Genomic DNA, 57671 nt, shown 5'->3' with positions numbered 1-57671 from the left:
TAACCAAATGCATAAGTACCTCCTAAAGGAATAGAGTCTTTATTCATTTGTACACGATCAATTAAGAACATGGCATTACCTCCATCCATTAAATATTGATCGATATAATATTTATCTCTGTTAGAGAATTTAGCTTTAGGTTGTGCGACAATAATCCCATCAAATTGTTTGATTTTACTTAAGTCATTGACTTCTATAACTTGATATTTATCTTCCAAAGCAGCCATAGCCTCGATCATTTCTTCTTTTCTTAATTCGTCATGACCTTGAATGATTGCTAACTTTTTGTCTTTAGGCTGAGAAAGTTCTTGTATCACACTAGCCAATTCATATTCTACCCCTTCGATAGATTGATTTATCTTTTCTTGTGCTGATCTCGCTTTATTTCCTTTTAATAATAAAACTCCTTTTTGTTTACCATTATAAGTTACTAAAGCACCTGGGAATATTAATTTCTGTGTTTGTTCTCCACTTACCGATACATCAAATAAGGTCGTTTGAGGTATACCTTTTTGAATTAATGACTGTTGAAATGCCTGCTTTTGTCTTGGATCTGTAAAATCATTAGGATCAACAAAACGATAGTCTAGTTTTCCATTTGATTGGATTTTAAACTCATCCAATGTTTCATGAATAGCTTGTTTGAGATGCTCAAATTCAGCATTCAAAGGACCATCCAAGTAGATATCTATTTTTACTTCAGAAGGAAGGTTGTTTAATAATCTTTCTGTAGCAGGATTAATACTGAACCTTTTTTCTTCTGTCAGATCTAATCGAAAGAATAGAAAATCAGAATGTATATTCAGTAATATTAAAAAAAATAAAATCGCAGAAAAAGATAATAGGTCTTCCCACTTACGCATATCAATTAAATTTGCTTGTCATAAAATTTGTCGCAAAATCGGATCTTTACATGATTTTGCAAAATATAATCTAAGATTCCTCCAATTTTATCACATTGTTTATCAATTATCAATTATTAATCTCATTTGTAGCATAAAAAAATGTATTTTTGCCATTCAATTTGAATTTATAGTTTTATTAGTACTTTTTGATTGTGTCAGAAATCAATTTTAAAGATACATTAGATAAAAATCCAATTTTCCAGATTGTCGCTGAAAGTGCAAAGGAAGTTGGTTTCAGAACTTACTTAGTAGGTGGTTTTGTTAGAGACTTACTTCTTAAGCGTCCCTCAAAAGATATTGATATCGTTTGTGTCGGAAGCGGTATTGCCTTAGCTGAACAAGTAGCTAAAAATGGTGGTAACCTACCATGCAATACTTTTAAGAACTTCGGTACGGCAATGGTAAAATTCGATGAATATGAAGTGGAATTCGTCGGTGCTCGTAGAGAGTCCTACCGTAGAGAGTCACGTAAACCCATCGTGGAAGATGGTACATTAGAAGATGATCAAAATCGTCGTGATTTTACAATAAATGCGTTGGCAATCTCATTAAATCTTGACGATTACGGAGATTTAGTAGATCCTTTTGGTGGTGTTGATGACTTGAAAAAGAAAAACATCATTACTCCATTAGAGCCCAATATCACATTTTCAGATGATCCTTTAAGAATGATGAGAGCAATTCGTTTTGCCTCTCAGCTTTCTTTTGATATAGATCCAGACACATTTGAAGCTATTTCTGAGAATAAAGAACGTATCGAAATAGTTTCAAAAGAGAGAATTATGGACGAATTGAATAAAATCGTCTTATCTCCTCTTCCTTCTTATGGTTTTAAATTGTTGTTTACTTCAGGATTATTAGAGTTAATCTTCCCTGAAATGCAAAATTTACATGGTGTTGAAAGACGCGATGGTAAAGGACACAAAGACAATTTCTATCACACCTTAAAGGTATTGGATAATGTCGCTGAAAAATCAGATGATCTTTGGTTGAGATGGGCTGCAATTCTACATGATATTGCCAAGCCTCCTACCAAACGCTTTAATCCTAAAGTAGGTTGGACATTCCATGGACATGAAGACAAAGGAGCTCGTATGGTACCTGGTATTTTCAAACGTCTTAAATTACCATTGAATGATAAAATGAAGTTTGTACAAAAATTAGTACGCCTTCATTTGAGACCTATTGCATTGGTAAAGAAGGAAGTAACAGATTCTGCAGTAAGACGCCTATTGTTTGAAGCGGGTGATGATATCGAAGCTTTAATGCTACTTTGTCGTGCAGATATCACTTCAAAAGACGATCGTAAAGTCAAAAAATACCTTGCTAATTTTGATTATGTTGAAACACGCTTAGTTGAAGTAGAAGAAAGTGACCAAGTGAGAAATTTCCAACCTGTCATTACAGGTGAAAAGATCATGGAAATTTTCGGCATCAAACCTTCTCGTGAAGTTGGACAAATCAAAGATCAAGTAAGAGAAGCTATCTTAGATGGTAAAATTAAAAATACCGAAGAAGAAGCTTTACCTTATATGCTGAACATTGGTAAGGAATTGGGGTTAACTCCTGTAAATTAAAGTAACATCAACAACTTTTTATATAGATTTTATTATGAACGATTTAATACTTCGTACTGCAAAAGGAGAAAAAACAGAAAGAACTCCAGTATGGTTAATGCGTCAAGCAGGTCGTATTTTACCAGAATATAGAGCAGTAAGAAATAGCGTTTCAGGGTTTGTAGAATTATGTCAAACGCCAGAATTAGCGGCTGAGGTAACTATTCAACCTGTGGATTTATTAGGTGTTGATGCTGCAATCATCTTCTCAGACATCTTGGTAATTCCTGAAGCAATGGGCTTACCTTATGAAATGGTAGAGAAAAGAGGTCCTTTCTTCCCCAATACAATTCAAACAGAAGCTGATCTAAAGAAAATCAGAGTAGCAGATGTTCAGTCAGACCTTGGTTATGTATTAGATGCCATTAAACTGACGAAAAAAGAATTGAACGGTAGAGTTCCTTTGATTGGTTTTGCAGGTGCTCCGTTCACTATCTTCTGTTATATGATCGAAGGTCAAGGTTCAAAAACATTCTCTAAAGCAAAGAAAATGTTCTATACGAATCCTGAATTCTCTCATCAACTATTACAGATGATTACGGATAGTACTATTGCTTATTTAAAAGCACAGATCGAAGTTGGAGCTGATATGATCCAAATCTTTGATTCATGGGCAGGTATTTTATCTCCTGAGCAATATGCTGTTTTTGCGATGCCATACATTAATCAAATCTGTGATGCTATTACAGAAGTACCAAAAACTGTTTTTGCGAAAGGTGCTTACTTTGCTAGAGAAGCAATAGGTCAATCAAACTGTAACACAGTTGGTCTAGATTGGAACATGGATATTGCTGAATCAAGAGCATTAACTAACGGTAAAGTATTACAAGGTAACCTTGATCCTTGTGCTTTATACGGTTCTGATGCTGATATCGTAAAAGCTACGAAGGCAATGTTAGATAAATTTGGTCCTGATAAGCATATTGCTAACTTAGGTCACGGTGTTTATCCTGATATTGACCCAGAAAAAGTGAAAGTATTCATCAACACTGTGAAGGAATACTCAGCTGAAATGAGAGGATAATCGCTGTTTTTTTGAATGAAAAATGAAAAGTGAAGAATGAAAAACGAATTTAGTTTTTTCTTCATTTTATAAATATAAATGCCTGTAGGTTGGAGAAACTTACAGGCATTTTTTAATATTGCAAATGGATATTTATTGGTAAAATGATCAGTTGATCTACAAATTGATCTTTACATTTTCCAGGATTCCATGCTGTATCAGTTAATATATTTATGATTTGCTGAATGAAGACATCTTCCTTTGGAAAATTACTTCTGACAATTCTAAAACCTTGTAATTTAGAATTTTTATCAACCACAAACCCAATGTAGATTTTAGGTGAAATACCTAGTCTTTTAATCAAGCTTTTATCAGTTATCCTTAATTCTTCCCCAAATTTTTTATATAAATTTCCCATTCCATTTTTAGGATGAGCTGGAATATTTACAATCGTATACACTTCTTTCTTTAACAATGAATCAAAATTAGCTTCACAAAGTAATGAATCAGATTTAATTACTTCCTCTTGAGCATAAATTGAAAAAGATAGTAATGTAAAAAAAAGTGTAATTGGTATAGTTTTCATTTTTCAGTTGAATTATTCCTTCAAAGGTGCCTTATCTCCTTTTTCCATTCGTAGAGCTTTCCAATTTGAATTACCATGTTGTAATACCTCTTGAAATTCCTCATAAACTTCATTTAATAAGAAATCATTTTCTCTTTCCTTCGTATCCATAAGCTTCATTTTCAACTCTAAGGCTCTTAGATGATTTCTAGTTTCACCATAATTCACCCACAACTGTTTGTGGTTGTAAAAGCCGTCCCATGCAGCCATCACCGTGGTAAAACCGCTTAGCAACAAGGTAATAACCTTAGTGAGTAGTTGGTACTCTTCTGGCATATCGTTTGAAATGGCCACCAAGACTGTAATCAATGCTGATGCAATCGCGATACTAATATATATTCTAAAAGACTTAAGTTTATTTTCTTTACTTCTCGAAGAAATACGGTTCGTTAGAATTGAAATTTCGTTTAAGAGTATAGTATATTTTTCGTTTGGTTGAAGCATAATTTGTCAATCGTAGTTTTTTATATAGAAGCTAAATATAAAGATAGAATCTGATGAAAGATAATTTTTCATTCATCAATTTTGTCTTTTTATATTTGTCAAAATTGAAAAAAATGGCAGAAAAAGAAAAGGCTTCTAAAGAAGATGTAGAAAAAGCATTTGGTCATCGACTACGTGTGCGTGTGTGTGGTGTATTAGTTGAAGACGACAAAGTATTGATGGCTGTACATCATGGAATCGGAAAAAAAGGAATATTCTGGGCTCCTCCTGGAGGTGGCTTAGAATATGGAGAATCTGTTGAAGATGCTATTAAAAGAGAATTTTTAGAAGAAACAGGTCTTCAAGTTGAAATTGAAGAATTTATGTTTACACATGAATTTTTTGACCTCCCATTACATGGTATTGAATTATTTTTTAAAGTAAAAAAAATAAATGGAACGCTAATTACAGGAACTGATCCAGAAATGGCTAAGGATAAGCAAACCATTGATAATATGGTCTTTGTTTCTTTTGAAGAATTAGCAGAAAAGCATCCTGACGAAAAACATCATTTGTTCAGACATTGTAATTCGTTAAAAGAACTTATCAAAATGCGAGGTTTTTATACAAATCTTCAATAAAATTCATAGATTTACAATTTAGAATCGAGAAGGTAAATTCTCCTTTATAATTCTAGAAATAGAGAATGGCAAAAGTAAGCATTTTACAAAGTCAATTACTTGACATTACAATCAGTAGACTGAGTCAACAGTTGATTGAGAATCATGGTGATTTCTCAAACACTGTGATTATTGGTCTTCAACAGGGAGGCATCGTTCTTTCTGAAAGAATCAAAAAAAGAATTTTTGAATTGGCTAAAGTTGAAGTTCCTTTAGGTCAATTGGACATCACATTCCACCGTGATGATTTCCGAAGAGGACAAAATATTCTAACGCCAAGCAAAACAGATATCCCGTTTCTTATCGAAGATATGAATGTAATTCTTATCGATGATGTTGTCTTTACAGGAAGATCTATCCGTTCTGCCTTAGATGCGATGATGGCATTTGGTCGTCCTCAAAAAGTAGAACTACTTTGTTTAGTAGACAGAAAATATAGCCGTGATTTGCCAATTGAACCTACTTACGTTGGTAAAGTAGTGAATTCAATCCAATCACAATACATTCAAGCAGAATGGAAAGAAGAGGGTCATGATGAAGACACTCTTTGGCTTATTAATCAATAATTTTATAACGGCTTTCCCTTTTGGTTGCCGTTTTTTTATATAATTCAATTTCTTGCAGATATTCATATAATGTTAAGTCAGAAACATCTACTTGGAATAAAAGATCTTACGAGAGAAGACTTAGAACTGATCTTTCAAACAGCAGATCAATTTAAAGAGGTTATCAACCGACCTATCAAAAAAGTACCTTCTCTAAGAGATATTACTATCGCTAATGTTTTCTTTGAAAACTCTACCCGAACAAAGTTATCATTTGAACTCGCTGAAAAAAGACTTTCAGCAGATGTGATCAACTTCTCTTCAAGTGGAAGTTCAGTAAAGAAAGGAGAAACTTTATTGGATACTGTGAACAACATCTTGTCAATGAAAGTAGACATGATCGTAATGCGTCACTCTAGTCCTGGTGCTCCACACTTCTTAGCAAAACATATCGATGCAACAATCCTAAATGCGGGTGATGGTACACACGAACACCCTACTCAAGCAATTTTGGATACATATTCAATTCGTGAAAAATTGGGTAATGTAGAAGGAAAGAAAGTGGTGATTGTTGGTGATATTTTACACTCAAGAGTCGCTTTATCTAACATTTTTGCTCTACAAAAATTAGGCGCTGAAGTGATGGTTTGTGGTCCGCATACTTTAATCCCTAGATACATTAGAGATCTAGGTGTACGCGTTGAACACGACTTAATAAAAGCCTTACAATGGTGTGATGTTGCCAATATGTTACGTATTCAAATGGAACGTCAATTGGTGAAAAATTTCCCTTCGGTAAGAGAATACTCACAAAACTTTGGTTTAACAAAAGAGATTCTTCAACAATTAGATAAAGAAATTGTAGTAATGCACCCAGGTCCCATCAACAGAGGAGTTGAAATTACTTCAGATGTGGCTGATGCAGAAAATGCAATCATTCTCGATCAAGTAGAAAATGGTGTAGCAACACGTATGGCTGCATTGTACTTATTAGCTGGTAAAAAAGATGTCTAAATAACTTGACATCCACCACAAACAAATGACTGCTAACTAACTGATTAGCAGTCTTTTTTATTGACTTTTCTTTATTACCTCTAACATTCAAATGCATTTCACCCATTAATTCGTGCATTTCACCAAAAATAATTCATTTCAAGCTACAAGAGGATGATATTTAAATTAATAATCATTTAAAAATGTAACTGTTATGAATTTACACACAAAACTAATTACCCTTACTCTTTTGATCTCTACTCTATTTTCATGTTCGAGTTCAGATGATCTATACTCACCTGAAAACAATAACATTCCAGCAATGACACAATTTGATAATCCTAGTGCGCCTGCATTCTTGAATATTACAATGGTGCCTAGTGGAGATGTATGTACAAGTCAATTTATCGTTAATGCTGAAATTATGAATGAAAAAGGATATAGTCATTCAACAACTTTATCAGCAGAAAACGGTGTTGTTGCAATTCATTTAGATGATGAATTTTCATATGGTGCTTATTCTATTGTTTTCAGTAATGTTACAACAGGAGAAATCTATGGTAGTACATCATTCTATTTAACGACTGAAGATTTAAATAGTGATTATTACTCTAAAACAATTGAATATAATAATTGTAATTTATAATTTGAGATATCAATTACTTTGAAAATGCCAATGTGCTAGGTAATTTAATTCCTAGCACATTTTTCTAAACTATACAATGCCTTTAAAAAGCTCTTATTTTTTTACGATTACCTTCTACTTTTTTTCTTTTTTATTTATTTATTCTGTAGAAGATTATAGTGCTGAGTCAGGATACCAATGGCTTGGATTACATTATTTATTGACTTTAGATTTTGCTACGACAATTCTTAAATGTTTTGGTGCCTTATTTTTTGCCAAAAGTGCTAAATATTTTTTAGTCAAAAAGAAAAGTGCTGTGTCTGTACTTTTAATTATCTCTGGTTTTTTCCTTTTGGTTTACATAAATAATAACATTCAGTGGAATTACAGATATAGTTATTTCTATGAAGGTTATAGAGGTCCATTTTTGAACTATATTAATATTGAAGAAGTATTTATCCCCTATCTTATTGGTATTAGTATTGAAATGATTTTTGCATATTTAAAGCAATTCAATGAACAACAAAATCTTAAATTAGAAAAAACAAAAGCTGAACTCAGTTTTCTAAAAGCACAAATAAGCCCTCATTTTTTATTTAATACAATCAATACCATTTTTTGGCTAATTGTAAAAGCACCCAAAGATGCACAAGACTTGTTATTAAAACTAAGTGATATGTTAAGGTATCAACTTTATGAATGTGATCATGATTATGTTCCAATTCAAAAAGAAATTGATTACCTCAATGATCTTATAAAAATTCAATCTTATCGTAAAGGTAAGAATGTTGAAATAAACACAGAATTTAACTGTGAAAATCCTTCTTTTCCAATACCTCCACTTTTGTTTTTACCCCTCGTGGAAAATGCTCTAAAATTCGTTTCTCAAAAAAATGAGGAGAACAATTTTATATCTATCCACTTATTTCAAAAAAATGGACATGTGGATTTTAAAATAAAAAACTCTACGGATGATAGTCATGTAGAACTAAATGAAGATAAAAAATACAGCGGTATTGGTTTGAACAATATTAAAAAAAGACTCAAACTTATTTTTGGTGAAGAATTTATCTTCTCAACAAACTTAGAAAACAACACTTATCATGCAAATATCCAATTCTAAAATAAAATGTATCGTCATTGATGACGAGGAATTAGCAAGAGAAGGCATTGCTGATTATGTACAACAAGTTCCTTTTTTAGAATTAGTCGCTACATGTTCAAGTGCAATTGAAGCACAAGAAATTTTAGAAGTTAATGAAATAGACCTCTGTTTTTGTGACATCAATATGCCCTATTTATCAGGAATTGATTGGATAAAATCCTTAAAAAATCCTCCACTAACCGTATTTACAACTGCATATTCAGAATTTGCTATTCAAAGTTATGAAGTGAATACTCTAGATTATTTATTAAAGCCTATTTCATTTGATCGATTTTATAAGAGTTGTTTAAAAGCAAAAGAAGCTATTCAAACCAAACAAGCAGAAACAGACAGTGAGTTTATTTTTGTAAAGGTAGATCAACAAATAAAAAAGATTTGGTGTAAGGATATTAAATATATCGAATCTCAAAATAATTATATCAACATCAACACCTCAAAAGGTAATTTTCTAACACTTTTAACCTTAAAAGAAATTCAAGAAAACTTACCTTCATATTTTTTAAAAGTTCAAAAATCGTTTATCATCAATATTAATTATGTTGAGGCAATTGAGGGTAATAGTATCATTATAGAAAATGCAATTATTAGCATTAGTAGAAACTTGAAAAATGAAATATTTGAACAACTGACACAAGGAAAATTCATTTTAAAAAATCAGAAATGAAAAGACTATTAAGCCTCATATACCTTCTTATATTCTGTATATCTTGTTATGAAAAAATATCTCCAAGTAAAGAAGATTTGAGATATGCTACTATTCCTTTTGGATATACAGAAATAGGTGATTCGATCTTATTCTCAATTGATGAATCCTATATCATCAATTATATAGATCTTTATTCTTCCAATTTTTTTAATAGTCCATATGCTCCCGATTTTAATCCTGAAATCAATAATTTCCTGAGAAAAAATGAAGTAAAGGTGCAACAATTACATCTCATAGGTTCATTTAATGATTATAAAATAAAGTCAGACTTTGCATTAAAGTTTAATGAACAGCATTCACAATGGGAGCTAAAGTTACCTAAACAATCTATCGTTCCTTCTAGTGGTGATTTTGCTTTTGTTGCAAATGAACATTTTTTGGCAACACCTAAATGTTTTGAGGCTTGTAATATTCATGTACCTATTTTTTCAGATCGAAATTTAAAAAGAATGTATATCGTATGGTTAATGTATATCCTTGATACAAAGGAAAATATGGGGTATGCTATAGAAAATGATAGCCTTGTATTCACATTTGATCCTTCAGATTATTCATTAAGTAATAATAATTATGGAATTCAAGAAGCATACGATCCTGACCTCATCTACAAAGTACAATTAGCTGGTAGTTTCAACCGGTGGAGCATTTATTTTGATATGATAAAAAAGAAAAATAAGTATCAATATAAAATGCCAATTACAAAAGACATCGGAAACTGGGGTGAATTTAAATTTATTGTAAATGATGATAACTGGGTCAATCCACCTTTTGAAGCTGTAAATAAATTTGGGCATTATATGGGTACAAGACATTATAATTTCACTTATCAAACTCATAATGAACAAAACATCATGGGGTATCATATCGATGGTGAAAATGTAGTATTTGAATGGAAACTTCGAGAGAACGATTTAATTACTTATTTCCAACGCTCAGAAGCTCGTAGCTATAAAATCAAAAATATGTATTTGTACTGTGATGCTTTTACTTTACAAAAAGAACAAAAAATGATCATGGAAGAAGTTGATTATCATCATTATCAATTAGCAATTCCTCTATCAAAATTCAAAAAAGAGGTAACCTATGAATTTAACTTTTTTGTCAATGGCGTATTAGAATTAACTCCTGATTATCAAGCTTCTAACATTTCAAGAACATCTTTATGGGATGAAAAGCAAGTTGTACGTTTTTCATTACAACTTTAAATACTGTAAACATTTGATTTTCGACATTTTACATAACAATGTTTACCATTCACCCATTATTTTATTTTAGAAGAACTTTTCAGAGTACATTTGAAGTTGTTTAGAAACCTAAAAATTAAAAACTGCCAGTTAATTCTAAATTTTTATTGACCTTAAAAACCCATTTCTTTACCGACACTATGTACCTTTTTATTCTTTCAAAATGAAGGTTACGCTTAAAAATTATTGAAAGAGAAGTATCAAGCATTTGTACTTTGTAATATCCATAGAAGTGATTTACATTAATAAAGAAAATCAAAACATTTTAACCTGTGAATAATTTATAAATTGATTTCTATATAATATTGTAATGACTAATTGTCAATAATATTGTTACTGAAACCATTGTTTTAACCAACTGTTCTTACTGCCTAAAACGATTATTTATGCCACAAATTAAAAATGAAAGCATTCATTGCCTTATTGTAGACAATGAAGAGACTACCCTTAACTATCTTTGTGATTACATTCGAAAAATACCACAATTTAAACTAATCCACATATGTAAAGATGTGATGGAAGCAGAAGCTATTGTGATGAATCAGAAAATTGATGTTTGTTTTTGTAACATTGAATTACCTCATATTAATGGTGTAGAATGGGTAAAAACCCTAAAAAATCCACCGATTATTATTTTTATGTCAAGAGATAAAGGTTCTGTTATTCAAAGTTATGAAGTAGATACTTTAGACTTTCTATTGAAACCTATTCCTTTTGACCGCTTCTTTAAAAGTAGTATTAAAATCCGCGAAAAAAAGATTCAAAAACATCATCAAAATATCGATGAGTTTATTTTTGTAAAAGTTGGGCAACAAATAAAGAAAATCTATTGTAAGGACATCAAATATCTTGAAGCTCAAAATAATTATATTAAAATAGTTACCATGAAAGGAAACTATTTGACGCTTTTAAGCTTGAAAGAAATGCTGCCTAATCTACCCTTTCAATTTATGAAAGTCCATAAATCTTATATCGTAAATTTGAATCATGTGCATGCTATAGAAGGAAATTGTGTATTGATAGATCAAGAAGCCATCAATGTCAGTAGAACATTAAGAAGTTCTATTTTTGACACCCTCACCCAAGGTAAATTCATTCTAAAAGCTTAAAATAAGTCTTATCTATAAGAAAACACCTTGATAAGAGACTTACCAAGGTGTACTACTTTTATATCTTAATTTTCTTTGAATATTAATTCAACAAAAATTAAAATTTAAACTGGCTAAACTAGTGATATTAGATATTTTCTATCTACAGAAATTAATTTCAACAATAAATGAACAAGTATTCATTATATAACAAAAATAGAAGATCATTTCATAACAAACAATTACCTTTTTATGAATAAATTTTAATATTTCATCTTTTATAGGAGTTATATGATTTTTTGAACATTCGTAAAAAGTTTTATGTTTCATTCCTTTTGATGATCTTGCAGGGATTTAACTAAAAAATAATTTAAAATAATAAATTGGAAGCTACAGCAACTCCCTTAATTACTAATGATGCTATTGTTTTTGGTCTTTTAATGGCATCTCTAGCATTTGTATTCTATACTTCAAGTTTAAAAGAAGGTATTTGGGTAAAATTCTATAAGATTTTCCCTCCATTGTTGATGTGTTATTTAATACCATCTTTAATGTCCACATTTAACCTAATTTCTCCCTCCCATTCTCAATTGTATTCAATGGCAAAGAACTACCTTCTACCTGCCAGTTTGATCTTAATGACAATTTCTGTTGACATGAAAGGTATTGTCAATTTAGGTTCTAAAAGTATTATCATGTTCCTTTCTGGTACCTTAGGAATTATTATTGGTGGACCGATTGCAATACTTATGGTTTCTTATTTTTCACCGGAGACGTTTAATGGTGCCGGTTTTCAAGAAGTTTGGAGAGGTTTAGCTACATTGGCCGGTTCTTGGATTGGTGGTGGGGCAAACCAAGCTGCAATGCTTGAAATCTATCAATATGATCAATCATTGTATTCGGGTATGGTGGCCGTTGATATCATTGTAGCCAATGTTTGGATGGCTATTCTTTTGATGGGAATTGGTAAAACAAAAGCCATTGATAACTGGTTGAAAGCGGATGTTTCGGCTATTGAAGAATTAAAAGAAAAGGTTGCTGCTTTCCAAAATAGTGTTTCTAAAAATCCAAACTTGACGGAATTGATGATTGTTTTAGGTGTTGCATTCGGTATTGTTGGGTTATCTCATTTTTCAGCCCAAGAGTTAAGTCAGTGGATTTCTTCGATTGTAGCCGATCCTTCAACTTCTGTAATGAGTTCTAAATTTTTCTGGTTAGTTTTAATCGCAACTACTTTAGGTGTTGTATTAAGCTTTACAGGTGCGAGAAAACTTGAAGGTTATGGTGCTTCAAAAATGGGTAGTGTTTGTATTTATATCTTAGTAGCAACCATTGGTATGAAGATGGATGTGACAAAAACGATGGAAAATCCTGGTTTATTAGCTGTTGGTGGTGTTTGGATGCTTATTCATGTTATCATCATGATCGTTACTGCCAAAATAATTCGTGCTCCATTCTTTTTCTTAGCAGTAGGTAGCAAAGCTAACGTTGGAGGAGCTGCATCTGCACCTGTTATTGCCTCTGCTTTTCATCCTTCTTTAGCCCCTGTTGGAGTGTTATTAGCTGTTTTAGGCTATGCCTTAGGAACATATGGAGCAATGTTTTGTGCCTATTTGATGCAAATAGCATCTCAATAATATAAATCGTTCTTGAACAAAAAAGTGAAGTCAACTTTTAATGGCTTCACTTTTTTTATTCATCTTCTAATATATCTGGATTTGTTTTATTTTCTATAATTCCTGATTCCGAAAGAAGTATGGCGATTGGTCTTGTATTATCAAATTCTGAAAAGACAATAATCATCATTACTGTGATAGGAACACTAAGTATCATCCCTGGAACTCCCCAAATCGTCCCCCAAAATGAAAGTGCTAACAAAACAACTAACCCACTAATATTTAATGAATTACCCATTACTTTTGGTTCAATAAAATTACCTACAATCACCTGAATTACTCCAACTGCAAGCAATACGATTAAGCCTATTGTAAATTCCCCAAACTGTAAAACCGTAAAAAAAGCTGGAAATAATGTTGCAATCAAAGACCCAATCGTTGGAATATAATTAAGACCAAAAATAATTGATGCCCAGAAAAATGGAGCATCAACTCCAATTAGTAATATGACTACATAACTTAATCCTCCTGTTAATAAACTAACGAAGGTTTTTAAAGTCAAATAACTACTTACTGTATTCCCTACTCTTTTAATCATTTTGACAGCATTATCAAACTCTTTTTGTTCAGGATAAATTTCTTTTATTTTTTGCATAAAAGCAGTTTCTTCAAACAATAAGAAAACAACATAAAGAATAATCGTAAATGTGTTCCCAAAAAGATTCGTAATAGATGATAAAATTGTTTTTAGTAAACTCGTAAAGTTAAAATCTCCCACCATCTTATTGAGAGAAGTTGTCAAATTGATATGAAATAGTTTATTGATTTGATCTTCTATTTTCTGTAGGTTTCCATCGTAATGAGACATTGAAGCTGTAAGGTTTTGAATACTTATACTTAGGATTTTTATGATCAAGAATAATATGGTAAAAATAAAGATGGAAGCTAATAAATTTTCAAACCATACCGGTATATTTCGAACATCTGCTTTTAATACCTTCCCAATCAGCGTCCTCACCTCCACAACAATCAACCAAAATATTATTGCTAAAATAAAAGGTACTAGAATACTTTTTAAATAGATAAGTGCAATCACTATTAGCACCAAAAGAAGCATCACTGATGCCAATTTATTAATTCTGTTCATGTAGATAGATTATATTATTCTATTTGTATTCTAAAGATGCAAAATTTTCGAACAAAGATGGACAAAGCGTACGAAAATGTACACCATTTTCAAATATTTACTAATATATAATATATGTACACCTCTGATTATCAATCATTTATATTTTTTCGGCACAAATGTAGAATCTATAGAAGTGTGTCAAATTAATTACAAAACTTTAAATTACTTAAAATGAAAACGCTATTTATTTCTCTCGTTGTTTCTTTATTTTCAATATCATTTACTTTCGCTAATGTACTTGGACCTGCAAATGATAAAAATTCAAAACTAATTAAATTAGTCAACAATGCGGAGAAGAATGATTGGTGTACATTGAATAGAGCTGCTAGCCTTTCAATTAATTGGAATGCTGATTTAGAATTGGCTAAACAATGGTTAGAAGCTTCTATTAAGATAAATGATAATGCAGAAGCTTATGAAATATTAGGTGATTATCATTTAAGAAAAGGAGATGTTCAAGAGGCATACAAATGCTACTTCCAATCTTTAGAGAAAGGATTATTCACTTTGAGTAAAGAAGATATGGATCGCGTTCAACGAAAAGTTTTACGCTTCTCAAAAGCACTATAATTATTAAACACTAGTTCAAATTAATTATAGCGATGACGTTAGTAACCACTAACGTCATTTTCTATTTTAAGGACAGTTACATTCCTCTTTTTGTCTAAAACTATATTTAAAAGTAAACCCTGCTACCGGAGTAATGATATTTAAGTTTCTTTCTGGTTTTCCTTCAGAAATTTGATTTCCATCAGCATCAAAACTAGGGCCCGTTGCTGGAGCGAAATAAAATTGTGTATCTCGCATTAAGAACAAGCCTAAACGAATTCTTTCAGAAGTCATCCAATATAGATCAAATCTCAATCTTGTTAGGTCTACCAATCGATCCTCTGTCGATTCATCATTTATATTCATAAAAAACTCATAGGAGAATTCACCTCTGAACTTAGCATCACTAATTTTAAAATTTCTTCCTAGCATCAACCAAACACCAAATCGACTAAAGGGATCTCTTTCTCCTGCTGTTTCTGATGATTTTTTTGAAGGAACTATATATTCGTAGGAGAGTCTTTTTTGGAAATCTAAAAGATTCCTACCAATCACACCATTATGCTGAAAAAATAATCTGGAATACCAAACATTCCAATCTTTCTCTTCCACTGCTCTAAAGGAAGCCCCTATCATTAATTTAGGATTTTTAAATTTATGTGCATAGCCAAGCATTACATGTGCTCGGTTTATATTTAAACCGTCAATTATATAACTATCAAAAGCAGATGATCTTGTATTTACTTCAAAGAATAAACTATCTCCATTATGTAACTCATAATCAACATTCCAAAAAGTCCAATAAGACCAATCATTATATCTTTTTTCAGTTTCTTGACCAAACAAGGTAAAGGAAGATAAGAGAATCGTTATAAGTGTAAAAGCTTTAAATTTTATTAAAAAGTCCTTCGTGGTATATCGCATTTTAGATTCTATAGGTTTTTTAACATTTCGTTATGAAACTAATAACGTCAACTTTGGGTAAAAGACCAAGTACTTTGACGATTTTCAAATTTAAATTCTCTAATGATTATTTCACTTTCTACTACAATATGACTCAACAATCCAACCCTACAATCGGACCTACTACAGGAAAACAACGCCTTGGTGTTATTGACGCATTAAGAGGTTTCGCTATTCTAGGGATATTATTTGCCAACATATTGAGTTGGAGTTTATATAAATTTACTCCTATCAATGCGTTGAATACTTTTGTTTTTGCACAAAATGATCAGTTCTTACACAATCTTTTAGATTTCTTTGTAGACACTAAGTTTTACAGTATATTTTCTATTCTTTTCGGTGTTGGATTTTTCCTCCAATATGACCGTCAAAGGGATAATCAAACTGCCTTTTTAAAGGTATATCAAAGAAGATTACGTTTCCTAATTTTATTTGGTTTTATCCATATGCTCTTCTGGTCTGGAGATATTTTAATGCTCTATGGTATGATGGCATTTGTATTTATACAATTTAGAAATTTATCTTCTGATAAAATTCTAAAATGGGCTATCTTCTTCATGTTTGCACCACTTATTATTGACACAATTATGTTATTTGTTGCACCGGGATGGATGAGTCCCAGTAAAGAAATAGCTGGTGAAGCAATGAAAAGATATTTAGATGAAGATCCGTCATTAGTTGTTGCTAATTTCCAAAGCAGCAATATCATTGTGATCTTCAAACAGAACTTACATAATATTATGTGGAGATGGTTCGATTTTCTACCATCAGGTAGACCATTTAAAGTATTAGGTTTATTCCTTTTAGGCTTTTACTTACAATCAAAAAACTTCTTCACAGAGACAGGTAAAAGTTGGAAAATCTTCTTCATTTTTGCCTTTTTAGGAACAATAGCTCATCTAATTGGCTATCAAATTGGTGGAAGTATGGCGAAATTTCCTGTACATGGAAGCCAAGTGGCCTATAAAGGAATTATGATGTTTGGTCAAGTGGCCTTAGCATTATCATACGCTTCACTATTATCGATTATTTATCATACTGATTGGGGCGAAAAACTAATGCAACCATTGACTTCAGTAGGAAAAATGTCTTTTACGAATTACTTATCTCAGACATTAATTGGTATCTCTATTTTCTACGGAATTGGTTTTGGCTTAGGAGGTACATTAAGTTTAACACCAATATTTACCATTGCCGTATTGGTATATACGTTCCAAGTATTATTTAGTACAGTATGGTTGAAGGTCTACAAATTCGGACCTCTTGAATGGGGTTGGAAATGCTTAACTTACAATAAGCGTTTTCCAATCAGAAATAGTACTTATGAGAAAATAAAAGCGGCAAAACAAGCGGCAGTAAAATAAGAAAAAAGGTCACTTTTGAAATTTCAAAAGTGACCTTTTTTTAAAACTTTATACCTACAACCAACATATCATCAACCTGTTCCCAATCCCCATCTTTCATCCAATCATTGATTGTTGAATCAAGAATTTGTTTTTGTTCTGGAACTTCTTGATCCGAAATACTGGTTAGTAATTCTCTAAATTTCTTCACCATAAATTTTTTGGCATTAATACCTCCAAATTGATCTTGGTATCCATCAGAAGCCATATAGAGACAATCTCCTTTTTGAACATCCCATACTTCCTCTTCATATTTTAATCCTAATGCCCCACCTATAGATTTACGAGTAGCATTGATTTTATGTAATTTTTTATTTCTTACAATATAGATTGGATTTTTTGCACCCGCACAATACACTTTATCATCTTTTACAGCAATAATCGACATATCCATTCCATCATTATTTAATGTCTTTTCTTGTTGTAAGTTTCTGACTACAATATTATTTAGTTCTTCAAGAATTTTTGCTGGTGAGAAGATCTTCTTCCCTCTTACAATTTCATACAATGAACTTGAACCCATCATAGACATTAGTGCACCTGGAACACCGTGTCCTGTACAATCAATACAGGCATAAATCTTCCAACCATCAATAGCTGTATACCAATAAAAATCACCACTAACAATATCCTTAGGTTGGTTAAATATAAAATTATCTGGAAAGCCAACATCAATATTTTCTTTTTCTGGAAGAATAGAACTTTGGATTAGTGATGCACTTCTAATACTACTTGATATTTTTCTATTTTGGTAGTTTAATTGCTTTCCTTGTGCTTCAGAATGTTCAAGTGTTTCTTTTAATATATTGTTTTTCTTGATTAATTCTTCATTTACATTCTCGATCTCCATATTGGCCATTTCGATTTTATCTAAAGCTGTAGAAAGTCTAAAGTTCAGTTTCTTTTCTTTCTTCTTACTTAGATTAATGTAGTATAAGAACACCAATAAAAACATTACTATGATGACAATAAAAAGGATGAACTTTTCTTGTGTCTGTATTTTTAGATTTGAATTTAATTCTATCTCACGAAGTACATCATTTTCTTCCTTTTGATTTTCCACTTCATGAAATGCTCGCATATCTGCAATAGCTTTTGACTTTTGAATATCATATAAGCTATCAGATAAAATAATGCTTTTTTCATAAAAGTAAATGGACTGATCTTTATTAATCGATTTTAATACCTCAGCTAACTTTAATGATACTTCATATTCAAAATCAAGTAATTTATTTGATTTTGTAATCTTGTATGCACGCTCAAAGACTTCATAGGCTTTTACGAATTGTTCTCTTTGAAGGTAATAGTCACCGATGGCCAAATATGCATTTAATTTTGGTAAGGGTAACTCATTATTGTTCGCTTCTTTCACCGTTACCAAAAATATTTTTCTTGCTAAAGAATAACTTCCTTGAGCCATTGCTAATTTTCCTTTTAAAAGAGATAGGTATACATAATTCTCAAAACTTGATTCTTTAGTAATAGTATTATTTTCAGTTAGCTTTCTTAATATTTTTGTAGTTTCATCATATTCTTTTAGTATAAAGTGTATTTCCGCTAGATTTAATAATGCTGTACTATGGATAGTAGTTGATTCAATATTATCCTTATCAAATTTTAGACTTAAAATCTCTTCAAACTTTTCAAATGCTTGAAGATATTCTTTATGTTGCATGTAAATATAACCAATGTTATTTATTGTAATGGCTAAATCAATATTGTCTCCTCTTTCTTTATCAATTTCATATGCAACCTTCAATAATTGTAGAGCTGTCGTTGTTTTACCTTGTACAGCATAAACAGTTGCTAAATTTGTATTCCCATTAGAAATTAATTTCAAATTAAATTCTTCTTCTGCAACCACAATAGCTTTTTTACAATAATATTCAGCAGAATCAACTTGCCCTTTTGATTCAAAATATTTACATAAACGATCTAGTTGATAATATTCTGTCTTTCTATTTTTGGGTACAAACTGTGCATGTAAGTCCAAATTCAACTTGGCACTGTCTAAAAGTCCAGCTTCTAGAAAATGATCTATTTTCTTTACATATGTTTCGAGTAGAAGACTATCTATGGATATTTGTAAACTGTCTTCTGATGTTGAATAACCTAAAGTACCTTGTAAAAGAAAAAATAGTAGAAATAATGTTTGTTTAAAAAATCTAGTTAAGACCATATCTTTAAATGGATTATCTCTCAAAAATACGAAATCAAATGAATAAATCTTTAAAAACATTAAGGAAATGTAAAAATGATTTCTTAAAATTAAACTTGAAGTTTTTAAACCAATAAATTACGATCAAAATATGAAGCAATTTTTAGGTGTTGATATCGGAGGTACAAATGTAAAATTCGGTGTAGTCGATGAAGATGGTAACATTGTCAAAAAGAAGAAATATCCCACAGTAGAAGTCTCTGAAGGTGGTGATTTTTGTGGCAACTTTTCTTCTCTTTTAGCTAAAAGGCTTAAAAAATTCCCAAATATTGTTTCTGTAGGTATTGGCATTCCTGGAACTATTTCAGTAGATGGTACTTCAACATTGGATTTACCAAATGTTCCTGCCTTAGCAAACCAACCTCTAGTAAAAAGATTAAAAGAAGACTTCCCTAACCTTCCCATTGCAATGGATAACGATGCAAATGCTGCTGCATTAGGAGAGTTACATTTTGGTTTAGAAGCTATTCCTAAAACATATATATTTATTACACTTGGTACTGGTGTTGGTGGTGGATGTGTTATCAATGGTCAAGTTTTTAAAGGCGGAGATGGTAATGGTCTTGAAATTGGTCATGTAATGTCAAGTTCTGGAAAAACAATCGAACAGAATATTGGTAAAGCAGGAATTATTCAAATGGCTAATGACTATATCACTGCAGGTAAATTAACAACTACTTTAGAAGGTGATTTTGATGCTAAAGCTGTAGCTAGAGCTGCGCACGAAGGTGATGAATTAGCTCTTCAAGTATTTCATGATATGGGTAAATACGTAGGAGAATTAATCGTTACAACAGTTAGAATTTTAGATATTAAAACTATATTAATTGGTGGTGGGGTTTCTGAAACATTTGATTACTTAAAGGAAAATATGTATGAAGTAATTCATCAATTTTTACCTGAATATTATACTAAAAACTTGGATATAAGATTAGCTACTTTAGGTAATAATGCAGGAATTCAAGGTGCTGCTTCACTAGGTATTAATGCAATCGACCAAGAATAGTTAACTATAAAACAACATTTAAACTGCTTCTTTTCCAAAAAAATTGAATTGAAGCAGTTTTTTTATGTTCTAGCATTTTTATCTCTAGTTTGAAGTTGTTCGTTTGAAATGCATTTATATCTTTGCACAAACTAAATTGGCACCATGAAAAAGATAGGAATTTTAGCTTCTGGTACAGGATCTAACGCTTTAAAGATCATCCAACATTTACAAGATCGTAAAGATGTATCCTTTTTTATTTTATCAAATAATAAAGATGCTGGCGTTTTTGAGAAAGCAAAAAATCTAGGAATAGCACATCGACATTTTACAAAAAAAGAGTTTTCTGATGGTACCGTTTTAGAGTTCTTACAAGAAGAAAAAACAGACCTTGTTATTTTAGCTGGATTTTTACTATTAGTCAGCAAAGATATCATTAATGCATATCCTGATAAAGTCATTAATATTCACCCTGCCCTATTACCAAAATATGGAGGAAAAGGGATGTACGGAATCAATGTACACAGAGCTGTAGTTCAAAATAATGAAAAAACTTCAGGTATTACTATTCATTATTGTAATCATGAATATGATGAAGGACAGTATATATTACAGGCTACAACAAAGCTTTCCACCTCCGACAGTCCTGAAAATGTGGCAGCTAAAGTTTTAAAACTTGAACACTTTTATTTCCCTAGAGTAATAGAAAATATTCTTGGTGAAGAGAAAAGTTAAAAACACTTTTTTGTATCTATAATGAAAGTTTTAAATTAGTGTTTTATAAAAAAAATTGCGTAAATCTTTTTTAGTGAAATTTATTTACTAAAAACACAAATAATATAATAATGGGAAGAGCATTTGAATTTAGAAAAGGAAGAAAATTAAAAAGATGGGCACACATGGCAAAGACCTTTACCCGTCTAGGTAAAGATATTGTAATTGCTATCAAAGAGGGTGGTTCTTCTGATCCTGATTCTAACTCAAGACTTCGTGCGGTATTACAAAACTGTAAGGCTGAAAACATGCCTAAAGATAATATCGATCGTGCAATCAAAAGAGCAACTGACAAAGATACATCTAGCTATGATGAGAAGTTGTTTGAAGGATATGCTCCTCATGGTATTGCTGTATTAGTAGAAACAGCGACTGACAACAATAATAGAACTGTAGCTAATGTACGTAGTTACTTTACAAAATGTCATGGTAGCCTTGGTACTTCTGGTTCTGTTGAATTTATGTTCGACCATAAATGTCACTTCAAAATTGCGAAAGGTGATCTTGATATTGAAGAATTAGAATTAGAGTTAATCGACTTTGGTGCTGAAGAAGTATTTGTAGAGGAAAAAGAAAACGAGGATGATCAAGAAAACATCATGATCTATGGTGAATTCAAAAGCTTCGGTTCTCTACAAAAAGCATTGGAAGACATGAACCATGAAATCATTAGTTCAGGTTTAGAAAGAATTCCTACCGTTACGAAAAAGCTTACTGCGGAACAAGAAGAAGAAGTAGATAAGTTAATTGAAAAACTAGAAAACGATGATGATGTACAACATGTATATCATACTATGGGATAATTTTCGTAAGCCATCGTTTAGAAAAAGCCATCTTTTTGTTTTTCAAAGAGATGGCTTTTTCTATTATCAAGAATCTACTGTATTATACCTAGAACCAAGAAGATTTATATACAATGTTAGCTAACTTGATAATACTATAAATTAGAACCCAATTTTTAATTATTAATTATGAAGTACCTAAACCTATTATTACTTATAGGATTGTCAACATTTGTTTTCTCTTGTGATGACGATGATGATCCAGCAAATCCACAAGATGCCAACCCAATCTATTTTGCCTCTGATGAATCTTTTGATTTAGATGATGTTGGTGAGATTGAATCTATTCAATTTAGTTTTGATCACGAGAATGAAGATGCTACTGTAGTAGTTCAACTTACGCCTGAAGCAAGTGGTAATACCGTTGCAGTTCCAGTTGTTTTTGAAGCAACATTGAATTTGACATCTACAACTAAAGATGATGACTACAATTGGACAGTTCAAGTTGACGCCGGCTCAACGTATACTCAAAGCTTAAAATTAGCGACAGGTTGTGTTGACGTTAGTACAGACCCTGGTTTTAGTGCAGGTGAAGTACAAAATGATGTAAATATTTCTAATTTCATTCAGTGGGATACAACTACTGAATCTTATTATATTTCTACTGCAGCATTATTAACGTTTATCTTTGATCTAACAGATCCAGGATTCACATTGCCTCCAGGAACTGATCCAGGTTTTGGTAATTTACCAAACATCTATTCTACTAGTGGTTCTATTAAGAGTTGTGCAGAATTACCAACACTCTTTAATTAATAAGAAAAATGGTTGAGCAAATAAAGTTGCTTCATCCATAATATTCATAAATTTAGAAAAGCCTTCTTGAATTCCAAGAAGGCTTTTCTATTATAAAGAATATACTGTAATATATTGAGAATTAGCTTGATATATGCACAATGTTATCTACCTTCACATTACTATCAATTAAAACCTTTTAATTTTAATTATGAAGTATTTAAACCTATTATTACTTATCGGCTTATCTGCCTTTGTTTTCTCGTGTGATGATGATGATGATGACGCGAACCCACAAGATGTGAACCCAATCTATTTCGAAACAGATACAGATTATACTGTAAGTGGTGTTGGAAACGTTGAATCGATCCAAATTAATTTTAATCACGAAGACAGTACAATTAGAATTGTAGCTGTTGTTGATCCTGAAGTATCTGTACCCACAGTAGATGAGTACGTTTACGACTTTACGTTGACTACTGATGGTATTACTAGAAGTGATGATTATTCATACTCTATCACTGTAATGGAAGGTGATACGTATACGAGAAGCTTAAAAGCAAATACAAATGCTGGTACTTGTGTAAGCCAAGATCCAGATCCGGAATATGGAGTAGGTGTGGTTGCTGCTGATCAAGATGCATTGGCAAATATCATCGTTTGGGATGATAATAATGATCATTATGAAATTAGTACTGCTAGCTTATTAAGCTATATCTTTGGGTTTGTAGATCCAGGATTCTCTAATTTCCCTGATTCTGATTTTGGTAATATGCCAAACTTAGAGCAATCTGAAGGTTCTATCAAAGGATGTGAAGAATTACCTACTACTTTCAAGTAGAAAGTAAGGACATAAAAAAATAGCCTTAGTTTTCACTAAGGCTATTTTTTTTGATCTTGAAAAAAGATCTTATAATTGAGCAGAAACTTTTGTTTCTAATTCTTTCTTTGCAACTGCACCGATAATTTTATCAACTGCTTCACCATTTTTGAAAACCAACATTGTAGGAATTGAACGAATTCCAAATTTTGCTGCTGATTGAGGGTTAGCATCAACATCTAATTTACCGATTACAGCGTCAGTCATTTCTACAGCTAACTCGTCGATTACTGGAGCCATCATTAAACAAGGTCCACACCAAGTTGCCCAAAAATCAACTAAAACTGGCTTATCTGATTTTAATACAACTTCCTCGAAGTTAGCATCTGTAATTTCTACTGCTTTTCCCATTGTGTTTATTATTTTTTATATGAACAAATTATCATATTTTCAACTACCCTTTAATGAACGGCTGAATTGATATTTGGTTGCACAAATGTAGTAAAAAAACACCCATAGTTACAAAGATAAAATCTATACACCTATAGTTTTTTTTTATACTTAATCGGATTCTATCTGACCCAAGTGACTTTATCCTTAATGTCACCTCTTTTTCCTTCTTTTACTTGATCTCCAATTTTTCCTATATAGAATAAACCTAAGAATTCATCCTGCTCACCAAGGCCAAAATATTCTTTTGCTTCTTTGTGTTTGACCATCCCTCCTGTACTCCAATAACCACCATATCCTAAAGCAGTAACAGTCAAAGCCATATTTTGAACAGCACAAGCTACGGCCTCCACCTCTTCAACTTTTGGTATTTTAGCATTGGTACCTCTTTTCATTATGATAGCAATGACATGAGAAGCTTTTAGTGGAAGTCCATATAATTTATCAAATCGAGCCTGATCAAAGTCTTCTTCAGGTGTATTTTCCTTATAAGTATTGGCTTGTGCCTCTGCCAATGCCTTTAAACCTTCTCCTTCAAAAACAAAAAACCTCCAAGGTTCTGTCAATCCATGATTAGGTGCCCAATTAGCATTCTCAAGTATTTTTTCAATATCTTCTGAAGGTATTGTCCCTCCTATATAATCGTGTGGATAAAATGATCTTCTATTTTGAATGATTGATGTTATCTGATCAAGCTTATTCATTATTAAATTTTATTTTAAATTATTCACTAAAAATTAACCAACTGATGATAAAAATCCCCAGCCGAAATATAGAAAAATGATTTCTAACATCTATTTTTGCTACTACATTACACACATACTATTATAAATATTAACTACTACTTCTTTCATTCGAAACATTATAAACATTAAAATATGGTTGACACAGCTACAGTGAATTTTGAAGATACAAAAACTGCTTTTGAGTGGAGAAATGATCATGAGTTAAAACAAACTTATGCATTATTTGCGATGATGCACTCTCCAGGGCTTGTAAAATTCGGTACTACAATGCTAAACCTAGCATTTAAGTTGCGATTACCTATTAAAGGAATTGTGAAGAAGACTTTATTCAAACAATTCTGTGGTGGCGAAACAATTGAAGATAGTAATGATACAATTGCTACACTTGGTCAATATAATATTGGTTCTATCCTAGATTATTCAGTAGAAGGGGCACAAAATGACAAGAGTTTTGATGCAACCGAAGCTGAAATAATTGCTACAATTAAAAAAGCAAAAGCTGATAAAAATGTTCCTTTTTCTGTATTTAAATTAACAGGTATTGCTGCCGTTAGTTTATTAGAAAAAGTACATGCTGGATCAGTTCTTTCTGCAGAAGAGGAACAACAATGGAAAAAAGTAGTGAACAGAGTTGAAAACTTATGTAAGACTGCTTATGAGCATGACGTTAGAATCTTTATTGATGCGGAAGAAACTTGGTTACAAGGTCCTGTTGATCAGCTTGCTTATGAGATGATGGTGAAATATAATAAAGAAAAAGCCATTGTTTATAATACATATCAAATGTACTTACATGCTAAATTTGATCAATTAAAATCTGATTTAGCGAAAGCACAAGAAGAAGGATTTATTCTTGGTGTAAAGTTAGTACGTGGAGCTTATATGGAAAAAGAAGGAGAAAGAGCTCAAAAAATGAACTACCCTACTCCTGTCCAACCTTCTAAAGAAGCAACTGATATTGACTATGATAAAGCTTTAGAATTTATCATGGAAAATCATAAATACTTTGCACTTTGTGCAGGTTCACATAATGAGAAGAGTAATAAGTTATTGGTTTCATTAATGAACAAATACAATGTTCAAGACAACAATCCAAACTTCTTCTTTGCACAGTTATTTGGTATGAGTGATCATATTTCATTTAACCTTTCACATGCAGGTTTTAATGTAGCCAAATACCTTCCATATGGACCTGTTAAAGAGGCACTACCTTACCTTTTCAGAAGAGCCGAAGAAAATACTTCAGTAGCTGGTCAAGCAGGTAGAGAATTGACTTTAGTAGCAACAGAATTAAAAAGAAGAAAATCTTAATTTTTCTAGTTGATGAATATAATAAGCTACTTTGGAGATAGTATTTATTTTCCAAAGTAGCTTTTTCTTTACCCTAACAAACCACATCTTGTTTCTCCATTTATTTTATATCAAAAAATAACTTGATTTAGCTAATTCAAGACTTATTCGGTGTGCCCATTTTCTTTTTATTGAAATCGAAATAAAAATGTATCTATTATGCACATTTATACTAAACGAAAAAATGCTCGTGATGCTTATTGGCTTGACCTAGCAGAAAGTTCAATTTATACTACTCAAAATAACAACAAACTGTCAGTACAAGCATTGGGCTTAGAATTACCTAATACTAGTATGCATCTAAATGCAAAAGAAAAAGGTACATATCAAATTCAATTAGACGAAATTGTCAAATTTGATAATGAAACTGTGGTTGGTTTGTATGATAAAGAAGTAGGAAAATATTTCAACTTATCAGATTTAGAAAACTATAAATTTTACACAGAAGAAGTTACCAATGATGCTCGATTTGAGGTACTGATCAATCCAACAGATATTATTTTTGAAGAGGAAAATATTGTAACTGATTTGGATGCAAAAGAAGAAAATCAGTTTGTGGTCAGAAAAAATGGAATCACTTTTCATCAAGCTATAGCTATAGAACAATTCAATATTTTCAATTCGAATGGTCAGTTGATGATCCACAGAGAAAACTTAAATAATGAAAATTTCATCCCATTTGACTTTAAGTATGATCAACTTTATATAATTCAATTCAATCAAACATTAAAAAAAGTTGTACTCATCCGTTAGGTAAATAAAAAACACTAAAAAAGCCATCTTAAAACACTTAAAGATGGCTTTTTTGCATTGTTATATGCTATAAAATAGTCGTTAATTCTCTAATTTAAATCCAATAAAAAATAACTTCTGTTAAAATTTTACCTATTGAAATGGAGATTTTCTAACAAAAATTTTTAAATTAGCTCCACAATTAACACAATTCAATTACTTCCGCTAAACAAATTATGAAAGCAAAACTACTTTTTTTTATCGTCGGTTTATTTTTTCTTGTTTGTGCTCACCATATCATGTCCGCTAAAAGTAGTGACACTCAAGTTCAAAAATCGAAGGTAAACAGTTTACCATCTAGCACTTCAAATATACCAACTAGATAAAACTAGTCTTCTTTTAATACTTCCACTGAAGGTACATTCGATATTGATCGCATAAAAGTCACCCCTATTAATATCGTCATACCAATGACTACTGAGGCTAAGAATATACTATCTATAAAAGGTACAAAGAAAGGTATATCAAACATAAAATAAGCCAAGCAGAAAGAGCCAATCCAACCTAAGACCATCCCTGTCAATGTTGACAAAGTTCCTATTGAAAAATACTCAATCAATGTAATTTTGATTAAGTGTCCTTTTTTAGCACCAATCGCTCTAAGAACACCCGCTTCTTTCTTACGTTGGAATTTGCCAATGGACATGAAACTCCATAGCACCAACAATCCTGTAAAGACACAAATTCCTCCTAGCCATCTAAATACAAACCCTACACGAAGTAAAATATCTTTGATAGACTGAAAAATCAATCCCATATCTATGGCTGAAACATTCGGGAATTTAGCAATTACTTTGTTTTGAACTGCAGCTATTTTCTCCTTCCCTTTTACTTTAAGTGCAAAAACATAAAAAGCAGGAGCTGATTCTAATACGCCTGAAGGAAACAAAACGACAAAATTGGCTTCCATTCGAGCAAAATTAACTTTCCTCAAATGTGCAATTCTAGTCTGTATCATAAAGCCTTGAACATTGAACGTCAATGTATCTCCAAATTGTAATCCAGAGGATTCTAGATAATTTTCCGAAACTGAAATTGGAACTACTTCATTCAATGAAGATGTACCTACAAACTCTCCTTTTACAGTCACTTCATTTTCTTTTAAATGATCTCTATAGGTCACTCTATATTCTCTGTCAAATACATACCTTTTGATACGTTGTGTAGAATCTTCCATGGTTTGTTTCTTATCTAAACCATTTCTTTTTTCTAATGACATTGTTACGATTGGAGCTCTTTGTGCGACATCAAGATCTTCACTTGCAATCAGCTCATTCAATTGCTCTTTTTGAGACTTTTGTACATCATATAGAATTAAGTTTACACCTCCATCATCTCCTACATTCTTTACTTTATCGAGTAATATTCCCCTCATGGAAAGCATACAGACGATCAAAAATACACCTAGTCCTATTGTTGTTCCTAATAATAATGTTTGATTATTCGGTCTGAATAATTGAGCTATTCCATATTTCAGACTAAAAGAATATTGATTGAGTTTTAATTTCTTCAATAAAACTATAAAACCATAACATATACTTCCTAGTATACCAATGACTACAATAATTGAACATAAGAATAAAATTGATTTCAATACATCATTCAATAACCAATAGCTAAAGAGAATAATAAAAATACTGATGGTTGAGAATAACAAAGTTGTCAGACGTTTATTTCTGATGGTGTTTTCTTCCATAACATTTGTCCTCAAAACAAAAATTGGAGAAACATTCAAGATCTGTAAAAGAGGATACCAACCAAATAAGATGGAAATAATCAAACTTAATGTCATTCCTAAAACAATAGCCTTGATTGAAATATCATTACTGACTTCAACCATTAAGAGTTCTCCGAATAAAGCAGGGAAGCTCATTTGAGCAAAGACACCAATCGCTGAACCTATTAATCCACCGACAAGTCCCAAGAAGACAATTTGAATTAAAAATATTGTAAAAGTTTCCATTGCAGTAGCCCCTAAACATCTTAGAATTGCAATGGATTTCAATTTTCCTTTGATATAAATAAAAATACCACTTGAAACACCTATACAGCCCAATAGTAAAGAAACAAAAGCAATCAATTTTAAATAAGCATCGATATCATTAAAGAACCGTCCGATTCGTGCAGTATTGTTTTCAGGTGTTACTACTCTGATTTTTTGATCCTCGATTAATGTATTTTCAGCATCTATTGCTAGTTGAATATCCGTTTCTAAAGGGAACTCAAAGTAATAACGGTAATTCACTCTGCTCCCTTTTTGAATTAGGTTTGTCGCATCTAAATATTTGAAAGGAAAATAAATGATTGGAACAGCGGCGGCCATTACAGCACTTTGCCCTACCCCCTTTTTTATTGTTCCTGCTATTTGGAATTTTTCTTTTCCAAATCGTAGAGAATCTCCTAATTGTAATCCCATTTGAAAAAGAACAGCACTATCAACGAGACAAATTTTCTCTTCATTAAGCCAACGATCCCAACTTGTATTGGGAGTCACCTCTAGTTTACCATAAAATGGGAAACCCGTTTCTAAGGCTCTCAAATCTACAAGACGTGATAACTTCGTTTTTGGAGCAAAAGCCATTGAAGCAAAATTATATTGCTTCACCATCTCTTTTTTCTCCTTTGTAATAGCATCTAACACAGAATCCGCAATAAGATGATTCGCTCTTAATTCTAAATCTGCACCTAGCATTTCTTTGGCTTGGCTATCTACATCCTTGATTACGTTTTCGGAAAAGTTGGTCATGGCGACCAAACTGCCTATTCCGATAATGATTGAAACTATAAATGGGCCTATTTTATGGATGCTGTTTGATAGATCTCTTATAGCATTATTAATAACAAATTGAATTCTCACGTTATTTATTTAATGAATTCAGACAAAAAGATAAATTTTACGATAATACAATATAAATTTGCAATACTATATTATCAACTATCAATTTAATTAAAAGTTTTAAAATTACTTATGGCATCATTTCTTGGATATACACATGAAGATCTTCCTGAGTGGGTCAAGAAGGTGGAACAGTTTCCTGTTGTTCTCTATATTTTGAAATGGGCATTTATCGGAACGTTGGTCGGTGGATTAACAGGTATTGGTTCAGCATTATTCCTTTGGGGCTTGCATTGGGCAACAGAATGGAGAGAAATGCATAAATGGATCATATTTGCTTTACCAGTCGGCGGCTTCTTAATCGGTGCTTGTTATTACTATTTAGGTCAAGATGTTGTCAAAGGAAACAACCAATTATTAGATGAGATTACTAAACCTAATAAGATTATTCCATTAAAAATGGCTCCTTTGGTAACAATTGCAACCATTGCAACTCACTTTTTTGGTGGTTCAGCCGGTCGAGAGGGTACTGCAGTTCAAATGGGTGGTGCTATTGCAGATCAATTCACCAAATTATTTAAACTAGATAAATTTGACCGTAAAATTCTGATCATTACCGGTATTGCCGCAGGTTTTTCTTCTGTTTTTGGAACACCTCTAGCGGGAGCTATATTTGGCCTTGAAGTATACATTATTGGTCGAATGCGTTATGAAGCAATATTCCCTTCTTTCTTCACCGCTATTGTAGCCAATTATGCAACACATGTTGTAGGACATGAATTAGGTATTATTCATACGCATTATCATATCCCGGAAGTACCTGAGATGACCTTATATAACTTATCATTATGTGTTGTGGCAGGTGTAGCTTTTGGTCTAACAGGTATGTTATTTTCGAAAGCTTGTCATTACTTTGGAAATATATTCAAAAAAACATTTTCATATGCACCTCTAAGACCTGTAGTGGGTGGTGTAGTTTTAGCATTAGGAATTATGTTGATCAATTACAACGCAGGTTTTAATTATGAGGAGTATGACCTAAAATACTTTGGACTGGGCGTACCTGTGATTGTCGAGTCTTTTGAAGTACAAATGAGCTGGTACGATTTCTTAATGAAAACATTGACGACTTCATTTACATTAGGAGCAGGATTTAAAGGTGGTGAAGTAACGCCATTATTTTATATTGGTTCAACTTTAGGCTCTTATTTATCGACACATATTTCGTTGCCTGTTGCTTTATTAGCAGGAATGGGCTTTGTAGGAGTATTTAGTGGTGCAACCAATACACCTATGGCTTGTACAATGATGGGTATTGAATTGTTTGGTGCACCATCAGCTGTATTTATTGCTGTGGCTTGTATTACAGCTTATATGTTCTCTGGACACACAAGTATCTATTCTTCTCAAGTTGTAGGAGCTTCTAAGCATCAAGTGAATGATCATGAAAAAGGAAGTACACTTTCTGAAATTGATCTTATTCGACAAGCTGAAAAGAAGCACCTCAAAAACAGAGAGGAAGGTAAAGATGAATAATCCTTAAAATTATTCTCATAAAAAACGTAGCTATTGACAGTCTCAGTAGCTACGTTTTTTATTTAAAAGAGAATACTATCCTGCAATTTCAACTTTTATTTCTCCTCCTTCCTGTAAGTTAGAAAGAATAAAAACTTCTCCCTTCATTTCTAAATAAAGTTTATGCCTTTTATCCCATTTCAAAAATTTAACTTCATAAAATTCTTGGTTAATTCGATATAGCTTTAATATTTCTTCTAAATCAATTCGTTTCGACCAAAATAATTGGGATGCTCCTCCTTCAATATCTGTAATTATTTTTTCAATATAAATAGAAGGATGAATTTCAGATATTGTTTCCACATACCTTAATAGATATCCTGCTTCATCAAAATTAGAAAGCTTTTGAAATTGTTTTATTTCAGAAGTATGCACTGCAGTAATTGAAATATAAGTAGGTTGCTTTTCTTCAAATGTCACAGATTTTTGTGCATTAGTAGTATTCAGTTGAAATAAAAAAATAGTTAGTGTTAGATAAAGATATTTCATTTTAAAATTTCTTGTGATAAATATGACAATACGGTAAACCCGCTGTTTTTTCGTAATAATCTTGATGATAATCTTCTGCCGTCCAAAAAGTCAAATCCTTTCCATCTGTAAGCTTTGTAGCAACTTCATATCCTTTTGCTTTCAATTGTGCAATAAGGAGAATTGACGTTTCCTTTTGTTGTTCATCCAAGTAAAATATTTCTGTTCGGTATTGTGTTCCGATATCTGGACCTTGACGATCTACTTGAGATTGATCATGTGTTTCAAAAAAGAGTTTCGCTAGACTTTCAAAATTGATACGATCAGAATCATACACTACTTTCACAGCTTCCGCATGACCAGTTTCCCCAGTACATACTTGCTCATAAGTAGGATGATCGACAGTACCACCAATATAGCCTACATCACATGAAATCACTCCTTTCCACCTTAAAAAGTAAAATTGAGTACCCCAAAAACATCCAGATGCAAATATAGCCGTCTTTGGGTTCTTCACTTCATCATTTTTAAAATTCATCGATACTGAATTCACGCAATGTCTTAAGTTTTTGGCTGTCATTCCTTCCCCTTCAAATACATGGCCTAAGTGACCTCCACAAGTAGAGCAGAGAATTTCTACACGGCTACCATCAGCATCAGGTACTCTTTCAATAGCCCCTTCTATTTCATCATCAAAACTTGGCCATCCACATGAAGAATCAAATTTATGATCGGATAAGAACAAAGGAGCATCACATCTTTTACAAGTGTATGTTCCTTTTTCATTATGATGATTATATTTTCCAGAGTTAGGTTTTTCAGTGCCTTTGTTGACAATAACCCACTCTTCAAAAGGTGTTAATTTCTTCATCGTGATGTAATTTAAAAAATGAGTGATTCGATTATAGTAAACCGGGTAAATAATTTGTTATTCTATAATATACGTATAATCGTCAGCTTTCTATAGAATTAAATTAATCATTTACCAGATTATGAAGTAAGCTAAAGGTACGGTTTACATCTTTTTTGGCTAAAATCAATGTAAATTCGTTCGTTGTAGAAATTACTTCCACGATATTGATCCCTTCCCAAGCAATTTTCTTCAGTAAGTAATAATAAATACCTGGCACGGAAGTATTGTCTTGAGGCAAACGCATCGTAAGAGAAGCAAGATTCTCCTTTTTACTAATAATCTCTTCACCTGCGAAAATGTTTAATAGTTGATCCAACATTTTCTTTGAAGTAACAATATTCGTTTCGTAAACCCCTTTTGAAGAAGCTTGGAATACATCTTTTTCTCCTTGAATCGATTTTAATAATTCTTGTTGTTTCCCTATCAATGAAGGAGAATTTTTGAAAGTATAATCGACTAAGTCTGATCTTACGATGATCTCTCCCATCTTTTTAAGATAATTGAGTACTTCATGCTCAATATCCAACTTCGAAAGTTTAGGACGTAATCTTTGGATGGCCATCACAACTCCACCAATTTGTACATCTTTCATCAACTTATCTTCCACTTCGGGCATGATTTGTCTCGCTAGTCCGGTGTAGTTTACAATACCGTCCACAATCGCTTCCTCTAAGAACGGTGATTTACGTACAATTTCTTCTACAGCCTCTGCTATCGTTATCATATTTGAATAATTTTAGTTATCAAGTTATAAATATAACAGCTTGTTACGAAAAGGTTTTCTTTTTTGTGTATTTTTGTGGAAAAATTAGATCTAATTATTTTTGTTCACGTAGAATAGAATACAGAACTCCATTAAAATTCATATAAATTTAAAAGCATGGAAGCGTTTATTGGACAGGGCATAGCTTTGGTAACACCATTTACATCAGAAAACACGATAGATTTTTCAGCATTAAAAAGTCTTTTAGAGCATACAAAAGATGCTGATTATTGGGTAGTCAATGGAACTACTGCAGAAAGTGCAACTTTATCGAAATCTGAAAAACGTGCAGTTTTAAATTTTGTCAAGTCAAACAACCCTACTGATAAACCAATCATGTTTGGTATCGGTAGTAATAATACAGCCGAAGTAGTAGAGCAATTAACTACTTGGGACCTTTCAGGCGTAGATGCTATCTTATCTGTTTGTCCTTACTATGTGAAACCTACACAAGCAGGTATCATTGCTCACTATACAGCAATTGCAGATGCTTCACCTCTTCCGGTATTACTTTACAATGTTCCAGGTAGAACAGCTGTAAATATGTCAGTCGAGACGATTGTCGCTTTATCTCAACATAAAAATATTTTTGGAGTTAAAGATGCGGGCGGTGATCTGACACAAGCAATGCGTGTTATCAGCAAAACTGCAGATGACTTCTTATACATCTCAGGAGACGATGCCCTTACTGTACCAATTTTAGGTGTAGGCGGAAATGGCGTAATCACGGTATTAGGAAATGTTCTTCCTCAAGAATTTGGTTCTACAGTGAAGAATGCATTAAACGGTGATATTAAGTTGGCGACAAAACAAATGTCAGAATTACTAGATTTCACTGATTCATTATTCGAAGAAGGAAATCCTGTTGGCATTAAAGCTGCTTTAGAAATTGCAGGTATCTGCAGTAAAAAAGTGCGTTTACCTTTAGTAGAAGGTTCAGAAGAATTAAATAGCAAATTGTCTTCAATGTATGAGGCAATTAAAATTTCAAGTAGAAAGTCAATTTTCGTATCCAATTTTGATGCGAAATATGCAATATAATTAATTTACACTCACACACTAAGAACACCTTAATTTAATTATTGAGGTGTTTTTTTATTTAAAAGAATGACATTTATTGATAAATGTTAGTCTATTATTAAAAACTATAAAGAAATAAGTATCGTTTATTTAACTAACAACAAAATATGAAATAAAATGACTACAACAATGGGAGCAGTCGCACTGCTTGTTTTTACTTTCCTTGGTTTATACATGCTAAAGAAATAGTTGAAATTAATTATAAAAAAAAGTCCATGATACAACTCAGTATCATGGACTTTCTTTATCTAGATGATTGATTAGCTATTTTGCCAAACAATTTTTCTATTTCTGCTATCAATATTTAAGATGATTCTTAATGGATTAGGAATAATCACCAATTTTGTAGGTTTGTTTTCTAACTCGTCTACTTCAACTGGCACCCCTTGAGCATGATCACAGTCAAATTGTGGTCCTACTTCATTTTCTCCTGTCTGAACATAGTTTTGTGCGATGTAACTAAGCGGTGATAAAACATCAGTGTCTACAGCGAATTCTTCATGAACATCACCAATGATATCCTCAAGTGTTTCACCATGTTCATCAATAAAGTCGTCCTCTAAATCATGTAATTCATCTTCAATATCATCATATGATTCGTCTTCATAAGTAAGAGCGTTCAATTGGTTACGCTTCTCTACAATTTCAATTAGGGCTTTATCAATTGCTGTTGTATCCATGTAATTGTATATCTATAAAAATGTTTTCAATATCTAATTCAATTAGACGACTAAGATAAAAGAATTATTTGGTCTATGGTTTAAAAATAGCCAATTGTTTTTGTTAATACAAAGTAACATGTTTCATAAAATGCTCTTAAATAAGGTCTTTTAATATAAGAAATATCTTTTCTCAGAATGTTACAAGATTGTATTTCAATGAAAAAAGGAATCCTTCTTACTATCTAATTTACTAATCATGTATCTTATTTTACCAAAGTATCATTTACAGATCTTGTACTTTTGTAGGGTAGTTTAGGAAATCTCTTTAATTACATACTATTCATATACAAAATTAACACACATATTCTAATGCTTGAACTTATAAGAAAATACTTAACGGTCCTTATAGTCAGCGCTTTTAAATTTGAGTTTGGACCTATCTTCGGTATCGAAGTAGGTTTATCTATTGTTGAATCCACTGTTCTAACTATTGTGGGTATGATGACAATGGTATACGGTTTAATTTATGGCGGGGCCTATATCAAAAAGAAAGTAGAAGAACACCGTACGAAACATCCTTACAAAAAGAAAAAGAAGATCTTTACTAAGAAAAATAGAATGATTGTGAAGATATGGAGAAAATATGGTGTAAAAGGAGTTTCTTTCTTTACTCCTATATTATTTGGACCTCCAATTGGAATGGTCATCATCTTGTCTTTGGGGGGTAAGAAAAAAGAAATTGAAAAACACATGTTGATCAGTGCTATCTTTTGGTCAATTGTAATGAATATTGCTCTCTATTATTTTAGTAATAGTATGGGTTGGATATAAATATAAAGGTTCAAAAACTTAGATTTTTGAACCTTTTTTTGTTAGACTTCTAGATCTTCACGCCTTATTACGAGCTGAAAAGTATCATAAGAAATTTGTCGCATATATACTTTAGATAAATCAATACCTAATTCATCTACAATATTTTCAGTATAATTTTTAATGGTCACCAATTCCAACTGATCAACCACTTCAATATTAAATTTATCGTGAAATAATTGCTCTAGCTTAGCGATTTTCTTTGGTTCATAGTTCGTACAAATAGAAAGCGAAAGTGCACTATTTTTTATTAGATTCACCTTCATATTCATTTTTGAAAATTCACTAAAAACTAACCCTAAATCACCTTTACTGACATTTAAAAAGTCTTTTTCTTCAAAGCGAATAATCACTTGGTTGGTTTTGAAAATAATTGACGGCAAACTTGGTACAGTTTCAAAATCTCCGATTACTGTCCCCTTTTCTTCAGGATTCAAAAAGCTATTGACATGTAAAGGGATATTTTTCAATGCCAATGGACGTATTGTTTTTGGATGAATTACACTTGCTCCATAATACGTCAACTCTGCCGCATATTTATAAGGTAACTCATGAAAAAGCGTCACATCTTCTACTCTTCTTGGATCACTACTCATAATACCTGGAACATCTTTCCAAATACAAACATTTTCTGCATCCAAACAATAAGCAAAAATAGCTGCTGTAAAATCAGATCCTTCTCTACCTAAAGTTGTAGTCTTGTTATTGATAGTACCTCCAATAAAGCCTTGTGTCACCACTACATTTTCTTGAATGAGTTGAGGAACATCAGCCTTCATCATTCTTTCTGTCCAAGTCCAATCTACATTACCTTCTCTCCAATTATCATCCGTCTGAATATAAATTCTTGCATCTAAAAAATGAGTAGGAATTTGTTGTTGGTTGAGGTATGCTGAAATAATATGTGTTGACAGTAGTTCACCATAACAAACCGTCTGATCATATAATTCATCTTCCGAGAAATACCTTAAATTTAATTTACCTTCCAGATCAGAAATCAACTTTTTTATTTGTTGAAATATACTGGCGTCAGGATTTTGGAATAAATCTTTAGCAATAGTGAGATGGAAAGTTCTCAATTCTTGAATGTGATGTTCAATGGATTCACCTTTGATTACATCCAAGACAATTTTTTCAATTAGGTTGGTGGTTTTACCCATGGCAGAAACTACCACGACTAAATTTTTTTGCTCCGAAAAACGTCCTATGATTTCTTGAACATTTTTGACAGCTTCAGCGCTTTTAACGGAGGCTCCTCCAAATTTAAATACACGCATCTTTTTAAGTTAAAAATTAAAAGTGAGGAGTGATAAATAAATTAATACACACTCTTCACTTTTAATTAATTATAGTTTGATTTTTTCGATGGCTGCTTTTGGATCTTCTGCACCAAAAACATAACTACCTGCTACTAATACTGTTGCTCCAGCTTCTTTTAGCTTTGCGGCATTACTAGCATCTACTCCACCGTCAATTTGGATCAATACCTCTGCTCCTGCTTCGTCAATCATTGCCTTCAAGTCTCTTACTTTTTGATACGTTGTAGGAATGAATTTTTGACCTCCAAAACCAGGGTTTACAGACATAATACAAACGTAATCGATGTCGTTAATTAAATATCTTAAACAATCAATCGAAGTATGTGGATTTAAAGCAACACCCGCTTTAAGTCCTAATTCTTTGATTTTTTGAATTGTTCTATGAAGATGTGGACAAGCTTCAGCATGTACTGAAATCATATCCGCTCCTGCTTTTTTGAAATCCTCTAAATAGCGGTCAGGCTGTTCGATCATCAAGTGAACATCCATTGGTTTTTTAGCATGTTTGCTGATGGCTGCACATACGGGCAAACCAAAAGAAATGTTTGGTACAAACATTCCATCCATAATGTCAATGTGGAACCAATCTGCTTGGCTATCATTGAGCATTTCAGCATCTCTTTGCAAATTGGCAAAGTCTGCTGCTAATACTGAAGGTGCGATAATCGTTTTCATACCGCAAAACAACTAAATTCGATGATTAGGGCAAAAGAAAACTTCTTTTTTTTATCCCCTATTGCTTTTTTAACTTTTACAGGTAAGTAATTAATTCTATTTCTAAATAAAGATAAAAAAATTATCATTGAGGATTTTAAATTTTAAGAAGTCTTTTTGAATATTTAATCATACCATAATAACACAAAATAAACACCATAACTTGCTATTTATCAATATATTAATATATTTGCATTGAACCTAATACAACCACCTATGAAAAAACTACTACTCTTTCATTTCTTGATGATTTCAATTTTCATGATTGAATCCCATGGGCAAAATCTAGAGCAACTACCTACTTTCAATTCAAATGCAAGTACTCTAAGAGTAAATGCTATTAATGAATTTGGAGATGTTGATCTACCTGAAATTGATGATCTTAACATCTTATATGGTACAACGTTATATGCATTGTCATATAGAGATATCTTCGATTCTACAGATTTGTCTATAAGCATAGTTTCCAATTCAAGACCTACACTTGTGACACTAGAAATTGATACCCTTTCAGAAGTACTACTTTTCAAATTTCCTTCTGATAGCCTTGGATCAGCCAATATATCATTACTTGCGATAAACGGGTCCCATCACATTGATATAGATTTCACTGTAAATGTTATCTATAATGCAATACCAATTCACCAACAAGAAGAAATTTCACTAGATGGGATATCAAGTCAGATATTTCCAGATCTCGGAGGACCTGTGTATTCAGCAGATGATATTGATGTACCCGAAAATGAAACATGGAATATAACAAGGTTTACCGCTAAAGGCACCAAAAATAGCAACAACATTGATAGTGTTAAATTTGTCATTTTTGATGCATTAGATGATTCAACACAGTTACCAGATCAATTAATATTTGAAACAACTTTACTTCCTACATCGGATAGCACAGATGCAAATCTTGTTCTGGATTTTCCAACACCAATACAATTAACAGAAGGGAAATATTGGGTTTCTGTTGCTCCAATATTAGATTTTAATGGTAACAATGGTAGATGGTTTTGGGCAAGAACAACAAATTCTTATGGAATAAACTATCATCTAAAAGATTCAAAAAATCTCTTTGGGGCAGGTTTAACGAATTGGACTAATGGTGATTTTTTTAATAAAGATTTAATAAATTTAAATTTCAGTATTTATGGTAGTACACAAAATGATGATACTCCTCCTCTTACATTAAATACTGATCTTCAACTTGATTTCATTGATAAAAAACAAATTAAATTATCATGGGAAAATGACGAGCAATTCTTTGGATATATCATAAAAAAAGGAGCAAACCCTGATAATTTAAACGAAATTATTAAAATTATTTCAAGTGAAGATTCTATAGAGACATTTATTGATTATAATACATCTCCAATACCCGAAAATACTAAAATATATTATAGTGTAGAAGGAATCAATTCAAGTGGCTCTAGTTCAGCTATAATTGATAGCATAAAAACACGACCTCAAGTACCAATCTTTTTCTTGCCTAGTATTAATTCAAATTCAATTGCTGTTACATGGTTAAACATCAGGGCAGACCAAGTTGTACTAGACTTATCAATAGATGAAAACTTTAATAGTTTTATAGTTCAAGATTCAATAACGAATTGGGACAGTTATGGTATGACTTTTAACAATTTAAATCCAAATACTACTTATTATATTAGAGCTCATTCTAGAAATGAATTTGGTAATTCTAATTATAATTCAACCGTTTCTCTATTGACAAAAACAGGTACTCCAACCTCTAGCTCAGCAAGCCATATTACCGAAAATTCTTTTCAAGCAAATTGGAATTCAATTAGTTCTGATAATTATATTATTGATGTAGCGACAGATCTATTATTTACTAGTTTAATTGTAGAAGATTCTGTTGTTAGTAACACAACAAATAATATACTCTTAAATAATTTACAGTCCAATAAAAGTTATTATTATAGAATAGCTGCTAGTAACGAAAGCGGGGTTTCAGAATATTCTGAGAGTGTTCACATAAAAACTACACCACTTATTCCTGTTGCAACGGATGCATCAAACATCACCACAAATTCATTTCAAGCCAATTGGAATACCAGTGATACTGATAATTACAAAATTGATGTCTCTTTAGACAGTGATTTTACAAATTTTGTGTTGCAAAATGAGGAAGTTTCATCTTCAACGAATTCTTTAGAAATAACAGAACTATCCTCAAATACAACTTATTATTACAGAGTGGTCGCAACAAATGAATTTTCATCAAGTGATTACTCTGATGTTATTTCAGTAACAACAACTAATGTAACCTCTTCTATAAGTTTTTACTTAGATACACAGATAAATGTATTCCCAAATCCATCTTCAAATTTATTAAATGTCTCTTATTCAGATAACTTCTTTGGGAATATTAATTTAAAAGTTATTAACATTTATGGAGGTGTTATTTTTGAAGATAGCTTTTACAAAAACAATACTACATTTTCTAAAATCTTAGATATATCACAGTTCCAAAATGGAAATTATATTCTAATATTAGAAACAGAAAATGCAATGAGTTTTGTTAAATTTATAAAGGAATAATTTCAATATCTCCATCAAAAAATTTTGATGGAGATTTTATTATTTTTTTGAAATCTACAATTCTTGTCATTTATATTTATTTCAAAGATTTCATTACATTTCTATTTTGTATTGAAAAATCATATCATTTTTTTAAGAAAGAGTCTAAATATTAATTAAATCACCCGAAAACTCCCACCGTACTTTGTACACTTAAATAGAGAATTCCAAAACATTTTCTATGTTAGTACTTTCGTTTATATTATTTATTTGTCACATCTGAAAAATAATGAATAAAAAATTACCAAAACTAGTTAAAGATGACCCTTGGTTAGAACCACAAACTGAGGAAATCAATGATAGAATAAACAGCTTCAAACAACTAAAAGAAGACCTTAGTGATAAATATGGTAGTATATATGAATTTGCAGGAGCACATAAATTCTTAGGATTTAACTTCGATGAAACGAACAACGGTTGGTGGTATCGTGAGTGGGCTCCAGCTGCACATGCATTATACTTAACGGGAGATTTCAACCATTGGAATCGTGACAGTCACCCCTTGAAGAGAATCGAAGGATCTGCACATTGGGATGGTGTCTGGGAAATTTTCTTACCAAAGGACGAATATAAAGATACATTTATACATGGTAGCTTTGTGAAAGTAAGAGTGCTTTCGCAAATGGGGGACAACGACAGAATCCCTGCTTATATTAATCGTGTAGTTCAAGAACCTAATTCTCCAAATTTCAAAGGACAATTATGGTTTAGCAATGAGACAAATTTTGATTGGAGTGGTGATGATTTTAAAACATCATCTATTCACGCTCCTATTATATATGAAGCTCATGTAGGTATGTCCCAAGAAGAAGAAAAAATGGGATCTTATGTTGAGTTTACGGAAAATGTCTTACCAAGAGTAAGAGATTTAGGATACAATTGTATTCAATTAATGGCGGTCCAAGAACACCCTTATTATGGTTCTTTCGGGTATCATGTTAGTAATTTCTTTGCCGCTACTTCAAAATTTGGTACACCTGAAGAATTAAAACAATTGATCAAAACAGCGCACTCTATGGGGATTGCTGTTATTATGGATATTGTGCATTCACATGCTGTAAAAAACCATAATGAAGGTATCAATGAATTTGACGGTACAGTGTACCAATACTTCCATACAGGTGAAAAAGGGAATCATCCCGACTGGGATTCGAAATTGTTTGACTACTCTAAATGGGAAGTGATTCAATTCTTAGCTTCTAACGTAAGATATTGGTTAGAAGAATTCCATTTTGATGGTTTCCGTTTTGATGGAGTAACTTCTATGATGTATCATCATCATGGGCATGCCGGTTTTGGTAGTTATGATGACTACTTTAATATGGGCGTTGATGTAGATGCAGTACGTTACCTTCAATTGGCAAATGATATTGCACACGAAATTAAACCTGATGTTCTCTCTATTGCTGAAGATGTATCAGGTATGCCGGGCTTGTCAAGAGCTTCTGAAGAAGGTGGTGTTGGTTTCGATTACCGTCTTTCAATGGGTATTCCAGACTTCTGGGTAAAATTATTAGAAGAGCAACAAGATGAAAATTGGAACGTTTGGGATCTTTGGAGCGTAATGCTTAACCGTCGTACCAATGAGAAAGCAATTGCTTATGCAGAGTCACATGATCAAGCACTAGTAGGTGATAAAACTATCGCAATGTGGTTAATGGACGCTGAGATGTACACTGGAATGGACAATGAAAGTGGTAGTGTTGTAATTGATCGTGGTATCGCTTTACATAAAATCATCCGTTTCTTAACATGCGTTTTAGGTGGTGAAGGTTACCTTAACTTCATGGGTAATGAATTTGGTCATCCAGAATGGATCGATTTCCCAAGAGAAGGCAATGGTTGGAGTTATCAATATGCACGTCGTCAATGGTCATTGGTTGAAAATGGCTTCTTACGCTATCAAAAGCTAAATAACTTTGATGCTTCCATGATTCACCTTGTAAGAGATCATAATTTATTAGAAGAGAATACTGCTGTAGATCTTTTAAATATGGATACTGAAAACAAAACAATCGCATTTAAGAAAGGTGATCTTGTATTTGTTTTCAACTTCTCTCCTACTAATTCACTTCCTGATTACAAATTCTTTGTTGGAGAAGCTGGATCTTATGAAATTGTTCTTTGTTCAGATGATAAGCAATTTGGTGGTCATGACAGAGTAGATGCATCAAGTCGTTTCTTTACAGATGAAGATAAAAATATTTCTATTTATAATGTAAATAGAACTGCTATAGTACTTAAAAAAGTAGATTAACAGTATTTACTTTTCCCCTATATTTACCTCAACTATTTCATTTTAGTTGGGGTATTTTTTTTGTATTTACTTGTAATGTTCAAGGAAGTGATTAACATAAAGACTCTTTTTTCTTCTAAAAAAAGATCATTCCTTATTTTAGAAAGACAAAGAATTTTTAACCCTGAACTTTACAAAAATGAAGTGTATTCAATTTATACTACTCTCATTACTTATTAATACCGTTGCTTTTGCTCAAGAAATAGAAGTAGACAGAACTGTATTACCTATCAAAGATCCTTACAAGAAACATGTTACCGTAGAAGATGTAAGAGATATTGAAAAACCAATTCCATTCCAAGTAAAAGCTCCTAAAGGTGCTCCAAATATTATTTTAGTTTTAATAGATGACAATGGCTTTGGAAGTAATGATACTTTTGGTGGACCAATCCACACACCTTACATAGATAACTTATCAAAAGAAGGTGTGATGTATACAAAATTTCATACCACTGCTTTATGTTCCCCTACTCGTCAAGCACTTTTAACGGGAAGAAATCATCATCAATGTAACCAAGGAGGAATTGCAGAAACTGCGACCTCTTTCCGTGGTGATACAGGACAATTACCCTCTTCAGTAGCTAACATTGCTAAAATATTAAAATACAATGGCTTTAACACTGCCGCATTTGGCAAATGGCATCAAACGGCGGTGTGGGAAACGAGTATCTCAGGTCCATTTGATCGTTGGCCCAATGGTCAGGGTTTTGAAGAATTTTACGGTTTCATTGGTGGTGAAACAAATCAATGGGACCCTAATGTGTATCATAATTACAATCATGTAGAGCCTAAAACTACAGAAGATTATCACTTCTTAAAAGATATGACCAATAAGGCAATTGACTGGATGAAATTCCAAAAAGCAATGACGCCCGACAAACCTTATTTCGTCTACTTTGCTCCGGGTGCTGTACATGCTCCCCATCATGTTCCTGAATCTTATATCGAAAAGCAAAAAGGTAAATTTGATAAAGGCTGGGATGTTATTAGAGAGGAAACTTTAAAACGTCAAATTGAAATGGGTGTTGTACCCAAGGATACAAAGTTAGCACCAAAAGCACCTGGGATTAAAGATTGGGCAGACCTATCTGATAATGAAAAGAAATTGTTTACAAAGCAAGCAGAGGTATTTGCTGCTTTCTTAGAAATGACAGATTATGAAATAGGTCGTTTTATAGACGCAGCAGAGGAACTTGATGCCGAAAATACTATGGTAATTTACTTACTCGGTGATAATGGTACTTCAGCAGAAGGTGGTATGATTGGTCTACTAAATGAGGCAACTTATTTTAACCAAGAAAAAGAATGGGCTACTGTAGATGTAATGCTTAAGAATTATGACAATTGGGGAGATCATACAACCAATCCTCATATGGCTGCAGGTTGGGCAATTGCTTTTGATGCTCCATTTGGTTATGCCAAACAAGTAGCTTCTGATTATGGCGGAACACGTAATGGTATGATTATCAAGTGGCCTAATAAAATGAAAGAAATTGATCAATTCAGAACGCAATGGCATCATGCTGTAGATATTGCTCCTACTATTCTAGAAGCTTGTAATCTCCCTGAACCAACTGTTGTGGATGGCGTTCCACAAATTCCTATGGCAGGAACTTCATTGCTGTATACGCTCGAACAACCAAAAGAACAGACACATAAAACAATACAGTATTTTGAAATTCTTGGAAACCGAGGATTATATTATGATGGTTGGTTTGCTAGAACGATACATCAGTTGCCTTGGGGTGGTGCTGAAAATCCTCTAAGTGAAGACAAATGGCAACTGTATAAATCCGAGGAAGATTTTGCTTTAACTAATGATTTATCAGCAAAATATCCAGAAAAATTAAAACATATGCAGGAGTTGTTCATTCAAGAAGCCATCAAAAACGATGTACTTCCAATTGATGATCGAAAATATGAAAGATTCAATGCACAATATGCTGGTAGACCTGATCTTATGGCAGGACGAACTGAAATGACATTGTATCAAGGACAAGGTGGATTACTTGAAAATAATTTCTTGAACATCAAAAATAAATCGTGGAGTATTGAAGCAGAATTAAATCTTAAGAAAAACAAAGGCAAATCAAATGGCGTAATTATCCAACAAGCAGGTCGATTTGGAGGCTGGTCTTTCTATACCTTAAAGGGGAAATTATATTTCACTTACAATTACTTAGGCTTGAGATATTATACCACAAAATCAAACATCTCACTACCTGCAGCGGACAATGTAAAAGTAACCATGAACCTCAATTATGCTGGAGGTGGCCCAGGAAAAGGTGCCGAAGTAGAATTGTTTGTCAATGGTAAATCTGTAGGCAAAAATAACATCGAAAAAACACAACCTTTTATATTCTCAGGTGATGAAACAGTAAATGTGGGATTTGATTCTGAAAGCCCTGTTGTTCCAGATGCTTATAACAGAAAAAGCTCAGAATTCAATCAAGAAATCAAATATGTAACCACAAAAATCAGTTCAAAATAAAACAAAACTCCCTTTGGCATTTTACCGAAGGGAGTTTTTTGATTACAAATCAAGTATAAAGGCTCTTAAATTATCCTCTGCAGAAAGATTAATTTTCTTTTTTATTCTGTAAAGACTCTTTTTTACAGCTTCAATTGTCATATTCGACACAATGGCTATTTCTTTTCTTTCCATACCAACCTTTAGATAAGCACATATCTTATGGTCCCTTTGTGTTAATTCAGGAAATTTTTCTTTTAACTGAATAAAAAATTTAGGGTGAACTTTTTCAAATTGATAGGTAAATTGCTCCCAACTTTCATGGGTTATATTAAGTTTTATCGTCTTGTTGATATCTTTTAATAGTTTCGTTGACTCTTCATCCAGCTTACCAAATAACCCACCAATCTGCTGATCTAGTTCTTCTAAAATAGAATTTCTTTGATGAGACATCATTGTCACCGTTGTCAATTCTCTTTCTTTTAAAGCGATCGCTTCCTCAGCCCATTCCTTTTCAGAAATCCTTAATTCATTAATTTCATTATTTTTTTGTAATAACAAAAGGTTCGTTTTGCGTTTCGACAAATATGATCTATATAAGATTAGGAAAATAATTAAAAGCAAACCTCCAACAACCATTAATACTTGAATGATCATTTTCTCTTTTTCCAATTGACTTTGGTATACCTGTACTTCATTCTTTTTTTCTAGTTCTAGTCGCTCTCTCTCCATTTCTAATTGCGTTATATATTCTAGACGAGCAACTTCCATCATCTTCTCTTTATTAAAACTCTCTTGGTTTATTTTATCAAGTTCTTCATAATAATAGAGGGCTTGAGAATATTGATGCAATTGTTTGTAAGCAGTATACATGATATGATAGTACTTTTTCTTTGAACGTAAAGACAAACTACCATTTGACAAATGAAGCCCTTTGTTTGCAAGCATTATTGCTTTATTGTATTTTTTCTCAATCAAGAAAATATTAGCATCAGCTAAATAGGCGTTCGATTCTAAACCAATATAAGACCCATTTGATTTCTTTATTATTTTATCTAAGTAAAACCTTGCACGCTCAAAATTTTGTTTTTGTTCATAATAATAAGAGAGTGTAAGGTATCCCGAAAGCAGAGTTTTGGCATAATGAGAACTTTCTAAAGTTTCTATGCCTTTCAATAAATAATACTGTCCGCTATCTAATTGATTATTATTCGTATAAATTTCACCAATAGAAATATGAACTTGCCCTAATCGCAAATCATTCTTCTGTTTTTTATAATAATCACGTGCTTCATGTAATAAGTCAATAGCTTTATCATATTCATAAATCGCACGATAAGAACCTGCCATTAATTTTAAAGCATAATACTTCAACTCTTGATTTCCTCTTTCCTTAAAAATTTCAAAAGCAGTAGTAAACTTTCCCAATGCTTCTACTGGCTTACTATTATCAATCAATAAAATACCATGATTCAAAGTATGAAACCCTACCCCCATAGTATCAAAAGCTAATGCTGCATGCTTTTCAGCTTCATCTAAAAAATATAACGCAGAGTCAATCTTTTTTTGTTCTTTATATAATATCGATAAGTTCCCATAATTATAAGATCCTCCTTGAGCACTGTCAACGGGATGATACATTGCCAAACTTAAAAAATGAGCTTTCTTTGCTTGTTTAAAATCCCCTAATCTATAATAGACAATTCCTAAATCGTTAATTGCCTTAGCTTGAAATAATGCAATATTCTTCGAAAGGCCTTCAAATGGAATATCGAATATGAGACGATAATTTTTTTCAGCTTCCTGTAGTTTGTTATTAAGCATATAATATTCACCCCATAAAGCGTGATATAAAATATATTCCTCTTTTTTCTCTTTTGAAATTCGAGATTTGATAGCATCTAAACGTAAATATACTTCTTCAAAGTCATCATGACGTAATAATGAATCTACAGCCATCAATGAATGCATTGTGATCGATTGCTTGGTATCAGAAAAAGTTGTAAAACTGTAAAATAAAAAGAAAAGTAATACTAGATTTTTTGTGTTAATCATTTTTAGCAAGTACTTATTGAAGTAGGATTATTTTTATATAGAGTATAAAATAAAAGTATACATTTTTCTTGAACTATGAAAAAAAGTGCGAATTTTCTTGAAAGTCCCCCCTTTGTCCCCCCTGTTTTTTAGTTTTTAGCCAAATTTCCTTCCACATTTGTATCAGGTCAACGAAACAGACCAAATCATTTTTCGAATTGCTCAAACTTAAAATTGTTCTTTAAAATTGTACTATCATTTATTACTTACACTAATTTTTTCCAACAGATTAAATTAAAAATAACCAACTACTATTCATTTATATATAAGATGATTTTTTACTCAGGATTAACATAGTCAAGATATAATAGAAAGGATAATAAGCAACAAACAAACTTGATTCCTAGCCCGAAAATTACAAATCATAAATAACTATTAGAATATTGGATACACGGTAAATAGCTTCTCATTTCATTTTATAAAAGCTCGAAATAATTTCTCTTGCCTTTTAAAGAAATCAATTATGTATGTCTGACACACAATGGACGTATATAGGTTTTATTATATTTTTATGAGTAGGTATTATTATACAATAGTTACTGAATGAAACGTTAATTAAACAAAGAGCGGAGGAAGATTCTTCCGCTTTTTTTATAACATTTTTTCTGCAATCAATGGCATAATTAATTGAACTGCTTTTTTATATTTCTGATAATTATCGCCCTTTTGTTTAAAAAGTAATTCTCCTTTTTGATATTTAGCAACCACGTTTAAAGTCTCAAATAACACCTCTTTCTCCTCTGGTTTTTGGTAAGAATAAATTTCGCAATGTTTATTTTTGAAAAGGGATAAAAAAGGTAATACCACATTACATTGGAAAGTAGGTTGTTTGTAGATAGCATGCATTCGAATTCCTTCTTTTTTAAGATCTCTCCTCACTGTAAAAAAGGCTTTCCCACCTGGTTTTAAAAGATAAGAAACCTCTGATAAAATTCTAGTCTGCTCTGCTTTTTCAACAACATTTAATACGTAGTGACATAAAATAATATCATACTTTTTATCTGGAAAATGTGGGAAATGAAATTTATCGTATTGATCAATTGTACATTCTTTTTTCCTCAATTCAATCACATCCCTCCCATGACCACAGCCAAAGTCTAGGATTTCACCCTCTAAAAATCCTTTTTCATGTAAAAAACGTGAAGGAAAAGATATACTCTTTCGATGAATAGCCGTAAGTTCGGGATAATGTTTTACTGTCGTATTTTTTAGCATAATGAATCGTTTGAATAGTAATAGTAATGAGGCATTTAGATTAATCAGCCATATTTTACAGAAAGATAGCAAAAGTTCTACATATAAATTAGCTTTATTAAGATCAACTATAGAAATACTAAATGAAAATCATGCTCTAATTTATGAAGAGGAGTCATATTGTTATGTTCCCTTAGCTCCAATTTGTGATAAATGGATTTTCTATTATACACCATTTGTTTTTCATGATATTAGTCAAAATTCAGGCGGAAATATTTCCTTTTATGCTACACTAAAATCATTTATAAGTTGTTACAAAGGAACCTTAAATGATGTACAAAAAGGGATTGCTAGAGACATCAGAAAAGGTTTTCATAATTCTGAAAGGAAGCAAAGATACCTCTTATGTGTAAAAGAAATAGCAATTTGTATAATTAGAAACCCAATGAAACATATTGCTTATTCGTACTATCAAGACAACTATCAACTTTATCAAAAAAGGGCTAATCCATCCCTTAATCAATTAATAAAATCAGATGCCCCGTTATTTAAAGATCAGCTTCATAATACTTTTGGCTATATCAGTTTCAAGAAAATTATAAAAATTGGTTTAGAACTATTTGGCTCTTTTATTATTGGTGAAAAATCTATCCTTCAAAATTGGGCATCACTTACACTTGATTTTAAAAACAACAATCACCTAGACTGGAGTAAGGAGAAATTAGTTCAACTACTCCATCATTCTACTGATGTACGAAGTGTAGAACCTCCAAGGCAATTTTATAAAAAACTACAAGAGAAAGGAAATTTGTATTGTGTCTGGTCAAGTAAAAAACTAACGAAAGATTTCGATACTGATCATATTATCCCCTATTCCTACTGGAAGAATAATGATATTTGGAATCTACTACCCTCCAACCGAAGCATCAACTCTAATCAAAAAAGAGATAAGATCCCTTCAGTTGAAAGAATCCAACGTCAAAAAGATCTTATCTTATCTACTTGGGAATTGACCCATCAAGAATATCTTTCTCAATTTGAAAGAGAAGTTACACTTACTTTAAATATTACTGAACTTTCTTATGAAGCTATTTTTAAGGCTTTGTGTCAGAAGAGTAGTTATTTAATTGAGGAATTGGGGTATGAGGGATGGTAAGGTTAAACGTTAGACTAGAGGAAACTCATAAATAGTAAGTGTAAATCATAGATTTAAATTGTTGGAAGGCCTATTAATTTTAAATAATTGAATGTACCGTCATAATACTCTGGTTTTCTAGTATCATCAATACTCGAACCTTCTGGGATATAAATAACCAATCCTTGTCTTGCCCTTGTTAATAATACTCTGTATGTATTTAGTAGATACCTTTTATCATTATCTTTTTTTGTACTTTGCCATTTATTACCTACAAATTTTTGATAATTCCATCCTTGATTATCAAAGAAAAAGTTACCTCCCCATGCTAAACAAACCCAATCTAACTCAAGTCCTTGTACTGCAAATTCAGTTGATGGAACTTCTAAAAATGAAGAACTCCTAACATCATTTTTCTTATTTAAAAACCAACTAATAATTTTAGATTTTTCTGAATTCGATCTTATACCATTTTCAGAGTCAATACCAATTGCTCTTAACCTTCTAGCTCCTGATGAAACTAGTAAACCACTTCGCTCATTTCCTTTTGATTTCTCCCTTATCCATTGTTTTGCTTTATTCAAATCCCTAGTTAAAACAATAGAATATTGAGATAATAAATTTTCAACTTCGTTTGTATTTAAAGTATCAACATTAAGAATTTGCTGTACTATATTAGAAAGCTTTTCAGATCTAAATGAACGAATAGAAACGGCTAAATGTAAATCCTCTTGAGCGTTTCCAGTTTTTGTAAGCCATGATTTTATAATATCATCACTTAAATAATCTTTATCTTTAGATATAAGTGAAGAATAACAAACGTTCCAATCAGAATATTTTTCCTTAAGAGAGGAGATCCACTCACTAATACCAGCTTCACCTGTGTTAATCTCTTGCCCTCCACCAATTAAACAAACTATTGTACACCAATCTTCATGTCTATTCATTACATCTATAAGAAACTCTGGTTCAGACATATCAAAATTTTTATGTCCTTTACCTTTCATGAATTTTGATGCTTGATACTTATTCCATGCTCTTTGAGCCTCATCGAATATGACTACTTTTTCAATAGGTGCTTTCGTGCTTAATACATTATCATCTCTAAAATGATGTATATTTTGAATAAAAGAATTTGCTTTTCTTTTAGCATCATCTGCTTTAATTTTCACCCCGTTAATTTTACCTGTTTCCCTTTCATCAATCGCTAACGCTGCTCTTAGAACATCAACTAAAGGTCCATTTCCTGATAGGAAAACTGCATGTTCACTCTCATTTTTGTTTTTTCTCTTCGTTGCAATATTTAAACCTGCAAGAGTTTTACCTGCTCCTGGTACCCCTGTGATAAAACATATCGTCTTTTGATGATTTGCTTTACTTCCATCAATAATTTTAGAAATGCAATTTGAGGTCTTTGTAAGGTTAATAGCTCCAGAATCAGATCTTGAAATATCTTGTACATTATGTCCTTTATATAATGCTTGAGCAGCTTCAATAATAGTTGGAGTAGGTTTATAAATGGAATTTTCCCATTCATCAATAATAATATTAGATGAGGATTTCTTATCAATAACTGTATTGATGTATTCAGCTAGATTACTTTCATTACATTTAGCTATTTCATCATCAATAATAAGATTAGTATCTGCTTTTGAGGAAATAAGTATTGGAAATAGGTCTGCGTCATGACTACCTTCATGAAAGTTTCTTAAATCTTCTGTATAGTCTATTGTTTGATCAATAGAAGCACTATCAAATGTTTTAGAACCAACTTTAAACTCAACAACGAAGATCTTATTATTAATAATTAAAATATTATCAACCCTTTTCCCCATTCTTGGAATAGAAAACTCAAAATAGATATGACCTTCAAATTCACAAATCTGATTTTTTAAAATATCAATTTGCTCTTGCCATGCATTTTTTTGTAACTCTTCTAAATGCTTGTTTTTATGATATTTAAGAAGAAATCCTAAGATTTTAATTGATTCATCATTAATGAAATTCTTGATTGAGTCTCCATAATAATACCGCTGCATAATAATTAGGTAAAGTATGTTTGTGATTAGTTTTCTTGAATAGAAATAATATTAAATACATTGTAACAAGTCAGAAACACTAACCTCAAACCCTTTTGCTATCTTCTCTATAATAGCTAAAGAAACATTCCTCTTTCCATTTTCAATATCAGTCATATAGGTACGATCTATACCTATTTCATTGGCAAATTTCTCTTGGGAAATCTTTTTTTGATTACGTAATTCCCGTACTCTTATTCCAAAACGAGTATTAATATTTTCCATGAATTAAAATTCATGTATTGTCGACTATCAAACAACGGACTATTGTCTACATATGCTTATTATAAAAGATATTTATCCCCTTTTCAAAAAACATCAATACATGTCATCAATAAAAAAATCACCCTCTCCAATCTCAAAAAAACAGAAGAAGATGATTTTTTATGATTCAATCAAAATCTGATTTCAATACGTATATTTTGATTAAATTCCTTTTGTATTATCTAAGGCAGCTAGCTTTCCTTTAAGCCTAAATGAAGGAATGCTCTCTAGCTGAAGAGTGTATTCTTGTTTTGAAGTATTGATTTTCTGTTGTGCGTACAGTACATTTTTTCCATCTCTAGAAAAATAAGATAACAGTATCGCGGTTTCATTTTGAGGGATATCATGGAAACTTACTTTGCCATTTATTGTTCGGTCACTGACTTGTATGGCATTTCGAGAAGGGAAATATAATAGTGTTTTCGGAATGTCTTCACTACCTTTTACTGTGATGGAAAGGTCGGCAAACTGTAATCCTTTTCGATCTATCGGACGATCACAATTCAACCACCCTAAAGAAAAACTATTGAAATAGTTCTCGACTTCTTTTACTTCACAAGTCATTTCCGTTAATTCTTCATAGTTGACACTTTTGTCTTTTATAAATATTCTATGATATAAGTAACGTTTATTGTTAATCAAAGTATCTGCTTCTCGTTCAAAAAAAGTAGTATCTGTTAGGTCATCGTAATCATACCATCTCGTAAAACTTGAGCTAAAATAACAGTTATTTGAAACGTAGTCTTGTGTGAATGTTGATCTATCTTCCCAGACGATATTATCCTCCTGTTGTTTTGCATAGTACAAATTCATTCTATCCCCTTTTTTCTTATCTCTAAAACGGACTGAAATGTATTTATATGGATTTAAATCTACCTTTTCTTTTCCTATGAATGCTTCTATATAAATCATCCCTCCTGACTCTAACAGCTGATTATCAGTCGTATTGGAGGATAGTTTATGTGCGATAAAATCAGAAACTTTATACGCTTCTTTCATTACGATTTTAATATTCATTGATTTAGAATTCGCAAAACTATAAGCCGGAATTTTTAGAATAGTTCCCTGCTGACCTACTAGTGTTGTATCTCTTTTATTATTGATTTCGAATACTTGATTTTCAAAGTTGAAATCCGTAAAAGTGCGATCGAAATGATCCCTTTTAAATCTTAAATCAACTCTTCTCATGTATGCTTCTTTGTCCTTTATTTTGGAAGGAACAGCATTGTAATCATCTTCACCTACTGATACAAAATTGTATTTAAAAGGGGCGTTACGTTCTCTAAAATAGTTAAAGACAGCCAAAGTTCTTTGGTAGGCTAACTTTTTATTGTGCTCTGCAGAAGCTGAAGGATCCGTATACCCCAACAAAGTAAGTGTACGACATTGCTTTGATTTCTTAGCATATTCTAAAAGTTGATCTAATTCATTTTTTGCTTTTTTACTTAATGTCGATTGATTTCTATGAAAAAACACTTGAGAAAATTGTGCGTTTACTGAAAAAGAACCTCCAATAAGCAATAGATAGAGTAAAATAGTTTTAAACGGTAAAGACATAAGTTATTCTAATTAGTGATGAAAAATTAAATCAAATTGATCTCTAGGATTATTCTTTTTAATCAATTTGTTATCAGTACATCATCCAATCCTAATGCCAACAACTTTGGCACAGCAAATCAACTTGTTTTTGGACCTTCATCCATTGGTCAAATAGTGTATTTTGATTCCCATTAAAAAAAGAGTAAATTATGGATATACTCTCAAATTCGATTTAAATAACTTTCTATTACAATGAATTACTACTACTATACAATCTTCATCATTTTATTCTATGCATGTGCTTCTCCTCAAACTACCACAGATCAGGAGGACAATAACCAATCTCAATTAATTATTTCGGGAAAGGTGTTGAATTATAGTTCTGAAAATAATGTAAACCATATTCAATTATATGGAGATCAAAAATATATAGAAACATTACAGGAAGATGGTTCTTTCCGGTTCAAAATTTCTTTTCAAAAGACAAAAGATATCAAACTATATTATAAATTTCCTGTTACTTTTCTAGCACATCCTTCTGATGAAATATATATTGAATTTGATGGTAATATAAATCAAGAAACTGAATTCCTACATTCAATAACTTTTGAAGGAGATGCCGCTGTGAGCAACGAAGACTTTGTTGATTATTTTATAAAAAAACGAATGTCTGAAAGTCTTTTTGAGATACCCTCCACCAATAAATCAGAAGAAGTCTATCTAGATGAACTTGTCAAGATTCATGATGCAAGAGAAAAATTAATTGAAAGTTTTGTAGCCTATCATGCCCCTAGCGAAGAAGTTGTTTATTGGATATCATTAGATTTAGCCTATCATTCTTACTTAGATTTACTCGCTTATCCAGAATTACATAAAGCGCATTCTTCTACATCAAATGAACGCTATGACATGATTCACACTTCTTTTTTACATCAATTCCACCCCATCGAAAGAGAGGATCTTGTTTATAGTAATTTATCAAAGTTGACAAAAAAATACCTTCATGCATTCGTTTATCCAAAAGTGAATAGCTTATCAGTAAAGAACAAAGAAGAGCAATTAATTCAGGAAATAATCGGTATGAGTGATTCCAAAGGTCTATTTAAAGCGTTATTATTAAAAGAAATTATTGACAAAGAGTTTTTATCCAAGCATTCTTCTATTTATGAAAATCACCGTTTAAAAATTGAATATGTTTTCGCAAATGCCTTAATGGAAAATGCATTGGATGAATCATTTGTAGAAATCAAACAATAAGAAAACATAATGCTCCTGTGAACCTTATGCTTTGATCATCTACAAATTTTAATTAATTAATAATTTTTTCGTTCAAACCAATCATCCTCAGGTGTTGGAGTATATCTCCCTTCTACCTGATCCCAATGGTATTGGTCTCCCATCATTTCCCGAATACGTTGATCCGATGTATTTGCTGAAGCGGCAACGTTTCCTGTAGGTGACCTTTGCCACCAGCTGATGGTACATTCTATTGGAGCATCAATTTCATAAATCAGAATTTCAATAGTTAGTTGTATTTATGTGAATGAATTCTGATTCACAATTCTAATGAGTTAATTATTAAAAGTAAAGCATTGTGAATGAATAATTTATCATCAATTATCTCCAAGCATTTGCAAAAGTAATATACCATGCGAATTGGTCTTCGCTAAATGCAAAATCAACGCCAGAATAGAGGTTCAGTAATCGAGCTATTTTATATCTAAATCCAGTACCTGCAGTCCATGTTTGGTAGTTAAAATCAATTGCATCTTTGGCATTAGAAGTAAAGGCTGCACCTCCAAATACTACAATTGCATTTCTAAAATTAATATCTATTCTTTCTTCAGTTTCGATCGTCATAATATGATCACCCTGATATTTCATCATAGGTACTCCCCTCATATTGACAAAGGGCTTAAAAAAAGTGGGTACATCACCTGTAGAAAATTGAGCATTGTATCTCAGTCCGAGAATTGGGTTTTTAAGTTTATTGGAATATCCTTGAAAATTAACTTCAAAAATATTGTAGCTGTAATCACTTAGTGTCCAATTTTGATAAGCTTTATAATTTGCGTAGGCATAAAAACCATTATTGGGTGTAAATACATTATCTCGAGTTTCCCAATTAATACCAATACCAATAGATCCATTTTCAATGGTTTGGTTCAGAAAATCTTCAATCTCTTCTTCTACCTCATTGTTGGGTGTGTTTTCAGGTGTAATTTCACAAGCATAATACGTCAGATCTAAATCAAATAAAAAATTGGAGGAAGCAATACGAAAATAAGGACGTGCAGCAATAGCATATCCTTTAAAATTAAATTCTAGAGGGTCGTCTTCCAAAGACAAATCTCCAAGTTGATAGTAGTCTAAGTTGATGTTAGCATACCCACCAAAAGCCATTAATCTTACTTTGTCATGATTCCAACGTTGAAACCTCCCTGCCCCCATCATGTAGGTTCCATTTTGGGTATAAAATCCACCACCAAAAGTCATAATTGGAGGAGAGGCTATCCCCTTTTTATCTGTCACACCTTTCTCTTTTGGATGTTCCATAAATACGGCAAACAATCCACCTCCTATCCCAACAGCAGGTTCAGTAATAATCATCGGAACGGGTAAAAATCCTTCATAGTTTAGTATCCAATTTGACATATCTAGCTTCCCGTCCAAAGTATCTCTCATCGATAATTTTTCTTTTTTATCCTGAGCAAATCCTTGGAAAGAAATTAAAATAGAAAGCATTAAAACTATAAAATTGTTCTTCATTGGTATTATTAAAATTAGTCTATGTGATAATTTATAGGCTAAGCACCAATTATTCGCTAAACATCTAGATACTTTAAGAGATATATTAAAACATGACTATTTTATATTGATAAATACTAATTCAAAATAAAAAATAATTGCAATACCCATCTAATTATCATTATCTTAGCATCAAATTTAATTTAATATTACAACAAAGTATTCCTGCTATTTCGATTCAAACTTTAGCATCTTAACGATAAGTTACTTTGTCCAAAACTAACTAAAATGTCTATTTCAAAACTAAAAATGGAGACACTACACCAACGTGTTCAACAGACTTTTCAAACTTGTCTCCACAAAATTAAAGATCATACAGTATTAGAAAATGCTATTGATATTTACAATTCATATGTACTCTTATTGAAAGAAAAAGAAAGATTGAAAGCTGAAGAAAAGCATTTACAGCAGATCTTTAAAATTAAAGTAAGTCAGTTGTATAACTATTTTCAATTTCATCAGATGAATAATAAAGAAGGTGAAATTATACTCCTCCCTTCTAATTTTTCGATGGAAAAGAAAAAGAAGATGGTTCAAGAAATAGCAATGGTATACCAAGATGTTATCAAGGATAATGATGGTTTTTATATTTCATCTGATGAATTACAGAAAATTCAACTATTAATAAAAGAAATCAAAAATTTAGAAAAACAATATATCAACCTCTCTTTCAATATTAAAACGGTGAATAATGAGATAAATAAGAAAATGCTTTTGTTGGAAGAAGAGATTGATAAATTAATTTGATCAATGTTGGGGCGTATTGCATACGCCCTGTATCAAACTCTTACAAAAACATACATTTTTGGGTGATTTATTTTGGGGTCTCTAAACTTTGACAAACATGCTTTTTAGGAAAGGGCGTATGCAATACGCCCCTACGGGATCATAATGCTAACATTAGTCATAAATGATGAAATCCAATTTTCAATGAATAACATT

General features: G+C 31.9%; 50 protein-coding genes (1 of these 50 running past the window's edge). 29 read left to right on the top strand and 21 right to left on the bottom strand.

What is annotated here, in order from left to right; translation table 11 throughout:
* Nucleotides 1-863, bottom strand: the 5' portion of a protein-coding gene (gene gldG, locus ACXAHM_RS16330) for a gliding motility-associated ABC transporter substrate-binding protein GldG (RefSeq protein WP_474961819.1). Its footprint begins 805 nt before the window's first position; 863 of the gene's 1668 nt are visible here — the first part of the coding sequence; its start codon is at nucleotides 861-863; the stop codon falls past the left edge of the window.
* 203 nt (nucleotides 864-1066) lie between these two features.
* Between gldG and ACXAHM_RS16325 the strand changes: the two genes are divergently transcribed.
* Nucleotides 1067-2482 (top strand): CCA tRNA nucleotidyltransferase, encoded by a 1416-nt coding sequence (locus ACXAHM_RS16325; RefSeq protein WP_474961900.1) that lies wholly within the window; start codon nucleotides 1067-1069, stop codon nucleotides 2480-2482.
* Nucleotides 2483-2516: 34 nt separating this feature from the next.
* Nucleotides 2517-3545 carry a uroporphyrinogen decarboxylase gene (gene hemE / locus ACXAHM_RS16320; protein WP_474961816.1) on the top strand — a complete coding sequence of 343 codons (1029 nt, stop codon included), beginning with the start codon at nucleotides 2517-2519 and terminating at the stop codon, nucleotides 3543-3545.
* A gap of 112 nt (nucleotides 3546-3657) precedes the next feature.
* Here the strand turns inward: hemE and ACXAHM_RS16315 are convergent, their stop codons facing one another.
* Nucleotides 3658-4110: a hypothetical protein gene (locus tag ACXAHM_RS16315; RefSeq protein ID WP_474961813.1), complete on the bottom strand. Its 453-nt coding sequence runs from the start codon at nucleotides 4108-4110 to the stop codon at nucleotides 3658-3660.
* A gap of 12 nt (nucleotides 4111-4122) precedes the next feature.
* Nucleotides 4123-4593, bottom strand: coding sequence for a DUF4231 domain-containing protein (locus ACXAHM_RS16310; RefSeq protein WP_474961810.1), 471 nt, complete (start codon nucleotides 4591-4593; stop codon nucleotides 4123-4125).
* 113 nt (nucleotides 4594-4706) lie between these two features.
* Here ACXAHM_RS16310 and ACXAHM_RS16305 point away from each other — a divergent pair, with 113 nt between their 5' ends.
* The 9 genes from ACXAHM_RS16305 to ACXAHM_RS16265 all read left to right on the top strand — a co-directional run bounded on the left by ACXAHM_RS16305 (nucleotide 4707) and on the right by ACXAHM_RS16265 (nucleotide 13255).
* On the top strand, nucleotides 4707-5213 hold the full coding sequence (locus tag ACXAHM_RS16305) for an NUDIX domain-containing protein (RefSeq protein WP_474961807.1): 507 nt from the start codon (nucleotides 4707-4709) through the stop codon (nucleotides 5211-5213).
* 65 nt (nucleotides 5214-5278) lie between these two features.
* The gene (gene pyrR / locus ACXAHM_RS16300) at nucleotides 5279-5818 is read left to right on the top strand and encodes a bifunctional pyr operon transcriptional regulator/uracil phosphoribosyltransferase PyrR (RefSeq protein WP_474961803.1); all 540 of its coding nucleotides are present in this window, start codon (nucleotides 5279-5281) and stop codon (nucleotides 5816-5818) included.
* A gap of 69 nt (nucleotides 5819-5887) precedes the next feature.
* On the top strand, nucleotides 5888-6811 hold the full coding sequence (locus ACXAHM_RS16295; RefSeq protein ID WP_474961799.1) for an aspartate carbamoyltransferase catalytic subunit: 924 nt from the start codon (nucleotides 5888-5890) through the stop codon (nucleotides 6809-6811).
* Between the two features lie 193 nt (nucleotides 6812-7004).
* Nucleotides 7005-7436 carry a hypothetical protein gene (locus tag ACXAHM_RS16290; RefSeq protein WP_474961795.1) on the top strand — a complete coding sequence of 144 codons (432 nt, stop codon included), beginning with the start codon at nucleotides 7005-7007 and terminating at the stop codon, nucleotides 7434-7436.
* Nucleotides 7437-7512: 76 nt separating this feature from the next.
* Nucleotides 7513-8538 (top strand): sensor histidine kinase, encoded by a 1026-nt coding sequence (locus ACXAHM_RS16285; RefSeq protein WP_474961792.1) that lies wholly within the window; start codon nucleotides 7513-7515, stop codon nucleotides 8536-8538.
* Complete coding sequence (locus ACXAHM_RS16280; RefSeq protein ID WP_474961788.1) at nucleotides 8519-9244, top strand: LytR/AlgR family response regulator transcription factor; 726 nt, start codon at nucleotides 8519-8521, stop codon at nucleotides 9242-9244. Before ACXAHM_RS16285 ends, ACXAHM_RS16280 begins: the two co-directional genes overlap by 20 nt.
* Nucleotides 9241-10491 (top strand): early set domain-containing protein, encoded by a 1251-nt coding sequence (locus ACXAHM_RS16275; protein WP_474961784.1) that lies wholly within the window; start codon nucleotides 9241-9243, stop codon nucleotides 10489-10491. Before ACXAHM_RS16280 ends, ACXAHM_RS16275 begins: the two co-directional genes overlap by 4 nt.
* Before the next feature lie 425 nt (nucleotides 10492-10916).
* Entirely contained in the window at nucleotides 10917-11639 is a 723-nt protein-coding gene (locus tag ACXAHM_RS16270; protein ID WP_474961781.1) for a LytR/AlgR family response regulator transcription factor, read from the top strand.
* Between the two features lie 362 nt (nucleotides 11640-12001).
* A complete protein-coding gene (locus tag ACXAHM_RS16265) occupies nucleotides 12002-13255 on the top strand; it encodes a DUF819 family protein (protein ID WP_474961779.1) in 1254 nt (417 codons plus the stop codon).
* A gap of 55 nt (nucleotides 13256-13310) precedes the next feature.
* Here ACXAHM_RS16265 and ACXAHM_RS16260 read toward each other — a convergent pair whose 3' ends face one another.
* A complete protein-coding gene (locus ACXAHM_RS16260) occupies nucleotides 13311-14381 on the bottom strand; it encodes an AI-2E family transporter (RefSeq protein ID WP_474961777.1) in 1071 nt (356 codons plus the stop codon).
* Between the two features lie 213 nt (nucleotides 14382-14594).
* On the opposite strand from ACXAHM_RS16260, the gene ACXAHM_RS16255 reads away from it, so the two are divergent.
* On the top strand, nucleotides 14595-14993 hold the full coding sequence (locus tag ACXAHM_RS16255) for a hypothetical protein (RefSeq protein WP_474961772.1): 399 nt from the start codon (nucleotides 14595-14597) through the stop codon (nucleotides 14991-14993).
* A gap of 66 nt (nucleotides 14994-15059) precedes the next feature.
* Here the strand turns inward: ACXAHM_RS16255 and ACXAHM_RS16250 are convergent, their stop codons facing one another.
* Nucleotides 15060-15818 carry a hypothetical protein gene (locus ACXAHM_RS16250; protein WP_474961768.1) on the bottom strand — a complete coding sequence of 253 codons (759 nt, stop codon included), beginning with the start codon at nucleotides 15816-15818 and terminating at the stop codon, nucleotides 15060-15062.
* A gap of 110 nt (nucleotides 15819-15928) precedes the next feature.
* Here ACXAHM_RS16250 and ACXAHM_RS16245 point away from each other — a divergent pair, with 110 nt between their 5' ends.
* The gene (locus ACXAHM_RS16245) at nucleotides 15929-17299 is read left to right on the top strand and encodes a DUF418 domain-containing protein (protein WP_474961764.1); all 1371 of its coding nucleotides are present in this window, start codon (nucleotides 15929-15931) and stop codon (nucleotides 17297-17299) included.
* Between the two features lie 40 nt (nucleotides 17300-17339).
* On the opposite strand, the gene ACXAHM_RS16240 is transcribed toward ACXAHM_RS16245, so the two are convergent.
* On the bottom strand, nucleotides 17340-19577 hold the full coding sequence (locus tag ACXAHM_RS16240; RefSeq protein ID WP_474961761.1) for a SpoIIE family protein phosphatase: 2238 nt from the start codon (nucleotides 19575-19577) through the stop codon (nucleotides 17340-17342).
* 70 nt (nucleotides 19578-19647) lie between these two features.
* On the opposite strand from ACXAHM_RS16240, the gene ACXAHM_RS16235 reads away from it, so the two are divergent.
* From ACXAHM_RS16235 to ACXAHM_RS16215, 5 genes are all read left to right on the top strand, one after another.
* Nucleotides 19648-20562 (top strand): ROK family protein, encoded by a 915-nt coding sequence (locus ACXAHM_RS16235; protein ID WP_474961759.1) that lies wholly within the window; start codon nucleotides 19648-19650, stop codon nucleotides 20560-20562.
* 144 nt (nucleotides 20563-20706) lie between these two features.
* A complete protein-coding gene (purN, locus tag ACXAHM_RS16230) occupies nucleotides 20707-21276 on the top strand; it encodes a phosphoribosylglycinamide formyltransferase (RefSeq protein WP_474961757.1) in 570 nt (189 codons plus the stop codon).
* 110 nt (nucleotides 21277-21386) lie between these two features.
* Nucleotides 21387-22118 (top strand): YebC/PmpR family DNA-binding transcriptional regulator, encoded by a 732-nt coding sequence (locus ACXAHM_RS16225; protein ID WP_474961754.1) that lies wholly within the window; start codon nucleotides 21387-21389, stop codon nucleotides 22116-22118.
* Between the two features lie 168 nt (nucleotides 22119-22286).
* Entirely contained in the window at nucleotides 22287-22913 is a 627-nt protein-coding gene (locus ACXAHM_RS16220) for a hypothetical protein (RefSeq protein WP_474961751.1), read from the top strand.
* A 190-nt stretch (nucleotides 22914-23103) separates the two neighbouring features.
* Nucleotides 23104-23733 (top strand): hypothetical protein, encoded by a 630-nt coding sequence (locus tag ACXAHM_RS16215; protein WP_474961749.1) that lies wholly within the window; start codon nucleotides 23104-23106, stop codon nucleotides 23731-23733.
* Between the two features lie 69 nt (nucleotides 23734-23802).
* On the opposite strand, the gene trxA is transcribed toward ACXAHM_RS16215, so the two are convergent.
* Together trxA and ACXAHM_RS16205 are read right to left on the bottom strand one after the other, a co-directional pair.
* Entirely contained in the window at nucleotides 23803-24123 is a 321-nt protein-coding gene (gene trxA, locus ACXAHM_RS16210; RefSeq protein WP_474961747.1) for a thioredoxin, read from the bottom strand.
* 161 nt (nucleotides 24124-24284) lie between these two features.
* Nucleotides 24285-24866, bottom strand: coding sequence for a nitroreductase family protein (locus tag ACXAHM_RS16205; protein ID WP_474961745.1), 582 nt, complete (start codon nucleotides 24864-24866; stop codon nucleotides 24285-24287).
* 174 nt (nucleotides 24867-25040) lie between these two features.
* On the opposite strand from ACXAHM_RS16205, the gene ACXAHM_RS16200 reads away from it, so the two are divergent.
* Together ACXAHM_RS16200 and ACXAHM_RS16195 are read left to right on the top strand one after the other, a co-directional pair.
* Entirely contained in the window at nucleotides 25041-26219 is a 1179-nt protein-coding gene (locus ACXAHM_RS16200) for a proline dehydrogenase family protein (protein ID WP_474961743.1), read from the top strand.
* A 198-nt stretch (nucleotides 26220-26417) separates the two neighbouring features.
* The gene (locus ACXAHM_RS16195) at nucleotides 26418-27011 is read left to right on the top strand and encodes a hypothetical protein (protein WP_474961740.1); all 594 of its coding nucleotides are present in this window, start codon (nucleotides 26418-26420) and stop codon (nucleotides 27009-27011) included.
* Nucleotides 27012-27378: 367 nt separating this feature from the next.
* Here ACXAHM_RS16195 and ACXAHM_RS16190 read toward each other — a convergent pair whose 3' ends face one another.
* Nucleotides 27379-29907 (bottom strand): ABC transporter permease, encoded by a 2529-nt coding sequence (locus tag ACXAHM_RS16190; RefSeq protein ID WP_474961738.1) that lies wholly within the window; start codon nucleotides 29905-29907, stop codon nucleotides 27379-27381.
* A gap of 111 nt (nucleotides 29908-30018) precedes the next feature.
* Here ACXAHM_RS16190 and ACXAHM_RS16185 point away from each other — a divergent pair, with 111 nt between their 5' ends.
* Nucleotides 30019-31422, top strand: a complete 1404-nt coding sequence (locus ACXAHM_RS16185) for a voltage-gated chloride channel family protein (RefSeq protein ID WP_474961736.1) — start codon at nucleotides 30019-30021, stop codon at nucleotides 31420-31422.
* Nucleotides 31423-31497: 75 nt separating this feature from the next.
* On the opposite strand, the gene ACXAHM_RS16180 is transcribed toward ACXAHM_RS16185, so the two are convergent.
* The 3 genes from ACXAHM_RS16180 to ACXAHM_RS16170 form a co-directional block, all read right to left on the bottom strand.
* Nucleotides 31498-31950 (bottom strand): hypothetical protein, encoded by a 453-nt coding sequence (locus ACXAHM_RS16180; protein ID WP_474961734.1) that lies wholly within the window; start codon nucleotides 31948-31950, stop codon nucleotides 31498-31500.
* 1 nt (nucleotide 31951) lies between these two features.
* Nucleotides 31952-32800, bottom strand: coding sequence for a bifunctional methionine sulfoxide reductase B/A protein (locus ACXAHM_RS16175; protein WP_474961732.1), 849 nt, complete (start codon nucleotides 32798-32800; stop codon nucleotides 31952-31954).
* Between the two features lie 103 nt (nucleotides 32801-32903).
* Nucleotides 32904-33566, bottom strand: coding sequence for a hypothetical protein (locus ACXAHM_RS16170; RefSeq protein WP_474961730.1), 663 nt, complete (start codon nucleotides 33564-33566; stop codon nucleotides 32904-32906).
* 156 nt (nucleotides 33567-33722) lie between these two features.
* Between ACXAHM_RS16170 and dapA the strand changes: the two genes are divergently transcribed.
* Nucleotides 33723-34646: a 4-hydroxy-tetrahydrodipicolinate synthase gene (gene dapA, locus ACXAHM_RS16165; RefSeq protein WP_474961728.1), complete on the top strand. Its 924-nt coding sequence runs from the start codon at nucleotides 33723-33725 to the stop codon at nucleotides 34644-34646.
* Between the two features lie 299 nt (nucleotides 34647-34945).
* Here the strand turns inward: dapA and ACXAHM_RS16160 are convergent, their stop codons facing one another.
* Nucleotides 34946-35365 carry a hypothetical protein gene (locus ACXAHM_RS16160; protein WP_474961726.1) on the bottom strand — a complete coding sequence of 140 codons (420 nt, stop codon included), beginning with the start codon at nucleotides 35363-35365 and terminating at the stop codon, nucleotides 34946-34948.
* 351 nt (nucleotides 35366-35716) lie between these two features.
* On the opposite strand from ACXAHM_RS16160, the gene ACXAHM_RS16155 reads away from it, so the two are divergent.
* Nucleotides 35717-36178 carry a hypothetical protein gene (locus ACXAHM_RS16155; RefSeq protein WP_474961724.1) on the top strand — a complete coding sequence of 154 codons (462 nt, stop codon included), beginning with the start codon at nucleotides 35717-35719 and terminating at the stop codon, nucleotides 36176-36178.
* Nucleotides 36179-36219: 41 nt separating this feature from the next.
* On the opposite strand, the gene ACXAHM_RS16150 is transcribed toward ACXAHM_RS16155, so the two are convergent.
* Nucleotides 36220-37494: an aspartate kinase gene (locus tag ACXAHM_RS16150; protein WP_474961721.1), complete on the bottom strand. Its 1275-nt coding sequence runs from the start codon at nucleotides 37492-37494 to the stop codon at nucleotides 36220-36222.
* A 69-nt stretch (nucleotides 37495-37563) separates the two neighbouring features.
* Nucleotides 37564-38211: a ribulose-phosphate 3-epimerase gene (gene rpe / locus ACXAHM_RS16145; protein WP_474961719.1), complete on the bottom strand. Its 648-nt coding sequence runs from the start codon at nucleotides 38209-38211 to the stop codon at nucleotides 37564-37566.
* A 255-nt stretch (nucleotides 38212-38466) separates the two neighbouring features.
* Here rpe and ACXAHM_RS16140 point away from each other — a divergent pair, with 255 nt between their 5' ends.
* From ACXAHM_RS16140 to ACXAHM_RS16130, 3 genes are all read left to right on the top strand, one after another.
* A complete protein-coding gene (locus ACXAHM_RS16140; RefSeq protein ID WP_474961717.1) occupies nucleotides 38467-40812 on the top strand; it encodes a fibronectin type III domain-containing protein in 2346 nt (781 codons plus the stop codon).
* Nucleotides 40813-41080: 268 nt separating this feature from the next.
* Nucleotides 41081-43108 carry an alpha-amylase family glycosyl hydrolase gene (locus tag ACXAHM_RS16135; protein ID WP_474961714.1) on the top strand — a complete coding sequence of 676 codons (2028 nt, stop codon included), beginning with the start codon at nucleotides 41081-41083 and terminating at the stop codon, nucleotides 43106-43108.
* Between the two features lie 178 nt (nucleotides 43109-43286).
* Entirely contained in the window at nucleotides 43287-45638 is a 2352-nt protein-coding gene (locus tag ACXAHM_RS16130) for a sulfatase-like hydrolase/transferase (RefSeq protein ID WP_474961711.1), read from the top strand.
* A 42-nt stretch (nucleotides 45639-45680) separates the two neighbouring features.
* On the opposite strand, the gene ACXAHM_RS16125 is transcribed toward ACXAHM_RS16130, so the two are convergent.
* The gene (locus ACXAHM_RS16125) at nucleotides 45681-47672 is read right to left on the bottom strand and encodes a hypothetical protein (RefSeq protein ID WP_474961709.1); all 1992 of its coding nucleotides are present in this window, start codon (nucleotides 47670-47672) and stop codon (nucleotides 45681-45683) included.
* A 630-nt stretch (nucleotides 47673-48302) separates the two neighbouring features.
* Nucleotides 48303-48926, bottom strand: coding sequence for a class I SAM-dependent methyltransferase (locus tag ACXAHM_RS16120; RefSeq protein WP_474961707.1), 624 nt, complete (start codon nucleotides 48924-48926; stop codon nucleotides 48303-48305).
* A gap of 1 nt (nucleotide 48927) precedes the next feature.
* Here ACXAHM_RS16120 and ACXAHM_RS16115 point away from each other — a divergent pair, with 1 nt between their 5' ends.
* Nucleotides 48928-50061 carry an HNH endonuclease domain-containing protein gene (locus ACXAHM_RS16115; protein ID WP_474961705.1) on the top strand — a complete coding sequence of 378 codons (1134 nt, stop codon included), beginning with the start codon at nucleotides 48928-48930 and terminating at the stop codon, nucleotides 50059-50061.
* Between the two features lie 53 nt (nucleotides 50062-50114).
* Here the strand turns inward: ACXAHM_RS16115 and ACXAHM_RS16110 are convergent, their stop codons facing one another.
* The 3 genes from ACXAHM_RS16110 to ACXAHM_RS16100 form a co-directional block, all read right to left on the bottom strand.
* Nucleotides 50115-52079: a DUF2075 domain-containing protein gene (locus ACXAHM_RS16110; RefSeq protein ID WP_474961703.1), complete on the bottom strand. Its 1965-nt coding sequence runs from the start codon at nucleotides 52077-52079 to the stop codon at nucleotides 50115-50117.
* A 51-nt stretch (nucleotides 52080-52130) separates the two neighbouring features.
* Nucleotides 52131-52343 carry a helix-turn-helix domain-containing protein gene (locus ACXAHM_RS16105; protein WP_474961701.1) on the bottom strand — a complete coding sequence of 71 codons (213 nt, stop codon included), beginning with the start codon at nucleotides 52341-52343 and terminating at the stop codon, nucleotides 52131-52133.
* A 201-nt stretch (nucleotides 52344-52544) separates the two neighbouring features.
* The gene (locus ACXAHM_RS16100) at nucleotides 52545-53939 is read right to left on the bottom strand and encodes an OmpA family protein (protein ID WP_474961699.1); all 1395 of its coding nucleotides are present in this window, start codon (nucleotides 53937-53939) and stop codon (nucleotides 52545-52547) included.
* Nucleotides 53940-54173: 234 nt separating this feature from the next.
* Between ACXAHM_RS16100 and ACXAHM_RS16095 the strand changes: the two genes are divergently transcribed.
* A complete protein-coding gene (locus tag ACXAHM_RS16095) occupies nucleotides 54174-55178 on the top strand; it encodes a hypothetical protein (protein WP_474961697.1) in 1005 nt (334 codons plus the stop codon).
* Between the two features lie 360 nt (nucleotides 55179-55538).
* Here ACXAHM_RS16095 and ACXAHM_RS16090 read toward each other — a convergent pair whose 3' ends face one another.
* Entirely contained in the window at nucleotides 55539-56690 is a 1152-nt protein-coding gene (locus ACXAHM_RS16090; protein ID WP_474961695.1) for a BamA/TamA family outer membrane protein, read from the bottom strand.
* Nucleotides 56691-56978: 288 nt separating this feature from the next.
* On the opposite strand from ACXAHM_RS16090, the gene ACXAHM_RS16085 reads away from it, so the two are divergent.
* Entirely contained in the window at nucleotides 56979-57476 is a 498-nt protein-coding gene (locus tag ACXAHM_RS16085) for a hypothetical protein (RefSeq protein ID WP_474961693.1), read from the top strand.
* Nucleotides 57477-57671 lie beyond the last annotated feature (195 nt).

The sequence above is a fragment of the Flammeovirga sp. AWQ4_249 genome (assembly GCF_056161045.1).
Note: the sequence above shows the minus strand (reverse complement) of the source record. Positions and strands in the feature narration are given on the sequence as shown.

What these genes read in the sequence shown, in the direction of transcription:
- ACXAHM_RS16105 (WP_474961701.1), bottom strand. Translation starts at nt 52,343, where the DNA reads ATGGAAAATATTAATACTCGTTTTGGAATAAGAGTACGGGAATTACGT.
- ACXAHM_RS16095 (WP_474961697.1), top strand. Translation starts at nt 54,174, where the DNA reads ATGAATTACTACTACTATACAATCTTCATCATTTTATTCTATGCATGT.
- ACXAHM_RS16115 (WP_474961705.1), top strand. Translation starts at nt 48,928, where the DNA reads ATGAATCGTTTGAATAGTAATAGTAATGAGGCATTTAGATTAATCAGC.
- ACXAHM_RS16170 (WP_474961730.1), bottom strand. Translation starts at nt 33,566, where the DNA reads ATGATAACGATAGCAGAGGCTGTAGAAGAAATTGTACGTAAATCACCG.
- ACXAHM_RS16200 (WP_474961743.1), top strand. Translation starts at nt 25,041, where the DNA reads ATGGTTGACACAGCTACAGTGAATTTTGAAGATACAAAAACTGCTTTT.
- ACXAHM_RS16100 (WP_474961699.1), bottom strand. Translation starts at nt 53,939, where the DNA reads ATGTCTTTACCGTTTAAAACTATTTTACTCTATCTATTGCTTATTGGA.
- ACXAHM_RS16235 (WP_474961759.1), top strand. Translation starts at nt 19,648, where the DNA reads ATGAAGCAATTTTTAGGTGTTGATATCGGAGGTACAAATGTAAAATTC.
- ACXAHM_RS16285 (WP_474961792.1), top strand. Translation starts at nt 7,513, where the DNA reads ATGCCTTTAAAAAGCTCTTATTTTTTTACGATTACCTTCTACTTTTTT.
- ACXAHM_RS16150 (WP_474961721.1), bottom strand. Translation starts at nt 37,494, where the DNA reads ATGCGTGTATTTAAATTTGGAGGAGCCTCCGTTAAAAGCGCTGAAGCT.
- trxA (WP_474961747.1), bottom strand. Translation starts at nt 24,123, where the DNA reads ATGGGAAAAGCAGTAGAAATTACAGATGCTAACTTCGAGGAAGTTGTA.
- ACXAHM_RS16295 (WP_474961799.1), top strand. Translation starts at nt 5,888, where the DNA reads ATGTTAAGTCAGAAACATCTACTTGGAATAAAAGATCTTACGAGAGAA.
- ACXAHM_RS16185 (WP_474961736.1), top strand. Translation starts at nt 30,019, where the DNA reads ATGGCATCATTTCTTGGATATACACATGAAGATCTTCCTGAGTGGGTC.
- ACXAHM_RS16130 (WP_474961711.1), top strand. Translation starts at nt 43,287, where the DNA reads ATGAAGTGTATTCAATTTATACTACTCTCATTACTTATTAATACCGTT.
- dapA (WP_474961728.1), top strand. Translation starts at nt 33,723, where the DNA reads ATGGAAGCGTTTATTGGACAGGGCATAGCTTTGGTAACACCATTTACA.
- ACXAHM_RS16125 (WP_474961709.1), bottom strand. Translation starts at nt 47,672, where the DNA reads ATGATTAACACAAAAAATCTAGTATTACTTTTCTTTTTATTTTACAGT.
- rpe (WP_474961719.1), bottom strand. Translation starts at nt 38,211, where the DNA reads ATGAAAACGATTATCGCACCTTCAGTATTAGCAGCAGACTTTGCCAAT.
- ACXAHM_RS16180 (WP_474961734.1), bottom strand. Translation starts at nt 31,950, where the DNA reads ATGAAATATCTTTATCTAACACTAACTATTTTTTTATTTCAACTGAAT.
- ACXAHM_RS16195 (WP_474961740.1), top strand. Translation starts at nt 26,418, where the DNA reads ATGCACATTTATACTAAACGAAAAAATGCTCGTGATGCTTATTGGCTT.
- ACXAHM_RS16245 (WP_474961764.1), top strand. Translation starts at nt 15,929, where the DNA reads ATGAAACTAATAACGTCAACTTTGGGTAAAAGACCAAGTACTTTGACG.
- ACXAHM_RS16120 (WP_474961707.1), bottom strand. Translation starts at nt 48,926, where the DNA reads ATGCTAAAAAATACGACAGTAAAACATTATCCCGAACTTACGGCTATT.
- ACXAHM_RS16275 (WP_474961784.1), top strand. Translation starts at nt 9,241, where the DNA reads ATGAAAAGACTATTAAGCCTCATATACCTTCTTATATTCTGTATATCT.
- ACXAHM_RS16305 (WP_474961807.1), top strand. Translation starts at nt 4,707, where the DNA reads ATGGCAGAAAAAGAAAAGGCTTCTAAAGAAGATGTAGAAAAAGCATTT.
- ACXAHM_RS16255 (WP_474961772.1), top strand. Translation starts at nt 14,595, where the DNA reads ATGAAAACGCTATTTATTTCTCTCGTTGTTTCTTTATTTTCAATATCA.
- ACXAHM_RS16085 (WP_474961693.1), top strand. Translation starts at nt 56,979, where the DNA reads ATGGAGACACTACACCAACGTGTTCAACAGACTTTTCAAACTTGTCTC.
- ACXAHM_RS16240 (WP_474961761.1), bottom strand. Translation starts at nt 19,577, where the DNA reads ATGTTTTTAAAGATTTATTCATTTGATTTCGTATTTTTGAGAGATAAT.
- ACXAHM_RS16135 (WP_474961714.1), top strand. Translation starts at nt 41,081, where the DNA reads ATGAATAAAAAATTACCAAAACTAGTTAAAGATGACCCTTGGTTAGAA.
- ACXAHM_RS16270 (WP_474961781.1), top strand. Translation starts at nt 10,917, where the DNA reads ATGCCACAAATTAAAAATGAAAGCATTCATTGCCTTATTGTAGACAAT.
- ACXAHM_RS16160 (WP_474961726.1), bottom strand. Translation starts at nt 35,365, where the DNA reads ATGGATACAACAGCAATTGATAAAGCCCTAATTGAAATTGTAGAGAAG.
- ACXAHM_RS16225 (WP_474961754.1), top strand. Translation starts at nt 21,387, where the DNA reads ATGGGAAGAGCATTTGAATTTAGAAAAGGAAGAAAATTAAAAAGATGG.
- ACXAHM_RS16215 (WP_474961749.1), top strand. Translation starts at nt 23,104, where the DNA reads ATGAAGTATTTAAACCTATTATTACTTATCGGCTTATCTGCCTTTGTT.
- ACXAHM_RS16260 (WP_474961777.1), bottom strand. Translation starts at nt 14,381, where the DNA reads ATGAACAGAATTAATAAATTGGCATCAGTGATGCTTCTTTTGGTGCTA.
- purN (WP_474961757.1), top strand. Translation starts at nt 20,707, where the DNA reads ATGAAAAAGATAGGAATTTTAGCTTCTGGTACAGGATCTAACGCTTTA.
- ACXAHM_RS16140 (WP_474961717.1), top strand. Translation starts at nt 38,467, where the DNA reads ATGAAAAAACTACTACTCTTTCATTTCTTGATGATTTCAATTTTCATG.
- ACXAHM_RS16315 (WP_474961813.1), bottom strand. Translation starts at nt 4,110, where the DNA reads ATGAAAACTATACCAATTACACTTTTTTTTACATTACTATCTTTTTCA.
- ACXAHM_RS16290 (WP_474961795.1), top strand. Translation starts at nt 7,005, where the DNA reads ATGAATTTACACACAAAACTAATTACCCTTACTCTTTTGATCTCTACT.
- ACXAHM_RS16090 (WP_474961695.1), bottom strand. Translation starts at nt 56,690, where the DNA reads ATGAAGAACAATTTTATAGTTTTAATGCTTTCTATTTTAATTTCTTTC.
- ACXAHM_RS16280 (WP_474961788.1), top strand. Translation starts at nt 8,519, where the DNA reads ATGCAAATATCCAATTCTAAAATAAAATGTATCGTCATTGATGACGAG.
- ACXAHM_RS16110 (WP_474961703.1), bottom strand. Translation starts at nt 52,079, where the DNA reads ATGCAGCGGTATTATTATGGAGACTCAATCAAGAATTTCATTAATGAT.
- ACXAHM_RS16220 (WP_474961751.1), top strand. Translation starts at nt 22,287, where the DNA reads ATGAAGTACCTAAACCTATTATTACTTATAGGATTGTCAACATTTGTT.
- ACXAHM_RS16155 (WP_474961724.1), top strand. Translation starts at nt 35,717, where the DNA reads ATGCTTGAACTTATAAGAAAATACTTAACGGTCCTTATAGTCAGCGCT.
- pyrR (WP_474961803.1), top strand. Translation starts at nt 5,279, where the DNA reads ATGGCAAAAGTAAGCATTTTACAAAGTCAATTACTTGACATTACAATC.
- ACXAHM_RS16175 (WP_474961732.1), bottom strand. Translation starts at nt 32,800, where the DNA reads ATGAAGAAATTAACACCTTTTGAAGAGTGGGTTATTGTCAACAAAGGC.
- ACXAHM_RS16205 (WP_474961745.1), bottom strand. Translation starts at nt 24,866, where the DNA reads ATGAATAAGCTTGATCAGATAACATCAATCATTCAAAATAGAAGATCA.
- hemE (WP_474961816.1), top strand. Translation starts at nt 2,517, where the DNA reads ATGAACGATTTAATACTTCGTACTGCAAAAGGAGAAAAAACAGAAAGA.
- ACXAHM_RS16310 (WP_474961810.1), bottom strand. Translation starts at nt 4,593, where the DNA reads ATGCTTCAACCAAACGAAAAATATACTATACTCTTAAACGAAATTTCA.